Source organism: uncultured Sphaerotilus sp., from assembly GCF_963924895.1.
GTDB lineage: Bacteria > Pseudomonadota > Gammaproteobacteria > Burkholderiales > Burkholderiaceae_C > Sphaerotilus.
In genome coordinates this window covers 1-40,599 of the sequence record NZ_CAWURG010000048.1, presented here as the reverse complement: position 1 = coordinate 40,599, position 40,599 = coordinate 1, and the positions used below count along the sequence as shown (strand labels likewise).

The following is a 40,599-nucleotide window of genomic DNA, read 5'->3' as shown; positions in this document are numbered from 1 at the left end:
CATCCCCGTGCGGGACATGCTGATGGTGCGCAACAAGATGAAGGCCAAGGAAGCGGCCGGCGGCAAGAAGACGCTGCTGCTGGGCCCGAACTGCCCGGGGCTGATCACGCCGGAAGAGATCAAGATCGGCATCATGCCGGGTCACATCCACCGCAAGGGTCGGATCGGCGTGGTGAGCCGTTCGGGCACGCTGACGTATGAAGCCGTGGCGCAGCTGACCGAGATCGGTCTGGGCCAAAGCTCGGCAGTCGGCATCGGCGGCGACCCGATCAACGGTCTGAAGCACATCGACATCATGCGGGCCTTCAACGACGATCCGGACACGGACGCCGTGATCATGATCGGCGAGATCGGCGGACCCGATGAGGCCGAAGCCGCGCTGTGGTGCAAGGCGAACATGACCAAGCCGATCGTGGGCTTCATCGCCGGCGTGACGGCTCCGGCCGGCAAGCGCATGGGCCACGCTGGCGCGCTGATCTCGGGTGGTGCGGACACGGCAGACGCCAAGCTTGCCATCATGGAAGAGTGCGGCTTCACCGTCACGCGCAACCCGTCCGAGATGGCCAAGCTGCTCAAGGCGCTGCTGAAGTAAAGACCGCGCCAGCCAAGAAAAAGCCACCCCGCGGGGTGGCTTTTTTCATGGTGACGCGGTCAGGATCAGCCGTTGGTGATCGCCTTGTCCTTTTGCATGTCGATCTTCGGCGCGGTCCGCACGCTCAGCCACATCGTGAATGCCAGGATGCCGATCACCGCGCCGAGCGAGGCGAACACCGGGATCTTGACGATGTCGATCAGCAGCATCTTCGTGCCGATGAAGGCCAGGATGACCGCCAGACCGTAACTGAGCAGGTGAAACTTCGTTGCCATCGCCGCCAGCAGGAAGTACATCGCGCGCAGACCCAGGATGGCGAAGATGTTCGAGGTCAGCACGATGAAGGCATCGTCGGTGATCGCGAAGATGGCGGGGATCGAGTCCACCGCGAAGATCACGTCGGTGATGCCCACCAGCGCGATCACCAGCAGCAGCGGCGTCGCGATGCGCTTGCCGTTCTCGACCGTGAAGAACTTCTCGCCATCGAACTCCTTGCTGACCGGCAGCACGCGGCGCAGCAGCTTCAGCGCCGGGTTGCTCTCCAGATCAGGTTCCTGACCGGCGGCCCACCACATCTTGATGCCGGTGATCAGCAGGAAAGCGCCGAACAGGTACAGCACCCAGTGGAACTGCGAAATCAGCCAGGCGCCCACCAGGATCAGCACCGTGCGCAGCACCATGGCGCCGATGATGCCGATCATCAGCACCCGCTTCTGGTACGTCGGTGGCACCGCGAAGTAGGTGAAGATCATCAGGAAGACAAAGATGTTGTCGACCGCCAGCGATTTCTCGATCAGGTAGCCTGTCAGGAATTCGAGCGCGCGGGTATTGGCGACCTCGGTCCCGTGCTCACGCCAGGTGGCCCACCACAGCAAGCCATTGAACGCCAGACTCAGCGCCACCCACAGCACCGACCACCGTATCGCTTCCGGTACCGACACTTCGTGCGCGCCCTGCCGGCGCAGCACCACAAAGTCCACGAACAGGGCGAGCAGCACCACCGCCCCGAAAAACAGCCAAAGCCAATCTGGCGCCATTGTTTGCATGACCACTCCGATCCAGTTATTGAGGAGAACAACACTGGCGAAGTGGCTGCTTTCGGCGCAGAACATGACGGTCGGGATTGAACCTGGACAGCCACTTCGCGCCGAAAGGTCTGGCGGTGGACACAGCGACAAGCGTCACTTGGGTAGCACCTGCGAACCCGGGTGACTGGCCGTGATGGCGGCGGTCACCGTACTGACGGGATGCGCGATGGCAGGGCGCCATCTGCTACTCCCCTTTCGACGTCGCTATTGTCTGGGGAACCCGCCTGTCCACAGAGAACATGCGGGTATTTTGAGTGCCGAACAAAACGTGATGCACATCACAAACCACCGCGGGACGTGTATGCTGATGTGCATGGTCAAGCTCTTCGCCCGCTGGTTTCTTCTGGCTGCTGCCCTGCTGCTGACGGCACATTTTTACCCGGGCATCCAGGTCGAAGGCTACAGCGCGGCGCTGGTGGCTGCGCTGATCCTGGGCCTGCTGAACACGGTGCTGCGCCCGGTGCTCATCGTGCTGACACTGCCGGTGACCGTCGTGACACTCGGCCTGTTCCTGTTTGTCGTGAACGCGATGGTGTTCTACAGCGCAGCGTGGCTGCTGCCGGGTCTGCAAGTGGCCGGCTTCGTCGCAGCCATGGTCGCATCGCTGCTCTACAGCGTCTGCGGCATCATCATCGACACGGTGCTGGAACGCGTGTTCGACGAAAACTGACACTGACGCCCACAGCCCCGCGTCAGTTCTGCGAGCCGTTGCGCTCCTGCTCCATCTCGATGCGGCGCTGCTGCTCGATCACCTTCAGGCGCGACTCGATGATCACGCTCTCCATCGACTCCACCGCCCCACTGCTACGCGCCTGCCGCTGACCCGCGCGGAGGCGATCGACCGCACCAGAGAGATCGCCCTGCGCAAACCGCGCCTCGGCATGCGCGCGCAAGGCCGCAAGCGGCGCCCCCAGACGCTCGTTCACCTGTGCCAGCGCCAGCCAGGCGCCCGCGTCGTCCGCGTGCAGCGCCACCCAGGTCTGGAGTTCCTCGCGGGTACGGGACACCAGCGCAGCCTCGGAGCCGGGCAGCGTCGCCAGCCGCGCCCCCAGCAACAAGCCCGCCCGCGAGCCGTCCAGCACCCCGATCGACAGCACACGCGCCGCCTCAACCGCCTGCCCGCGCTCCAGCAGCGACTCGACCTGCAACACCTGCACCACGCGCAGCACCGCTTCGCCCTGCGGAGTGGCCAGCGCGCGTGCACGGGCCAGCGCCGCATCGGCGACACGCCAGTCCTTCAGCCGCGTGGCGGCGACCGCCGCAGCGCAGGCGGTGGCCAGCGCCTGGGGCGTCTGGGCGGCGGCCGCTGCGCTGGGCACACCGCCACCCGACAGCCGCGCCAGCGTCTGCGTGCGGCCATCCATCCAGGCGCGTGCCCGTCCCTGCATCGCGGCATGCAGCCACTGTGTCGAGGCGGCCGCCGCCTTGCGGTCGGCGCCGGTGCCCAGCCGGCCACGCGCCTCGGCGATCCGCTCGCTGGTGAGCGGGTGCGTGCGCAGATAAGGGAACTGGCCGGAGTCGTTCAACCGCGACGCGAACTGCATCTGGTCGAACATGCTGGCCATGCCATCCGGAGCGTATCCCGCGGTGTCCAGCACGCCAAAACCGACCCGGTCCGCCTCGCGCTCCATGTCGCGCGAGAAGTTCAGCTGTCCCTGGACGGCAGCCGCCTGCCCGCCCACGATCACGGCGTTGGCCACGTCCGCGTTCTGGCTGCGCGACGCCGCCAGGATGCCCACGATCATCGACGCCACGCTCAACATCGACTGCCGCCGACTGCTAGCCATGTTGCGGGCGATGTGGCGCTGGGTGATGTGCGACAGCTCGTGGGCGAGCACGGCCGCCAGTTCGTCGCGGGAGCTGGTCAGTGCGATCAGGCCGAGATGGACACCCACATAGCCGCCCGGCAGCGCAAACGCATTGATCGAGCGGTCCCGCACCAGAAAGGCCTGCAGCGCAAAGTGGGTCTGCTGGTCGTCGGAGAGATCACCCCGCGCCCGGGCCGCGGTCAGCAGCGGCTGCCAGAGGCTGTTCAGGTAGTCCTGCAGCAGCGGATCGTCCAGCCAGTCCGGATCCCGCCGGATCTCGCGCATGATCCGGTCGCCCAGCCGGCGCTCGGCCCCCACCGTGAGATCCGCCGCAGCCGCGTCCCCGAGCGCAGGCAGCGTCGATTGCGCCTGCACCACAGACGACAGCCCCAGCGAGAGGGGCACCACGGCCAGCGCCGCGGACAGCACAGCCCCCCACACCGGCCAGCGCCGGGCACCACGTCGTCGAGCAACAGAACAGGAAACAGTCATGGCCTGCCCGCGGGGAGCGGGAGAAGCAACGGGGCTGCGTATGATGCCTGCGCTGTGTCACCCCTGTGTAAATCCCTGCTGAGCGGATCCGACGCCCGATGAACTCTCCCCTGACCCACTTCGACGCCCACGGCCAGGCCCACATGGTGGATGTGGCCGACAAACGCGAAACCCACCGCGTCGCCACCGCCACGGGCACGATCCGCATGCTGCCGGCCACGCTGGCGCTCATCACGCAGGGCAACGCCAAGAAGGGCGACGTGATCGGCATCGCCCGCATTGCGGCCATCCAAGGAGCCAAGCGCACGGCCGACCTGATCCCGCTGTGCCACCCGTTGCCGATCACGCGGGTCGCGGTGGAATTCCAGACCGACGAGGCCGCCTGCGCCGTGCACTGCCAGGCGACGGTGGAAACGCTGGGCCGCACCGGGGTCGAGATGGAAGCGCTCACCGCCGTGCAGGTCGGCCTGCTGACCATCTACGACATGTGCAAGGCCGCCGACCGCGGCATGACCATGACCGACGTGCGCCTGCTGGAAAAGCGTGGCGGCAAGTCGGGGGACTGGACGGCCGACTGACTCAGGGCGCAGGCCGCAGGGCCTCGGCGGGCAAGCCAGGGTCCGGCAGGCACTGGAACGGCGTCCCCCCCTCCTTGTCGCAGGCGGCAAACAGCTCCGCCGACAAGGGGTTGCGGAATTCGCGCAGCCGCGCAGCCACGTGGGTCGCTTTCTCGATCTCGCCACGCGCCAGCAGCGCCCGTGCATAGGCCATCAGCAGCCGCGTGTCCGCCAGGTGGTAGAGCGGACGCTCGAACTCGCTGAACACCTCCTCGGGCTTGGCCGCCATGGTCACGGACGCATAGTCGGCGTGGTGGCCCCACAGCACGCTGCGCTGCCCGCGGGCGATGCGCTCAGCCAGCGGTGCCGGCTCGGCCCAGGACAGCTCCGGCTCGAAGATGACGGCCACGCTGGCGTATTCCACCGTCGACCAGAGCGAGCCGGACAAGGCCACCGCCCCCGTCACGCACCAGACCGGGCGCCAGGCCGCGGCGAAGCGGGACTGGGGCGGGTCCGATCGCACCGGCGCCAGGCCCGTCAGCCAGCCCGCCAGCACCGCCGCCGGCAGCAGGAAATACACGTACCACAGCGGGTATTCCAGCAGGCTGTGCACCCCCACCATCGTCAGCATGAACAAGGCCGCGCGGGCACCGCGGGCGGCATCGTCGTCGGCCACGGTCAGCGCGGCACGGGCCGTCCACAGCGCCGCCAGCGCGCAGCCGAGGACCACCGCCGCCACCGGCACACCCGACTCGACCGCCAGTTGCAGCACGATGTTGTGCGAATGGTCATAGAACGCGACCGGCCGCCCCGGGAACGGCGTCATCGACCAGATGAAGTTGTAGGCCCCCACCCCGACGCCGGTCCACGGATGGGCGGCGATCATGTCCCAGGTGTTCGCCCAGATCTTGCCGCGCGAGCTGCTCGGGTCGCCATGCAGCGTCTTCTTGAGCTGGTCCTCGCCATAGAACATGACGCCGTGCGCCGATAGCCATTGCTCCAGCCCCCACCAGCTCAGCGCGTACAGCGGCAGCATCGCCACCAGCAGCCAGCGCACGGGCTTGGGCAGGCGCCGGTCCAGGGCGCCCCACAGGGCCAGCAGCAGCACGCCCACCAGCCCCGTGCGCGAGGCGGTCAGCGCCACGCCGAACACCAGCACGCCCAGCACCACCGCCAGCACCTTCAGCGACTGGCGCTCGCGCACCGACAGCCAGACGGCCGCCGCCGCCGCCCACAGCAGCAGCGTGGAGAGCTGGTTCGGCTGGCGCATGTTGCCGATGGCGCGGCCGGCAATGGTGGGGAAGGAGATCAGGCGCCCATCGGCCAGTTCGGGGCGAAAGACCTGGACGACGCCGACCACGACACTCAGCAAGCCGGCCACCAGCAAGGCGGTCATGAGCGGTGTGACCCAGTCGTCGAGCCGGCCGGCCCGCGTGGCGGCGGCGGTGGCGTGCATCAAGGCGCCGGCCAGCACCAGACAGGCCAGTGGCGCCAGACGCTGGCCCCACGGCGCGCTGGAGGTGAGCGTGGCCGCCACCAGCAGCGCACCGGCCAGCAGCAGCAGCTTGGTGGACGTCGAGGCAGGCTGCGCGGCGAGACTCGGCCGGGCGGTCAGCGCCCAGACCAGCAGCCAGACGCCGCAGCCACCGAAGGCCACCACCTGGTTGAAATAGGTCGAGGTGGGCGGAGCGCTGCCGGCGATCAGGAAGGGCAAGGCCACGGCCAGCAGGGCCAGCGGCAGGAAGGAAACGGGGGGGTGGGCAGGCGCGGTCATGGGTGGCCGATCATAGCGAGGCCACCATGCAGCGCCCTGAAACGACAAATGCGCCCGGAGGCGCATTTGCGATGGCACTGACTGCCCGCAGGCAGTCAGGCTAGCATCAAGAGCAGGTCTTGGGCTTGATCTTGGCGTCCAGATCAGACGAGCACGTCCATGCCGTCGTGTTGTTCTGCTGAACCATCGTGTAGGTCATCTTCTTGCCAGAAATACCAGTCGCAACACCGGAAGACTTAAAGAGGACTTCAACCGTGCAGCCGCCCGTGTCAACGGGGGCACCTGCAGTGGTGATGGAGAGGACGTATTTGCCGGTAATGGTGTCGGCCTTTGCAATCTGCCCGGCAATCGCGCTCCCATTGGCAGGACAAGTCTTGTCTTGCGAGAAGGTAAATTCCACTTCTTTCTTCACGCCATCCGCAAGCGTCGAACCTTCAGCCGACTGCGCGCGCGCCGTGTAGTCCTGATACGCCGGCAGCGCGACGGCGGCCAGGATGCCGATGATCGCGACGACGATCATCAGTTCGATCAGCGTGAAACCTTGTTGAACTCGCTTCATGGTGCTTCCTGCAATGGGTGGGTGAAGATGCTTCTACTGTGCAGGGGCCGTGCCAGCCCCGAATCGAACAGAATTCACCCGATTCACCCCCATTTGCAGGGTTGATGCGACCAGAAATGGTGCTTGCACAGTTCGACGCTGCCAAAAAACGTCACATTCTTCGCGCCACGGACAGGATGTGTCACCCCGAAAAAAAGGGCCGCATCGCTGCGGCCCTCTCTGCTTGGCACTGAGCGCAAGGCCCAGGCAGCGGACATTACATGCCCATGCCGCCCATGTCGCCCATGCCACCCATGCCGCCGCCGCCCATCGAAGGCGAATCGTCCTTCGGTGCTTCAGCGATCATGCACTCGGTGGTCAGCATCAGCGATGCGACCGACGCGGCGTTCTGCAGCGCGGTGCGGGTGACCTTCGTCGGGTCCAGGATGCCCATGTCGATCATGTCGCCATAGGTGTCGTTGGCGGCGTTGAAGCCGTAGTTGCCCGAACCGGCCAGGATGGCGTTCACGACCACGCTCGGCTCGCCACCGGCGTTGGCCACGATTTCGCGCAGCGGGGCTTCGATGGCCTTCAGGACCAGCTTGATGCCGGCGTCCTGGTCAGCGTTGTCGCCAGCGATGACACCAGCAGCCTGACGCGCACGCAGCAGGGCCACGCCGCCACCAGCCACGATGCCTTCTTCGACGGCGGCACGGGTCGCGTGCAGGGCGTCTTCGACACGGGCCTTCTTTTCCTTCATCTCGACTTCGGTGGCAGCACCGACCTTGATGACGGCAACACCGCCGGCCAGCTTGGCCACGCGCTCTTGCAGCTTCTCGCGGTCGTAGTCGCTCGACGCTTCTTCGATCTGGATGCGGATCTGCTTGACACGCGCTTCGATGATGTCGGCGGTACCGGCGCCATCGATGATGATGGTGTTTTCCTTGCCCACTTCGACGCGCTTGGCCTGGCCCAGATCGGCCAGCGTGACCTTGTCCAGCGACATGCCGACTTCTTCGGCGATGACCTTGCCGCCCGTCAGGATGGCGATGTCTTCCAGCATGGCCTTGCGGCGGTCGCCGAAGCCCGGAGCCTTGACAGCGACGACCTTCAGGATGCCGCGGATGGTGTTCACCACCAGCGTGGCCAGCGCTTCGCCGTCCACGTCTTCAGCCACGATCAGCAGCGGACGGCCAGCCTTGGCGACTTGCTCCAGCGTCGGCAGCAGGTCACGGATGTTGGACACCTTCTTGTCGTACAGCAGCACGAAGGGGTTGTCCAGGATCGCCGACTGCTTTTCCGGGTTGTTGATGAAGTACGGCGACAGGTAGCCGCGGTCGAACTGCATGCCTTCGACGATGTCGAGTTCGTTGTCCAGCGACTTGCCGTCTTCGACGGTGATGACGCCTTCCTTGCCGACCTTGTCCATCGCCTTGGCGATGATCTCGCCGATCGACGAGTCGCTGTTGGCGGAGATCGAGCCGACCTGGCTGATTTCCTTGGTCGTCGTGGTGGCCTTCGAAGCGGCCTTCAGCTGGGCAACCAGGGCGGTGACCGCCTTGTCGATGCCGCGCTTCAGGTCCATCGGGTTCATGCCGGCGGCCACGTACTTCATGCCTTCGCGCACGATGGCTTGCGCCAGCACGGTGGCGGTGGTGGTGCCGTCACCGGCGTTGTCGGAGGTCTTGGAAGCAACTTCCTTGACCATCTGCGCGCCCATGTTCTGCAGCTTGTCCTTCAGTTCGACTTCCTTGGCGACCGAGACACCGTCCTTGGTCACGGTCGGGGCGCCGAACGAGCGCTCCAGAACGACATTGCGACCCTTCGGGCCCAGCGTGACCTTGACCGCGTTGGCCAGGATGTTCACGCCTTCAACCATGCGGTGACGGGCGTCTGCACCAAAAATAACGTCTTTAGCTGCCATGTTCTGACTCCGGAATCTTGAATGAATGAAGGGACGGGATTACTTGCCGACGACGGCGAAGAGGTCTTCTTCGCGCATCACGAGCAGTTCGTCGCCATCAACCTTGACCGACTGGCCGCTGTACTTGCCGAACAGGACGCGATCGCCCACGGCGACGTTCAGGGCGATGAAGTCGCCCTTGTCGTTGCGCTTGCCCGGGCCGACGGCCAGCACTTCACCCTGGTCGGGCTTCTCTGCGGCGTTGTCGGGGATCACGATGCCCGAGGCGGTCTTGGTTTCTTGTTCCAGACGCTTGACGATGACGCGGTCGTGCAGAGGACGAAGTTTCATTGCATCTCCTAGATACAGAGCAAATTCAGTGGGTGGGTCACTAGCACTCACCCAAGGCGAGTGCTAACAGGACTGATTATAGGAACGGTCCCGGCGCTTTCAAGAGGGGCGCCGCAGAGAAACCGCTAATCTTCTGAGGCTGCTCCCGGCCTGCCCCTGCGTACGATCCCGCCCAACGTGCCCATGAACACCCTGCCCGACGCCCGAACCGCCCTGCCCCCGGACGATGATCTGCGCGCAATCCTGCACAACGAGGTCCATGCCCGGCCAACGGCCCGCATCCGGCTGCCGGCACTGGTGGTCTATGTCGCCGTGCTGAACGACGGTGTGCGCCGGGAGGACGAGTGGGAGCATCTGAGGCGCCTGCCCGGCCAGGACGGACTGCGTCTGGCCGACCTGAGCAGCAGTTTCCTGCGCATCCGTCTGGCCGATTGCACCCTCAAGTGGGAGCGCCACAGCGAGTTCACCCGCTACTCCATCGTCCAGGCGATGCCCGAAGGGGCGGGCCTGGATGCGCCCGAGCCGCCTGCACTGGACACACTGGCCGTCGACGCGGACTGGCTGCGCACCATTCCCGGCCGCACGGTGGCCGCCATCAAGCTGGCGATGGTGATCGGTGACATCTCGAACGCCCCCGCCGCCGCACGCCTCGGCCAGCAGTGGCTGGGCCGGCGCAGCGTGGTGGCCTCCATCATGGGCACCTTCGGCCACTCGATCGCGGTGACGGCCTTCCGGCTGCGCGACAGCGGCTTCGAGCACATGCTGGTCATCGCCCCGGCCAGCACCACCGAGACCCGCGCCGGCCGCATCTCGCAGCGCCTGCTGGAGCTGGAGACCTACCGCCTGATGGCCCTGCGCGGCCTGCCGGCGGCCAAGTCGCTGGCGCCGATGCTGACCGAGGCCGAGGCCACGCTGGCCGACATCACCGCCCGCCTGGAGAACAAGCAGGCCACCGACCAGGAGCTGCTCGACACCCTGGTCGCGCTGGCCGCCAAGGTCGAGCGCGCCACCGCCGTCCACCAGTACCGCTTCTCCGCCACGCAGGCCTACCACGCCATCGTCGGCCAGCGCATCGCCGAGCTGCGCGAGAAGCCCATCTCCGGCACCCAGGGCATCGGCGAATTCATGCAACGCCGGCTGACGCCCGCCATCGCGACCGTGGCCGCCACCGCACAACGGCTGGCCGCGCTCTCGCAGCGCATCGAGCGCGCCAGCGGCCTGCTGCGCACGCGGGTGGACATCGCCACCGAGACGCAGAACCAGCAGCTCCTGGCCAAGCTCACGCGGGGGCAAGAGCTGCAACTCCGCCTGCAGTCGACCGTGGAAGGGCTGTCGATCGCGGCGATCTCGTACTACGTGATGAGCCTGCTGTACTACGCCGCCAAGGCAGCGAAGGTGGCGGGGGCACCCGTCAACCCGGACCTGTTCGCCGGTGCGATGATTCCGCTGGTGCTGTGGGCCGTCTGGACCACCACCCAGCGCATCCACAAGCGCCTGCACGCCGAACAAGCTCACTGACCCACCCGACAGGAGACCTTTGATGAAGCTCGAAACCCTCGCCGTCCACGCCGGCTACAGCCCCGACCCGACCACCAAGGCCGCGGCCGTGCCGATCTACCAGACGGTGGCCTACGCCTTCGACAACGCGCAGCACGGCGCGGACCTGTTCGACCTGAAGGTCGCGGGGAACATCTACACCCGGATCATGAATCCGACCTCTTCAGTGCTTGAACAGCGCGTCGCCGCCCTCGAAGGTGGCCTCGCCGCACTGGCCGTCGCCTCGGGCATGGCGGCGATCACCTACGCCATCCAGACGATCGCCGAAGCCGGTGACAACATCGTCTCGGCCAGCCAGCTCTACGGCGGCACCTACAACCTCTTCGCGCACACGCTGCCGCAGATGGGCATCACCACCCGCTTCGCCGACGCGACGAAGCCGGAAACCTTCGCCGCGCTGATCGACGAGCGCACCAAGGCCATCTTCTGCGAATCGGTCGGCAACCCGCTGGGCAACGTGACCGACATCGCTGCGCTGGCCGCCGTGGCCCATGCCGCGGGCGTGCCGCTGATCGTGGACAACACGGTGCCCTCGCCCGCGCTGTGCCGCCCGATCGAGCATGGCGCGGACATCGTCGTGCACTCGCTGACCAAGTACATGGGCGGCCACGGCAACAGCGTCGCCGGCGCCATCGTCGATTCCGGCACCTTCCCGTGGGCGCAGCACAAGGAACGCTTCAAGCGCCTGAACGAGCCGGACGTGAGCTACCACGGCGTGGTCTACACCGAAGCGCTCGGCCCGGCGGCGTACATCGGCCGCGCCCGCGTCGTGCCACTGCGCAACATGGGCGCGGCGATCTCGCCGATGAACGCCTTCCTGATCCTGCAGGGCATCGAGACGCTGGCGCTGCGCATGGACCGCATCTGCGACAACACGCTGGCGCTGGCCACCTTCCTGAAGCACCACCCGAAGGTGGCGTGGGTGAACTACGCCGGCCTGGCCGACCACCCGGACCATGCGCTGGTGCAGCGTCAGATGGGCGGCCGGGCCTCGGGCATCCTGAGCTTCGGCTTGAAGGAAGGTGGGCGCGAGGCCGGCGCGCGCGTGCTGGACGCGTTCAAGCTGTTCACGCGGCTGGTCAACATCGGTGACGCCAAGTCGCTGGCCACGCACCCGGCCTCGACCACGCACCGCCAGCTCAACCCCGACGAACTCGCCAAGGCAGGCGTCAGCGAGGACATGCTGCGCCTGTCGGTCGGCATCGAGCACATCGACGACCTGATGGCCGACCTCGACCAGGCGCTCGCCGCGGTCTGAGCGCGGCCCGGCGCGTCAGCGCGCCGGCATGGAGGTGGGGACGGCGGCATTGCCCGGCGTCACCGTCTTCATCACCCGCGTCTTGCCCCCGGTCGACACCAGGATGACGGCCTCGCCGGGCACGAAGATTTCGTTGCCCTTGGCCTGCACCAGCGCCCGGCGCTCACCGCTGGGCAGTTGCAGCAGGATCTCGACCGCTTCCTCGCGCGTGCCGAAACGCTCGATCGAGTTGCCGATGACCGCGCCGGCCACCGCGCCGAGCACGCCGACCACCATGCCCTCGCGCCGCCCGCCGACCGTGCTGCCAGCGATGCCACCGACCACGGCGCCGGACGTGCCGCCGATGCCCTGCTGCTGGCCTTCGACGACGACGGAGCGCACATTGAGCACAACCGCGTCCTGCACGGTGGACAGGCGCTGGGCATCGCCGGGGCGGATCACGTCCGGGCTGGTGGTGCTGCAGGCGCCGAGCAGGAGTGCGGCGGCGGCCACGGTCGTGACGAAGAGTGCTTTCATGGTGGAAACCTGTGCTGTGCTGTGCGTGTTCGGAGTCGGAGTCGGAGTCGTCGGTCTGTTCAGCCGTGCAGGCGGCTGTGGCGCGGCACGCCAGCGAGCAGAAACTCCATCTGGTCCGCCACGATGCGCCGCCCCTTGAGGATCATGTCCTCGTGCAGGCTGGGTATGTACGGAAGGTAAAGCAATTCCATCCTGCATTCCTGAACCAGCCGATTGCCCTTGCGGCCGTTGCAGCCCCGGCAGGCGGTGATGCAGTTCATCCACGTGTCCTCGCCGCCGCGGGAGGTCGGGATGATGTGCTCGCGGGTCAGGTGGTCGTCGTGGCTGTGCTGGCCGCAGTAGGCGCAGACATGGCGGTCGCGGACAAACAGCTTGGGATTGGTCAGCGCCGGCATCTGGCGCCAGGCCCGGGTCGGCACCGCGCCGCGGACCGCGATGATGGGGTGCAGCTCCAGCCGGGATTGCAGGCCGGTCAGCCGCTGGATGCCGCCACGCAGCAGGATGCACGGCTCGCCCACTGTCCACGCGACCGCATCGCAGACATAGAGGTTGGCCGCCTCCCGGGGTGAAATCCAGGCCTGGGGGCGACCCGATACATCGAGTTGCAACACGTCCATGGGAAAAGCCTCTGCGCGAGCATAGAGCAGACTGTGCGGGGCTGCCCGAATGGCACAAACTAGAGTTTTGACTCTAGCCTCACAAGGGTCATCCGCAGTGGTGTTCGGGTGTTCTTCGATCAGAATAGAACGATCGTTCGTTTTATTCCACGCCGTGACCTCTATCCCACTCGCTGCCACCCGGCCCGCCCGATCCGGCGCCCGCGCTGTCCACAAGGGCCAGCAGACGCGTGCCTCGATCCTGGACGCCGCGCTGAGCCTGGCGTCGCAGAAGGGGCTGGAGGGCCTGTCGATCGGCCACCTGGCCGACATCACCGGCATGAGCAAGTCCGGCGTCTTCGCGCACTTCGGTTCCCGCGAAGAGCTGCAGATGTCGGTCATCCGCGAGTACCACGCGCGCTTCGAGGAAGAAGTCTTCTACCCCTCGCTGCGCGAAGCGCGTGGCCTGCCGCGGCTGGACGCGATGTTCCGCCGCTGGCTGGCGCGGGTCAGCATCGAGATCGACTCGGGCTGCATCTACATCAGCGGCGCGGTCGAGTTCGACGACCGGTCCGGCCCGGTGCGCGACGCGCTGGTGGACATGGTGCGCACCTGGCACACCGGCCTGGAGCGCGCCATCACCATCGCCCGGGAAGAAGGCGACCTGCGCGCCGACACCGATGCGCGCCAGATGCTGTTCGAGTTGCACGGGCTGGTGCTGGCGCTGCACCACGATGCCCGGTTCCTGCGCACCCCGGGTTCGGTCCAGAGAGCCGAACAGGGATTCCTGAATGTGCTGGCCCGCTACCGGGCGCTGCCAAGCTGATATTTCACCGGACGCCGGCCAACGGCCATCGGTCGCCGGCGTTCCGCTTTCTCTTTCTGACTGTCTGTCTGACTGACGGTCTGTCCGATTCACTGATTCACCCCGATCACCGCCCTCGTCGAGGAGACGTCCATGCCCCAGTACAACCCGCCCCTGCGTGACCTTCAATTTGTGCTGCACGAACTCGTGCAGGTCACCGAGACCTTCAAGGAACTGCCAGCCCACGCCGATGTCGATGTCGACACCGTCAACGCCATCCTCGAAGAAGGTGGCAAGTTCGCCGCCCAGGTGGTGTTCCCGCTGAACCGCAGTGGCGACGAAGAAGGCTGCACGCTCGACAAGACCACCCACGAGGTGCGCACGCCCAAGGGCTACAAGGAAGCGTATGCGCAGTACGTCGAAGGTGGCTGGGCGGCGCTGAGCTGCGACCCGGCCTACGGCGGCCAGGGCCTGCCGCACGTGGTGAACCAGTGCTTCTACGAGATGCTCAACAGCGCCAACCAGGCGTGGACGATGTATCCGGGCCTGTCGCACGGCGCTTACGAGAGCCTGCACACCCACGGCACGCCCGAGCAGAAGGCCACCTACCTGCCCAAGCTCAGCAGCGGCGAGTGGACCGGGACGATGTGCCTGACCGAGTCGCACTGCGGCACCGACCTCGGCCTGCTGCGCACCAAGGCCGAGCCGCTGGGCGACGGCACCTACAAGCTCAACGGCGCCAAGATCTTCATCTCCGCCGGCGAGCACGACATGGCCGCCAACATCATCCACCTCGTGCTGGCCCGCCTGCCGGACGCGCCCGCAGGCTCGAAGGGCATCTCGCTCTTCATCGTGCCGAAGTTCCACGTCAACGCGGACGGCTCGCTCGGCGGTCGCAACGGCATCTTCTGCGCCGGCCTCGAACACAAGATGGGCATCACCAGCAACGCCACCGCGCAGCTGGTGCTCGAAGACGCCGTCGGCACGCTGGTCGGCCAGCCGAACAAGGGCCTGGCCGCCATGTTCGTGATGATGAACGCCGCCCGCCTGGGTGTCGGCATGCAGTCGCTCGGCCTGACCGAAGTGGCGTATCAGAACGCCGTCGCCTACGCCAAGGACCGCCTGCAGATGCGCGCCCTGTCCGGCCCGAAAGCGCCGGAGAAGGCGGCCGATCCCATCATCGTGCACCCCGATGTGCGCAAGATGCTGCTGACCGCCCGCGCCTACGCCGAAGCCGGCCGCGCGCTGTGCGTGCACACCGCGCTGATGCTCGACCAGGAAATCAGCCACCCGGACGAGGACGTGCGCAAGGCCTCGGCCGATGAAGTCGCGCTGCTGACGCCGATCATCAAGGCCTTCCTGACCGACAACGGCTGGATCGCCACCTCGCACTGCATGCAGGTCTTCGGCGGCCACGGCTACATCCGCGAATGGGGCATGGAGCAGTACGTGCGCGATGCCCGCATCAACATGATCTACGAGGGCACGAACACGATCCAGTCGCTGGACCTGCTCGGCCGCAAGGTGCTGGCCGACAACGGCAAGAAGCTCAAGGCGTTTGGCAAGAAGATCGCCGAGTTCGTCGAGGAAGAAGGCATCCGCGAGGACATGCAGGAGTTCGTCAACCCGCTGGCGGACATCGGCGACAAGGTCACCAAGCTGACGACCGAGCTGGGCATGAAGGCCTTCGGCAACCCGGACGAGGTGGGCGCAGCGGCGGTCGATTACCTGCGTGTGGTCGGCCACCTGGTGTTCTCGTACTTCTGGGCGCGCATGGCCAAGGTGGCGCTCGACCGGCTGAAGGAACAAGGTGCGAACCCGGATCCGTTCTACGTCGCCAAGCTGCACACCGCCCGCTTCTACTTCGCCAAGCTGCTGCCGGAAACGGCGTCGCTGATCCGCACCGCCCGCGCCGGCCTCGCGCCGCTGATGGCGATGGACGAAGCGATGTTCTGAACCCGCGAAACCCCCACCCCAACCCTCCCCCGCTGGGGGAGGGAGCAAGACCAGGCACACCATGAAAACCACCCTGATCGCCCTTGCGCTGGCCGGCGCCTCGCTGGCCGCCGCGGCGCAGTCCACGCCCGCCGGCCTGTGGAAGACCATCGACGACGACGGCAAGACCGAGAAGTCGCTGGTGCGCATCACCGACAACGCGGGCACCTACTCGGCCAAGATCGAGAAGATCTTCGAGGCAGCCAAGCAGGACGCCCGCTGCGAGAAGTGCAGCGACGACCGCAAGGACCAGCCCGTGCTGGGCATGACCATCGTCAAGGGTGTGCGGGCCAGCGTCACCGACAAGGGGCTGTGGGATGGCGGCGAGATCCTTGACCCCAACAACGGCAAGACCTACAAGGTGCGCATGAAGCCGATCGACGGCGGGCAGCACCTGGAGCTGCGCGGCTACATCGGCGTGCCGCTGCTGGGCCGCACGCAGACCTGGGCCCGCGTCGAATAACGTCCCCAGAACGAAGACCCCGAATCTCCCAAGGAAACATCCATGAGCCGTTTCAATGTCCGCCAGGTCGCCGTGCTCGGCGCCGGCGTGATGGGCGCGCAGATCGCCGCCCACCTGGTCAATGTCCAGGTGCCGGTCATCCTGTTCGACCTGCCCGCCAAGGAAGGCCCGAAGAGCGCGATTGCGCAGAAGGCCATCGACAACCTCAAGAAGCTCAAGCCCGCCCCGCTGGGCGTGGGCGACGACGCCAGCCGCATCCGCGCCGCGAACTACGAGGAGCATCTGGACCTGCTGAAAGACTGTGACCTCGTGATCGAAGCGATCGCCGAGCGCATGGACTGGAAGCATGACCTCTACGCGAAGATCGCCCCGTTCATCGCGCCGCACGCCATCCTCGCCTCGAACACCTCGGGCCTGTCGATCACGACGCTGTCGGACGGCCTGCCGGACGCGCTGAAGCCGCGCTTCTGCGGCATCCACTTCTTCAACCCGCCCCGGTACATGTACCTGGTGGAGCTGATCGCCACGCCGACCACCGAGGCGCGTTACCTCGACCAGCTCGAAACCTTCGTCACCTCGACCGTCGGCAAGGGCGTCGTGCGCGCCAAGGACACGCCGAACTTCATCGCCAACCGCGTCGGCATCGCCGGCATGCTGGCGACGATCCACGAGGCGCAGCACTACGGCCTGAGCGTCGATCTGGTCGATGACCTGACCGGCAAGAAGTTCGGCCGCGCCAGCTCCGGCACCTTCCGCACCGCGGACGTGGTCGGCCTGGACACGATGGCGCACGTCATCCGCACGCTGCAGGACAACCTCGGCCCGGACAAGGCGAACGATCCCTTCTACCCGTCCTACACGACGCCGCCGGTGCTGTCGGCGCTGATCGCCAAGGGCGCGCTGGGCCAGAAGGCCGGCGCCGGTTTCTACAAGAAGGTCGGCCGCGACATCCTGCGCCTGGACGCCGCCAAGGGCGAGTACGTGCCGTCGGGGGGCAAGGCCGATCCGATCATCGACCGCATCCTGAAGAAGCCCGCCGCGGAACGCCTGAAGCTGCTGCGCGAATCGAGCAACCCGCAGGCGCAGTTCCTGTGGGCGATCCTGCGCGACAGCTTCCATTACGTCGCGGTGCATCTGGCGACGATCGCCGACTCGGCGCGTGAAGTGGACTGCGCGATGCGCTGGGGCTTTGGCGCGAAGCAGGGGCCGTTCGAGCTGTGGCAGGAAGCTGGCTGGCTGCAGGTCGCCACCTGGGTGCAGGAAGACATCGACGCTGGCAAGGCGCTGTGCCAGGCGCCGCTGCCGGACTGGGTGTTCCACGGTCCGGTCGCCAGCAACGGCGGCGTGCACCGGCCGGAAGGTTCGTGGAGCGCGGCCTACTGTCGCTTTGTCGCCCGCAGCACCCTGCCCGTCTACCAGCGCCAGCACTTCCCCGAGCGTCTGGCAGGTGAGGGTCTGGTCGATCCGCTGAAGAGCGGCACCGAGGTGTACCGCAACGAGGAAGTGCGCGTCTGGACGCTGGACGGCGAAGTGCTGATCGCCAGCATCACCGCCAAGCTGCACCTGATCAGCCCGACCGTGACCGAAGGGCTGCTGAAGGCGGTCGAACTCGCGGAAAGCGGCTACCAGGGGCTGGTGATCTGGTCGCCGGATGATGTGTTCTCGGCGGGCGCGAACCTCGAATCGCTGATGCCGGTGTTCATGAAGCTCGGCGCCAAGGGCATCGCGCCCGAGGAAAAGAAGCTGCAGGACATGATGCTGCGCGTGCGCTACGCCAGCGTGCCGGTGGTGGCCGCCGTGCGCGGGCTGGCACTGGGCGGTGGCTGCGAGCTGGCGGTGCATTGCGCGCAGCGGGTCGCGGCGATGGAGAGCTATGTCGGGCTGGTCGAGGTCGGCGTCGGGCTGATCCCGGGCGGCGGCGGGCTGACCTATGTGGCACGCCGGGCAGCGGAACGCGCGGCGAGCATGCCGGGCAGCGACCTGCTGGCGTTCCTGAAGGACGGCTTCCAGGCGGCGGCGATGGCGACGGTGGGCACCAGCGCGCTGGAGTCGCGCAAGCTGGGCTACCTGCTCGACAGCGACATCGTCGTGCCGAACAAGGATGAGCTGCTGCACGTCGCCCTCAGCCAGGCCAAGGCGCTGGCGAATGCCGGCTACCGCGCGCCGGTGAAAGCGATGTTCCCGGTTGCCGGGCGCAGCGCGATTGCCACCATCAAGGCCAGTCTGGTCGGGATGCGCGACGGCGGCTTCATCAGCCAGCACGATTTCCACATCGCCAGCCTGATCGCCGACGTGGTCTGCGGCGGCGAAGTGGATGCGGGCACCCTAGTCACCGAGGACTACCTGATGGCGCTGGAGCGCAAGCACTTCTGCGCGCTGCTCGAACACCCCAAGTCCCAGGAACGGATCATGGGCATGCTGCAGACCGGCAAGCCGGTGCGCAACTGACACGGCCGACGGAGCACACACACATGAGCAAGCAACTGCAAGACGCCTACATCGTCGCCGCCACCCGCACGCCGATCGGCAAGTCGCACCGCGGCTTCTTCCGCAACACGCGCCCGGACGACCTGCTGGTGGCCGCCATGCGCGGCGCGCTGGCCCAGGTGCCGACGCTGGACCCGAAGGCCATCGAGGACGCCATCATCGGCTGCGCCATGCCCGAAGGTCCGCAAGGGCTGAACATGGCCCGCGTCGCCGCGCTGCTGGCGGGGCTGCCGAACACGGTGGGCGGCATCACCGTCAACCGCTTCTGCGCCTCCGGCCTGAGCGCGATCCAGATGGCCGCCGACCGCATCCGCGTCGGTGAGGCCGACGTGATGATCGCCGGCGGCGCCGAGAGCATGAGCATGGTGCCGATGAGCGGCAACACGCCGAGCTTCAACCCCTCGATCTTCGAGCGCGACGAGAACGTCGGCATCGCCTACGGCATGGGCCTTACCGCAGAGAAGGTGGCCAACCAGTGGAAGGTCAGCCGCGAAGCGCAGGACGCCTTTGCGCTGGCCTCGCACCAGAAGGCCCTGGCGGCGCAGGCCGCGGGCGAATTCGACGCCGAGACCACCGCCGTGGACGTCGTCGAGCGCACGCCCGATCTGGTCACCGGCGAGATCCACACCCGCACCCGCACGGTGAACCGCGACGAAGGCGCCCGCCCCGATACCACGCTCGAAGGCCTGGGCAAGCTCCGGACGGTGTTCGCCGCCAAAGGCAGTGTCACCGCGGGTAACAGCTCGCAGACCAGCGACGGCGCCGGCTGCCTGATCCTGGCCAGCGAGAAGGCGATCCGCCAGCACGGCCTGACGCCGCTGGCGCGTTTCGTCAGCTACGCCAGCAAGGGCGTGCCGCCGGAGATCATGGGCATCGGCCCGATCGAGGCGATCCCAGCCGCGCTGCGCAGCGCCGGTCTGCAGCAGAGCGACCTGGACTGGATCGAACTGAACGAAGCATTCGCCGCACAGGCGCTGGCCGTGATCAATACCACGGGTCTCGACCCCAGCAAGGTCAATCGCATGGGCGGCGCCATCGCGCTCGGCCACCCGCTGGGGGCCACCGGCGCCATCCGCGCCGCGACGCTGATCCACGCGCTGCGCCGCCATGACCTGAAATACGGCATGCTGACGATGTGCGTCGGCACCGGCCAGGGCGCCGCCGGCATCTTCGAGCGCGTCTGACCCCTTCTCTACCCGGGACGGTTCCACGATGACCGCCCAAGCCGCTGCACCGCCGTGTGCAGCGGCTTTTTTGTTTCACACGCAACAATCAGTCGTCACGGACTGTTGCGACACATTTACCATTTCCAGTTGCCCGAGGAGACCCCATGAGCATCAAGACCGCCACCCTCAACGGCGTGGCCACGATCGAAATCGCCCGCCCGGAGAAGAAAAACGCACTGACCATGGTGATGTACACCGCCATGGCCGAGGCGCTGCGCAGCGCACAGGCCGATGCGTCGGTACGCGCCGTGCTGATCACCGGGCAGCCGGGGGTGTTCACCTCGGGCAACGACCTGGAAGACTTCATGCAGCGCCCGCCGCAGGGCATGGACTCGCCGGTGTTCCAGTTCATGATGGCGCTGCTGGAGTGCGAGAAGCCGGTGGTCGCGGCCGTCACGGGCGCGGCGATCGGCATCGGCACCACCCTGCTGCTGCACTGCGACTTCGTCTATGTCAGCGACGAGGCGCGGCTGGCGATGCCCTTCGTCGGGCTGGGTCTCGTGCCGGAATATGGCTCCAGCCTGCTGGTGTCGCAGTTGATGGGCCACGCCAAGGCCGCCGAGAAGCTGCTGCTGGGCGATCCGTTCACCGGCGCGGATGCGGTCGAGTGCGGTCTGGCCAACGCCGTGCTGCCGACCGGCGAGGTGGTCAACCACGCCCGCCGCGTCGCCGAGCGCTTCAATGCACTGCCGCCGGGCGCCGTGCGCGACACCAAGCGCCTGATGCGCGGACACCAGCGTGAGCAGGTGCGCACCGTCATTGCCAGCGAAGCGGCGATCTTTTCGGAGCGGCTGCGCAGCCCCGAAGCGCAGGAAGCCTTCCAGGCGTTTTTCCAGAAGCGCAAGCCCGATTTTTCGTCGTTCACCTGAACGTCCACCCGATCCTCCCCGAACGCGCCGCCCGAGCGCGACCACCTGCCGATGCCCACCTTCACCGCCGCCAAAGTCGCCCTGTCTCCCCTGCTGATCTGGCAGGGACGGCAGGTGCGCCGTGAAGCCCCCCGACTGCCGGAAGCCACCGGTCCGCGCCTCGGACTGGCCGGCATGGAGCGCCACAGCGGCGCGATGCCGCGGCTGCGGGTGCTGATCGTGGGCGATTCGTCGGGGGCGGGGGTGGGGGCGGCGACGCAGAACGAAGCGCTCGCCGGCCGGCTGAGCCAGGCCCTGACGCGGCGGCTCAAGGCGCCGATCGCCTGGCAGCTCGTCGCCCGTACCGGCTGGAGCACGGCGGACGTGACGTCAGCGCTGCGCGAGCTGTCGGCGCAAGGCCGGCTGCCACCGGCGGACGTGATGGTGGTGGCGCTCGGCGTGAACGACACCGTCCGCCAGACCAGCCCGCGGCGCTGGACGGCGCAGCTCGACGCGCTCGAAACCTGCGCGCGCGAGCTGGCCGGGGTGCACCAGATCGTGGCCACGGCCGTGCCGCCGATGCACCTGTTTCCGCTGTTGCCGCAGCCGCTGCGCTGGGTGCTGGGCCGCTCGGCGCAGGCGCTGGACGCGGCGCTGGTGCAGTGGACCGCCGACTCGGGCACGCGGGCCTATTTCGAGATGCCCTACGACCCCGCCCGCGACGAGGTGCGCACGCTGATGGCCAGCGACGGCTTCCACCCCGGCCCGCTGCTCTACCAGCGCTGGGGCGAGGCGCTGGCCCTGCAGATCGCCGCCGACTACCAGCCGCTCATGCGCCCGTGATCGGTGCCGGGGCGGGTGCCGGCGATTTGACGATCGACCGCGGCCGGCCGTCGCGGTCGATGGCGACATAGGTCAGATTGGCCTCGGTCACCTTGACCGTCTTCGGATCCGCCGGGTTGCGCTCGGCATAGACCTCGACATGCACCGTCACCGAGGTATTGCCGACGCGCTCGACGGTCGCGTAGAAGCTCAGCAGGTCACTCACCGACACGGCCTGCTTGAAAATGAACTGGTTCACCGCCACCGTGGTGATGCGGCCGCGGGCGATGCGCGCGGGCAACACCGCACCGGCGATGTCGACCTGCGCCATGATCCAGCCGCCGAAGATGTCGCCGTTGCCATTGGCGTCAGACGGCATGGGCATCATCCGCAGCACCAGTTCGCGCTGGTGCGAGCCAGGCTCGCCGCCGTGGATCGGCGGCGGGCTGGAAAAACGCGGGACGTTCGCTTCGTTCACACTCATGGTGGGCACCTCGTTTGCATGTGCCGATTGTGATTTGTCTTTCACCAAACCCCACCCATGCGCCGCTTCGCTTCGAATGAACCCGCCCCGGTCGACCCCGCCGGCACGCCCCGCAGCGACTGGACCACGCTGAAACGCCTCGGTCCCTATCTGTGGGAATACCGCGTGCGCATGGTGCTGGCGCTGGTGTTCGTCGTCGCGGCCAAGGCGGCGAACGTGGGCGTGCCGCTGCTGCTGAAGCAGCTGGTGGACAGCCTGTCGATCCCGATCGGCGATCCGCGGGCGCTGGTGGTCGTGCCGCTGGGGCTGCTGCTGGCGTACGCGGGGCTGCGGCTGTCGACCACGGTCTTCACCGAGCTGCGCGAACTCGTCTTCGCCAAGGCCACCCACGGCGCGGCGCGGCGCATCGCGCTGGAAACCTTCCGCCACCTGCACGCGCTCAGCCTGCGCTTCCACCTCGACCGCCAGACTGGCGGCATGACGCGCGACATCGAGCGCGGCACGCGCGCGCTGCAGTCGCTGGTGAGCTACTCGCTCTACACCATCGTGCCGACGCTGGTCGAGCTGGCGCTGGTGCTGACGCTGCTCGGCAGCCAGTTCGACATGGGCTTCGTGTGGATCACGCTGGCCGCGCTGGTCGCCTATGGGACGCTGACGATCAGCCTCACCGAGTGGCGCACCCAGTTCCGCCGCGAGATGAACGAGCTGGACTCGAAGGCGCACAGCCGCGCCATCGACGCGCTGCTCAACTACGAGACCGTCAAGTACTTCAACAATGAGGACTTCGAGGCCCGCCGCTACGACGAGGGCCTGGACGCCTACCGCCGCGCGCAGATCAAGTCGCAGAGCACGCTGTCGCTGCTCAACGCTGGCCAGCAGTTCGTCATTGCGGCGAGCCTGGTGGCAATGCTCTGGCGCGCCACCGCCGGCGTGGTCGAGCACCGGCTGACGCTGGGCGATCTGGTGATGGTGAACGCGCTGCTGATCCAGCTCTACATCCCGCTGAACTTCCTGGGCGTGCTCTACCGCGAGATCAAGCAGAGCCTGACCGACCTGGACAAGATGTTCCGCCTCATGGAGCGCGAGCGCGAGATCGCCGACCGGCCCGGCGCGCAGCCGCTGGCGATCGAGCAAGCCACCGTGCGCTTCGAAGCGGTGAACTTCGCCTACCACGCGGACCGGCCGATCCTGCACGACGTGAGCTTCGAGATCCCGGGCGGGCAGACGGTCGCGGTGGTCGGGCCGTCCGGCTCGGGCAAGAGCACGCTGGCGCGGTTGCTCTACCGCTTCTACGACGTGGACGAGACGACCGCCGGCCACGGCGGCGGCCGCATCACCATCGACGGCCAGGACTTGCGCGACGTGACGCAGGACAGCGTGCGCCGTGCCATCGGCATCGTGCCGCAGGACACCGTGCTCTTCAACGACACCATCGGCTACAACATCGGCTACGGCCGGCCAGGCGCCACGCAGGAGCAGATCGAGGCCGCCGCCCGCGCCGCGCACATCCACGACTTCATCGCCGCCCAGCCCAAGGGCTACGGCACCATGGTCGGCGAGCGGGGGTTGAAGCTCTCAGGCGGGGAGAAGCAGCGCGTGGCCATCGCCCGCACGCTGCTGAAGAACCCGCCGATCCTGATCTTCGACGAAGCGACCTCGGCGCTGGACTCGGCCAACGAGCGGGCGATCCAGACGGAGCTGGCGAGCGCGGCGAAGGGCAAGACGGCGCTGGTCATCGCACACCGGCTGAGCACCGTGGTCGATGCCTACCGCATCGTCGTGCTGCAGCACGGCCGCATCGCCGAACAGGGCAGCCACGCCGAGCTGCTGGCGCACGACGGCGTGTATGCGCGGATGTGGCGCCTGCAGCAGAGCGGGCGCCCGACCGCGGATCAGCCGGCGGACCTGCTGCTACGACCGGTGTAACGCGGCAGCTGCATGCCCAGTTGCCACTCGATCTGGCTGACGCGGCCGCGCTCGGTGCTGACCGCGCGGAAGCCGCGGCGCAGCAGCTGGTTCAGGTAGGCGCGATTCGCCGTCCGGGCCAGAAACACCTGGCCGACGAGCGGCAGCAGCAGGCACACCAGTGCCAGCCGCCAGTCACGGCGCCGAGCCAGCACCACCGGCCCGAACAGCAGCACCGGCCACGAGTACCCGATGGGGACCTCGACGGTTTCGCCGGTCTGCGGGTGCCGCATCAGCAGGATCGGTGCACCGATGGTTGGCCGGCTGGGATCACTGAAGGTCGACGGCTGATCCCCGAAAGTCGAAGCCTGATCGCTGGCTGGCGAGACCAGCGGACGCAGGTTCAGAACGGAAGACATGGGGCGGAGAGAAGACAGGGACGTCATGGCGGCACACTTTCATTCACGTTTGAGCTGCCTGTGAAATGGGGCACTGTCACCTAGACGGAAGCACGGCGGCTCGTCACTTTTTTTCATATAGGGAACTTGAAGCGCGGATGCTACCGAGGATTACCAGCGGAAGCCATAACAATCCTGTGCATAAACCCGTGAATGCGGTGTAGAAATAACTGGTGGCAGCCCCTGATGCGGCGGGCAGGGCCGACTCGCTACACTGGGTTCCGTGGAAACCAAATGGCTTGAAGACTTCGTCAGCCTGGCCGAGACGCGCAGCTTCTCGCGCTCGGCCCAGCTGCGGCATGTGACGCAGCCGGCGTTTTCGCGCCGCATCCAGGCGCTCGAAGCCTGGGCCGGGATCGACCTCGTCGACCGCTCGTCCTACCCCACCCGCCTGACCTCCGCCGGCCAGACGCTGCTGCCGCAGGCGCTGGAAATCCTGGGTAACCTGCAGGCCGCGCGCAACCTGATGCGCGGCCACCAGACGTCGAGCCAGGACATGATCGAGTTCGCCGTGCCGCACTCGCTGGCCTTCACCTTCTTCCCGCATTGGGTGATGGAGCTGCGCCAGCGCTTCGGGGCGTTCAAGAGCCGGCTGGTCGGCATGAACGTGCACGACGCCGTGATGCAGCTCACCGAGGGTTCCTGCGACCTGCTGCTGGCTTACCACCACGCCTCGCAGCCGCTACAACTCAACCCCGAGCGCTACGAGATGATCAGCCTCGGCACCGAGACCCTGGCGCCCTACGCGCGGGCCAATGCCGAGGGCGACCCGCTGTTCCGCCTGCCCGGCCGGCCGCACGACAAGGTGCCCTACCTCGGCTACGCCACCGGCGCCTACCTGGGTCGCATGGTCGATCTGCTGCTCAAGCAGTCGAGCGAGGCGATCTACCTCGACCCGATCTACGAGACCGACATGGCCGAGGGGCTCAAGGCGATGGCACTGGAAGGCCACGGCCTCGCCTTCCTGCCCGCCAGCTCGGTGCGCAAGGAGGTCAGCGCCCGCCGGCTGGTCCCGGCCGGTCCACGCCAGTCGGGTGCGGCTTTCGAGGTGACGATCGAGGTACGCCTGTACCGGGAGCGGCCCGAGGTGTCGCGTCACAACAAGCCGGCGGCGCAGGCGCTGTGGGAATTTCTGCGCGTCACCAAGCTGGGCGAGAATCGCGGCTTATGACGATCGCCACCGCACCCACCCTCCGCCTCACCCGCCCCGACGACTGGCATTTGCACGTGCGCGACGGCGCCGCGATGGCGGCGGTCGTGCCGCACACCGCACGCCAGTTCGGCCGCGCGATCATCATGCCGAACCTGCGTCCGCCCGTGACCACCGCCGAGCAGGCCGTGGCCTACCGCGCGCGGATCCAGGCTTGTGTCCCCGAAGGCGTCGACTTCACGCCGCTGATGACGCTGTACCTGACCGACAACACCCCGCCCGACGAGATCCGCCGCGCCCGGGACGCCGGCGTGGTCGCGCTCAAGCTCTACCCGGCCGGCGCCACGACCAACAGCGACGCCGGTGTGACCGACATCCGCAAGACCCACGCGACGCTGGAGATGATGCAGCGCGAAGGCCTGCTGCTGCTGGTGCATGGTGAGGTCACCGATCCGGCCGTGGACGTGTTCGACCGCGAAGCCCGCTTCATCGACCAGGTGATGGAGCCGCTGCGCGATGCCTTCCCCGAGCTGAAGGTGGTGTTCGAGCACATCACCACCCGCGACGCGGCCCAGTACGTCGCCGAAGCCGGTCCGCACACCGCTGCGACCATCACCGCGCACCACCTGCTCTACAACCGCAACGCCCTCTTCACCGGCGGACTGCGGCCCCATTACTACTGCCTGCCCGTGCTCAAGCGCGAGGAACACCGCCGCGCGCTGGTCGCCTCGGCCACCTCGGGCAGCGCGAAGTTCTTCCTCGGCACCGACAGCGCGCCCCACGCCGCCCACCTGAAGGAACACGCCGCCGCCTGCGCCGGCTGCTACACGGCGCTGTCGGCGATCGAGCTGTACGCCGAAGCCTTCGAGCGCGCCGGCCGCCTCGACCGGCTCGAAGGCTTCGCCAGCCAGCACGGCCCGGACTTCTACGGCCTGCCACGCAACGCCAGCACCATCACGCTGCGCCGCGAACCGTGGACGCTCCCGGAGTCGCTGCCCTACGGCGACGCCGAACTCAAGCCGCTTGGCGGCTCAGAGACGCTGAACTGGCGCCTGGTCGGCTGAGGGGCCTCCCCTTGAACCCTTGGTGAAAGCCCCTCAGATACGCGTTTACTCCGTCACATCCGACGGTCACCAAGGATCCGCGCCATGAAACGCATTTTCCTGTTCCTCGCCACCAACCTGGCCGTGATGCTGGTGCTGGGCATCGCCTCCAGCGTGCTCGGCATCAACCGCTACCTCGATGCGCAGGGCCTGAACCTCGGCACGCTGCTGCTGTTCTCGCTGTTCATGGGCTTCACCGGGGCGATCATCTCGCTGCTGATGAGCAAGCCCATGGCCAAGTGGAGCACCGGCGCGCAGGTCATCAACGGCTCGACCGACCCGATGCACCGCTGGCTGGAGGGCACCGTCGCCCGCTTCGCCGAGAAGGCCGGCATCGACATGCCCGAGGTGGCGGTCTACGACGGCGAGCCCAACGCCTTCGCGACCGGCGCGTTCAAGAACTCGGCGCTGGTGGCGGTGTCCACCGGCCTGCTCAGCAGCATGACCCGCGAGGAGGTCGAAGCGGTCGTCGGCCACGAGATCGCCCACGTCGCCAATGGCGACATGGTGACGATGACGCTCATCCAGGGCGTGCTGAACACCTTCGTGGTCTTCATCTCGCGGGTGGTCGGCTACGTCGTCGACCGGGTGATCCTGAAGAACGACAAGGACGCGCCCGGCCTCGGCTACATGGCCACGACCGTGGTGATGGACCTGCTGCTGGGTGTGGTCGCCTCGATGATCGTCGCCTGGTTCTCGCGCCAGCGCGAGTTCCGCGCCGACGCGGGTGCCGCACAGCTGATGGGCGACCGCCGCCCGATGATGCACGCGCTGGCCCGCCTGGGCGGACTGGAACCGGGCGAGTTGCCCAAGACGATGGCCGCGATGGGCATCTCGGGCCGCCCGAGCGGGCTGATGGCGCTGTTCTCCAGCCACCCGCCGATCGAGGAACGCATCCGCGTCCTGCAGGACGCCCGGTGATGCGGTCGCTGGGTCGGCGTGCGGACGGCACCCACCGGCCGGACACGGGGCTGCCCACGGAATACGCGCTGATCCACGAACGCCTGGGGCCGTTCGACCTGCCCTGGTCACAGGACTGACGCGGTCCCGTGACAAGCACCCCAGAAAACCCAGAAATCCCCGGCTTCTTCAGCGAGACTCAAGGCAATCAAAAAATTGCTTGACTACGCACACGTTGCCTCAGGGAGGGCCATGAAGTCCGACATCGACCAGCCGCCACGCGGCGCACAGGTCCGCGAAGCGTTGCCTGCGCCCCCGCGACCATCCGTTCTCCTCAACGCACTGCAGCAGCCACGCCTGGCCGGACTGGACGTGCTGCGCGCCTTCGCCGTGCTGGTGGTCATCATCAACCACCTGGGTGTGGACCAGTTCGGGCCAGTCGTGGTCTTCGACGGCTCGCTGGGGGTGGAGCTGTTCTTCATCCTCAGCGGCTTCCTGATCACCTGGCTGCTGCTTGGCGAGCACGAGCGCCATGGCCGCATCGCGCTGGGCCCCTTCTACCAGCGCCGCCTCGCGCGGCTGCTGCCAGCCTCCCTGGCCTACCTGCTCGTCGGCATGGGCTTGCTGGCGCTGCGGCACCAGCCGATCCCGTGGGGTGCGGTGGTGTCCACCGTGTTCTATGGCACCAACTACTACCAGGCCTTCACGGGGGCCGAATCGCACTACCTCTCGCACTGCTGGTCGCTCGCGGTGGAGGAGCAGTTCTACCTCATCTGGCCCTTCCTGCTGGTCGCCCTGCTGCAGCGCGGCCACTCGCCCCGCGTGGTGCTGATGGTCGCGATTCCGCTGCTCTGGCTCTACAAGGCGCTGCTGATCTTCGGCTTCGGGGTCGGCGAGGTGTACCTCTACCGGGCGCTGGAAACCCGCATGGACCAGCTCGCCGCCGGCTGCCTGCTCGCCGCGCTGCTGAAGACACCGCGCTGGCGGCAGTACTTCGAGCAGCTCGCCCGCCAGCCCTGGCCGCTGCCGGCCCTGATGGTGGGGCTGCTGCTGTCGACCTCCCTGCTGCGCGACCAGAGCAGCCCGGCGAACCAGCAGCTATATGGCTTCGCGCTGGAGACGGTGATGCTGTGCACGCTGCTGCCGCTGGTGCTGATCAAGGCGGCGGGGCGCGGCCTTGGCGCCGCCCTGCTCAACACGCCCGTGCTGGTGCTGATCGGCCAGATCTCCTACGGCATGTACCTCTACCACCCCTTCATCGTGCACCCGATCCGCAATGCCGTCGTCCGGCTGGGCGGCCCGGAGGCTCTGGGGGTTCTCGCAGCCATCACGGTGCTCGTGGCCCTGGCCTGGGCCTCGTTCCGGTGGTTCGAGCAGCCGCTGCGGGAGCGGCTGCGCCCGCGGTCGGTCAATAGCGGCCCGTCACACCTGCCACACGCAGGTACACATACGCCACCCACTCGACCAGCACCCGCGGAGCCATCCCGGCCCAACCCTGGGACTTGACGCGCTGCGGGGTGATGGCCTCGGACTGCGCCAGCGCGCGGCCGATCTCCACTGCCAGATCCTGCGCGAAGGTTGCGTCGCGCACGACCATGTTCGCCTCCAGGTTGAGCAGCAGCGAGATCGGGTCGATGTTGGAGCTGCCCACCGTGGCCCAGTGGTCGTCGACCAGCATCACCTTGGCGTGCAGGAAGGCGGGCGTGTATTCGTAGATCTCGATGCCGTGGCGCATCAGCTCGTCATACAGCACGCGCGCCGCCATCGCGGCGATGCGGAAATCTGGCTTGCCCTGCATCAGCAGGCGCACCTGCACGCCCCGCTGCGCCGCCTTGCACAGCGCGCGGCGAAACTCCTGCCCGGGGTAGAAATACGGACAGATCAGCCAGATGCGCTGCTGCGCCGAGTAGATGGCGTCGATGTAGGCGCGCTCGATGGTGCGGCGCTGGCGCAGGTTGTCGCGCACCACGAAGGCGGCCTGCACCGGCGGCAGGGCCTCGTCCAGCCGCGCAACACGGTGGCCCCGCCGGGTCAGGCGCATCTGCCGCATGAGGCCACGCAGGCGCTGCACCGGTCGCTCGGTGTGGATCAGCATGCGCATCTCCTGCTGCCAGTCGTGGCCGAACCAGGAACGCGACCACATCGCCCGCACCGCCTGCTCCATCGGCCGCACCACCGGACCCGCGGCACGCACCGCGAAGTCCAGCCGCGGCAGCTCGGTGGGGCCGTGGGTCAGGTCGATGTGGTCGTCGATGACGTTGATCCCCCCGACAAACCCGACCTCGCCGTCCACCACGCACAGCTTCATGTGCAGCCGCCGCAGCTGCCCCGGCTGCAGCCAGTGGGTCCAGCGCTCCAGCGGGCGGAACACCGTCACCGCGATGCCCGCGGCACGCAGGCGCGGCTCGACTACCGCCAGATCGTCGTGGGCGCCAAAGCCGTCGATCACCACCCGGACCCGCACCCCGCGCCGCGCCGCGCGCTCCAGCGCCACCGCCACCGCCATCGCGGCCGCGTCGTCGTGGAAGATGTAGGTCGCCAGCCAGACCTCGTGGCGGGCATTGCGGATCGCGCTGATCATGGCCGGGAACAGCGCTTCGCCGCCGCGCAGCAGTTCCACGTCGTTGCCGCCGCGGAACACCGGCCGCGGCACCAGGTACCAGGACATCGGTTCGTTGTCCTGGCCTGGATCGAACATGCTGACCGGATCGATGGGTACGGGGTCGCCGGGTCTCACGTCAGCTCCAGCTCCACCAGCAGCGGCAGGTGGTCGGACATGCGCGACCACGCCGGCCCCTGCGGCACGCTCATGCCCATGCAATGCAGGCCGCGGGTGTAGACCCGGTCGAGCGACAGCATCGGCATGCGCGACGGGAAGGTCCGCGGCGTGCGGCCATGCGGCGGATGGGTACGCACCAGCCCGGCGAGCTGGAACATCGGATCCAGCCGCTCGCCCCAGTCGTTGAAATCGCCCGCGACCACCACCGGCGCACCGGCCGGCACCTCGCTGCGGAGGTAGGCGCCCAGCCGCTGCGCCTGGCGCACCCGGCTGGCGTGCATCAGGCCGAAATGCGCGACGATGGCGTGGATGTCCACCCCCCGCCAGCACACCTTGACGTGCAGCAGCCCGCGCTGCTCGAAGCGGTGGTCCGAGACGTCGTGGTGCTCCACATCGCCCAACGGCCAGCGCGACAGCAGCGCGTTGCCATGCTCGCCGTCGCGGGTGACGGCGTTGGTCCGGTAGGCCGAGCTGTAGCCTTCCGGGGCCAGAAAATCCGCCTGCCCCTGCTCGGGCCAGCCGAACCAAGTGCGGTCGAAGTGCCGCGCGTCCCCGTGGTGGAACAGGCGCACCTCCTGCAGGAACACGAGGTCCGCATCCAGCGCCTCGATGCCCAGCCCGAGGTTGTGGATCTCCAGCCGCTTGCGCGGACCGACGCCGCGCACGCCCTTGTGGATGTTGTAGGTCGCCACGCGCAGACGCGGGCTGTCCAGCCCGCCCGGCAGGGTCATCGGCAAGGTCGGGGTCATCGGGTGACCGATCCGGACAGCGCGAGCTGCTGCGGCAGATGCAGGATCGCCTCGGCATTGCTCGGCGAAAAACAGCGGTCGGCCGCTTCCCGCCAGGGCAGCCAGGCATGCTGCAGGTGCTCGCGCGGAGCCAGGGTCACGGGGGTGCCGGCCGGCACGGTCAGGCCAAACACATGCTCGGTGTTGTGCGTGACCCCCTCGGCATAGCGGTGGCGCCAGACGGGGTAGATCTCGAAGACATTGCGCAGCGCCCAGTCGCGCAGCGCCCCGTCCGGCACCTGCGCCGTACCCACGCGGATCCCGGTTTCCTCGGCGACCTCGCGCCGGGCCGTCTCGTGCAGCGACTCTTCGAGTGTGTCCTTCGAGCCGGTGACGCTCTGCCAGAAGCCGGGCTTGTCGGCGCGCTCGATCAGCAGCACCTGCAGATCGGGCGTGTGGATGACCACGAGGACGGATTCGGGGATCTTCGGCGGTAGGCTGGACGTCATGTGGAAAGCATAGCGGCAACGCTGCACATTCCGCGCAGCGTGTCAGCGCAGGCTGGCAATGTGCAGAAAAGCCGCGGTCAGCAGCACGCCATGCAGCACGGCCGCCAGCAGACTGAGCGGCGCCGATCCCAGGGCCCACCACGCGGTCGTCGGCAGCCACAGCGCCAGCCCCGCAAGGCCGATGCCGATCAACCCGGGTCCGGCCCGCGCGGCCAGCACCAGCCCGCCGCCGATGACCACCATCCCGATCATCTGCACCATGTCGCGCAGTTGCGCCGCGGTGAACACGCCGTCCTGCACGACGCGAGAGCCGCCCGTGAACGGCCCGATGCGGTCGGTGTTGAGCGCATCGGAGCCGATCAGCGCGTCACCCCAGTCGTTGTGCAGATTGATCGCCGCGTGGGCCAGCAGCGCCAGCACGACGGTGGCCGCCGCATCGAGCGGACCCCGTTGGACATTTTCATGCCCCACACCGTATCGACAGACCGGAGAGCATGCCTTGCGCGTGGTCAAGACTCAGGCGCCCTCCATCCGCGATGGGACGTACGGGCCATTCCAACGACAATACGCGCCATGCAGGCTGACTTCCAAGACGCGCACGAACGACACTGGCAGGACGCAGAACTCCTGTTCAACGTACAGCGACTTGCCAATGCAGATCACCTCTACGGCATGGCGGCCGAAAGTGGACTGAAACGGCTGATGCTCGCCTTCGGAATGCGTTTCGACCACGTCAAGGACATGCCTGCGGAGCGCTCAGACCAGCAACACGCCGAACGTATCTGGGGACGTTTCGAGACCTATCGCTGCGGCCACCACCAAGGCAGCGCCTACACACTGCCAACCGAAAATCCATTTGCCAACTGGCACGCTTCTCAGCGCTACACCGCCCGCAAGCATTTCGACGAAAACCGCGTCTTGCCCCACCGGTCCGGCGCGGAGCAGGTACGCCAGCTGATCAAGAAAGCAGAACGGGAGGGACTGTTATGACCACCTTCGACCAGACCTTGCCGCAGGTGACCAAGGTATTGCTGGAGCATGTCGCAGCCTTGCCCGCCGTCGGTCCTTTGCTGATCAACCGTGATCTGAATGGCCGCATCCGCCTGATCGTCGAGGAATCTCGCGAGCACGATCCGGCAGCACAGGAAGTGCTCGCATCGATCTGCCGTCAGTTGGAGCACGAGCTGGGCGCCCATGCACATCCCGCTGAGCGTGCAGTGCTGTTCGAGCCTGATCTGACGGCGGCGATTGACCGTGCCCCGTCGTTCCTCCTGGAAGGCTTCGACCAGATCCGGGTCATCGACCGGCTGGCGACCGACAGCGACTGGACCCGCATCTCCCCGGAATCGACTGGCGCGCCGCGCGTCGTGTTCTTTTCGATCAAGGGCGGCGTCGGCCGCTCGACGGCACTGGCCACGGCCGCATGGTCACTCGCACAGGCCGGCCAACGCGTACTGGTGCTCGACCTGGATCTGGAGTCACCCGGACTGTCGTCCGCACTGCTGCCAGCCGAGCGGCGCCCGACCTTCGGCATCTGCGACTGGCTGGTCGAAGATCTGGTGGACAACGGCGAAACCGTCCTCGCCGACATGACCGCCTCCAGCACGCTAGCCCGGGACGGCGAAATCTGGGTCGTGCCGGCACATGGCCGTGATCCGGGCGCCTATGTCTCGAAGCTGGGTCGGGCCTGGATGCCCAAGATGCAGCGTGACGGACAGCGTGAATCCTGGACCGAACGTCTGGCCCGGTTGATCGCTGCGTTGGAAGCCCGCTGGCAGCCCGATGTGATCCTGATCGACTCGCGCGCGGGCATTGACGAGATTGCGTCCAGTTGCGTCACAGGGCTGGGCGCCAGGCTGGTACTGCTGTTCGCGCTCAATGGCGACCAGACCTGGTCGGGCTACCGGATCCTGTTCCAGCACTGGCTGCAGTCGGGTGTGGCACGGGCCATCCGAGAGCGCCTGCAGGTGGTGGCGGCGATGGTTCCCGAACTGGGCACCGTCGACTACGTGGACGAGTTGCGCGAGCTGAGTTTCGACCTGTTCACCGACGATCTGTATGACGAGATCCCGCCCGGAGAGATCGTCGGTGAGCGCTGGAACTTCGATCTGGCCGACGGCGGGGCCCCGCACCAGCCCTGGCTGATTCGCTGGCACCGTGGCTTTGCGGCGCTGCGCTCGCTGCACGGCCGGCTGGAAGGCGTCGATGCGCAGGAAGTGCAAGCCGTGTTCGGGCCGTTCCTGGACGGGTTGAACCGCATGATCGAACCGGAAAGCGCCACGCCATGATCGATGCCAGAACCCTGCGCCGGGCCATCCTGGCTGCACCATTGGAAACCAGCAACTTCGGTGAACCACCCCGCCCCGGCACGCTGTACGTGCCTCCAGCCCATACCAAGGCGCTTCGACTCGAATCGAGTCTGGTGATTGGCGGCAGAGGCGTGGGCAAGTCGTTCTGGACCGCGGCACTGGGGTCACCAGAATTGCGGCGGCTGCTTGGCGACTCGGTGCCGGATCTGGGTCGTGCCGAGGTGCACATCGGATTTTCAGAGACCGGCCGAATCGACGATTACCCCGACGCTGCCACCTTCGCGCAACTGCTTGGCAACGGGATCGATTCCTACGACATCTGGCGCGCAGTCGTGCTGCGCTGGCTGGGCCGTCGCGCAGCCGTCACGCTACCGAATAACTGGGGGGATCTGATCACCTGGATGCGGACACACCCTGAGGAGGCGGCCCGACTGATACAGTCCTCCCGACAGAGTTTCGAGAAAGCGGGCATCGGCCTGATCGTGTTCGATGCGCTGGACCGCACCAGCCATGACTGGCGGTCGATGGACGCGATCGTGCGCGGTCTGTTGCGCACGGTGCTGTGGCTGCGGTCCTATCCATGGCTCCACGCCAAGGTGTTTCTGCGCAGCGATCAGTCTGAACGCACCGTCACCGATTTCCCCGATGCGTCCAAGCTGCTGGCGACCCGCACCGAGTTGGAATGGGCCATGCATGATCTTCACGGCATGCTGTGGCAGAGATTGATCAATGCTCCCGACGAACACGGTCAGGCGCTGCGTGGGCTCTACTTCGAGGTTGTCGGCAACGAGTTGATCAAACGCGGCGATGCGTTCCACTTGCCGGATCAGCTCAAGCGCGAATCGGCCACGCAGCGAGCCTTGTTCGAAGCACTTGCCGGGCCTTGGATGGGCCGCGACAAGCGGCGTGGTGTGCCTTATACGTGGGCGGTCGGACATCTCGCGGACAGTCGGGGACAGACCTCCCCTCGCTCATTCCTCGCTGCCATCCGGCAGGCCACCGAAGACTCCCAGGACCGGTACGACGACTACGTCCTAGCCTTGCATTACGAAAGTATCAAGCGTGGCATTCGGAAAGCATCGGAAATCCGCGTTCATGAGATGAGTGCGGAGGACTACCCGTGGGTCCGTCTCTTTCTAGAGCCGCTGGGTGGACTGAATGTGCCTTGCGAATTCGAGGTGATACAGGAGCGCTGGCGCGACAAGTTCCCAGAAGGGCCTGAGTCGGTCAGCACCGATCGCTTGCCAGCACAACACGCCGAACGCGGCTGGGATGGCATCCAGGAGGATCTCATCCGACTCGGCCTCCTGGAGTCGAAGAAGGATGGCCGCATGGACATGCCAGACCTCTACCGCGTCGGCTTCGGTCTGGGTCGCAAGGGTGGAGTCAAACCGAGAAACTGATCACGACAGAATCCAGCAAGAAAAAAGGGCGCAGTCTTCTCGACTGCGCCCTTTCAATTTTCTTCGCCGGAGATCAATCGATCAGCCCTGCTGCACCGCCTGCGCGGTGCGCAGCCGGATGTGCAGCTCGCGCAGCTGCTTGTCCTCGACCACCGACGGCGCGCCGGTCAGCAGGCACTGGGCGCGCTGTGTCTTCGGGAAAGCGATCACGTCGCGGATCGACTCGGCCTTGGTCATCAGCGTCACCAGGCGGTCCAGACCGAAGGCCAGACCACCGTGCGGCGGCGCGCCGTACTGCAGCGCGTCCAGCAGGAAGCCGAACTTGAGCTGCGCGTCGTCCTTGCTGATGTTGAGCGCGCTGAACACCTTGCTCTGCACTTCGGCGCGGTGGATCCGGATCGAGCCGCCGCCGAGTTCCCAGCCGTTCAGGACCATGTCGTAGGCCTTGGCAATGCACTGGCCCGGGTCCGTGTCCATGTAGTCCTCGTGGCCGTCCTTCGGCGCCGTGAACGGGTGGTGCACCGCGTTCCAGCGGTTCTCGTCCTCGTCGTGCTCGAACATCGGGAAGTCCACCACCCACAGCGGCGCCCAGCGGTCCTCGAACAGGCCGAGCTTCTTGCCCAGCTCGCTGTGACCGACCTTCAGCCGCAGCGCGCCGATGGCGTCGTTGACGACCTTGGCCTTGTCGGCGCCGAAGAACAGCAGGTCGCCGTCCTGTGCGCCGGTGCGGGCCAGGATGTCGGCGATCGCCTGGTCGTGCAGGTTCTTGACGATCGGCGACTGCAGACCCTCGCGGCCCTTGGACACGTCGTTGACCTTGATCCAGGCCAGCCCCTTGGCGCCGTAGATCTTGACGAACTCGGTGTAGCCATCGATCTCGCCGCGGCTCATGGCGCTGCCGCCCGGCACGCGCAGCGCGACGACCCGGCCGCCCTTGGTGGTGGCCGGCGTGGAGAAGACCTTGAAGTCCACCGTGCCCATCACGTCGGTCAGCTCGGTGAATTCGAGCTTGACGCGCAGGTCGGGCTTGTCGGAGCCGAAGCGGTGCATCGTCTCGGCGTAGGCCATCACCGGGTAGTCGCCCAGCTCGACGCTCAGCGCCTTGCGGAAGACGTGGCGGATCATGCCTTCGAACATCGAACGGATCTCAACTTCGGTCAGGAAGGAGGTCTCGATGTCGATCTGCGTGAATTCGGGCTGGCGGTCGGCGCGCAGGTCCTCGTCACGGAAGCACTTGGTGATCTGGTAGTAGCGGTCGAAGCCGGCCACCATCAGCAGCTGCTTGAACAACTGGGGCGATTGGGGCAGCGCGAAGAAATGGCCGTCGTTGACGCGGCTCGGCACCAGGTAGTCGCGCGCACCTTCCGGCGTGGACTTGGTGAGCATCGGCGTCTCGATGTCCACGAAGCCCAGCTCGTCGAGGTACTTGCGCACTTCCATCGCCACGCGGTAGCGCAGCATCATGTTCTTCTGCATCGCCGGGCGGCGCAGGTCGAGCACGCGGTGCGTCAGGCGGGTCGTCTCGGACAGGTTGTCGTCGTCGATCTGGAACGGGGGCGTGACGCTCGGGTTCAGCACCTCGAGGGTGTGGCACAGGAGTTCGACCTTGCCGCTGACGAGGTTGGCGTTCTCGGTGCCGGCCGGGCGCGCACGCACCAGACCGACCACCTTCAGGCAGAACTCGTTGCGCACGCCTTCGGCGACCTTGAACATGTCGGCGCGGTCCGGATCGCAGACGATCTGCACCAGGCCTTCGCGGTCACGCAGGTCGATGAAGATCACGCCGCCATGGTCGCGGCGGCGGTGGGCCCAGCCCATGAGGGTGACGGTCTGGCCGGTCAGTGCTTCGCTGACCTGGCCTGCATAACAGGTACGCATGGCGGTGGTGTCTTTCTTTGGAATCGCTGGATTCAGTGGGGGGCCGCGGCAAGGGCGACGGCTGGTGCGGGGTGCACCGGCGGCGCGACCACGCCCATGGAAATGATGTACTTGAGCGCCTCGTCCACGCTCATCTCCAGCGCCCGCACATCCGCGCGCGGCGCCATCAGGAAGAAGCCCGAGGTGGGATTCGGCGTCGTCGGCACGTACAGGCTGACGAACTCGGTGTCCGCCGGCGTGCCCATGCGCTCGGCCACCTCACCCGCCGGCTTGCCGGTGACGAAGGCGATGGTCCAGCAGTCGCGCCGCGGGTATTCGACCAGCACGGCCTCGCGGAAGGCCTGTCCGCTGCTGGAGAACAGCGTGTCGGAAACCTGCTTGACCGAGTTGTAGATCGACTTGACGATCGGGATGTTCGACATCAGCCGGTGCCACTGCTTGAGCCACCACTGCCCGACGAAATTGGCGACGAACATGCCCGTGAGCATCATCATCGTCAGCAGCGTCAGCACCCCGAGCCCCGGGATCGAGGACAGCATCTCCAGCACCGTGTGGGCGCTGGCCGGCAGCACGGCGGTGGCCGCGTCGAGCAGGGTCTGGAACACGCTGTTCAGCAGGCCCAGCACCCAGGTCAGCACCCAGATGGTGATGGCCAGCGGGAGCCAGACGAGCAGGCCGGCGATGATGTATTTTCTCACGGGGGTGTCCGGTTCAGCTTGCAGCCGGGGCGGCTGGGGGGGCGGCAGCCGCAGGCGCAGCGGGTGCAGGCGCAGCCGGTGCCTCCGCGCCAGCAGGGGTGGCCGGTGCGGTCGGCCCGCCACGGAAATCGGTCTGATACCAACCGGAACCCTTGAGCTGGAACCCCGCAGCCGTCACCTGCTTGGTGAAGCTCTCGGCGCCGCAGGCGGGACAGGTGGTGAGCACGGCGTCGGACATCTTCTGCAACACGTCCTTCGCGTGCCCGCAGGAGGAACAACGATAGGCGTAGATCGGCATCGCTAAACCCTTGATTCGAAACAGGAATTATAGAGGAGGCCCGAAGCGCGACAGCACCTGCACCGCCAGCGCCCCCAGCACGAAGCCCATCGCGGCCCAGCCCAGCGCCTGCAGCAGCCGGTTGGTGCGGCGCTGCTCGACCAGCAGGGCCTCCATCAGCGCCTGAGAGGGACCGCCTGCACCCGACGCCACCGCCGTGCGCGCCGCCAGCGCCTCGTGCAGCAACCGCGGCAGCTCGGGCAGGAAGTGGGCGTAGCGCGGCGCCTCCTGCTTGAGCTGGCTGACCAGCGCGCGCCAGCCGATCTGCTCGTTCATCCAGCGCTCCAGAAAGGGCTTGGCGGTGCTCCACAGGTCCAGCTCCGGGTCGAGCTGGCGGCCGAGGCCCTCGACGTTCAGCAGCGTCTTCTGCAGCAGCACGAGCTGCGGCTGGATCTCGACGTTGAAGCGGCGCGAGGTCTGGAACAGCCGCATCAGCACCTGGCCGAGCGAGATGTCCTTGAGCGGGCGGTCGAAGTGCGGCTCGCAGACGGCGCGCACCGCCCCTTCGAGTTCGTCCGCACGCGTGCCCGGCGGCACCCAGCCGGACTCGATGTGCAACTCGGCCACGCGCCGGTAGTCGCGGCGGAAGAAGGCGATGAAGTTCTGCGCCAGGTATTCCTTGTCGCGCGCGTCCAGCGTGCCGACGATGCCGAAGTCGAGCGCGATGTAGCGCCCGAAGGTGGCCGGCGCGGTCGACACCATGATGTTGCCCGGGTGCATGTCGGCGTGGAAGAAGCCGTCGCGGAACACCTGGGTGAAGAAGATGGTCACGCCGTCGCGGGCGAGCTTGGGGATGTCGACCCCGGCGGCACGGAGCTGCTCGACCTGGCTGATCGGCGTGCCGACCATGCGCTCCATCACCAGCACGTTCTGGCTGATGTGGTCCCAGACCATCTCCGGCACCATCAGCAGCTCCAGCCCGCCCATGTTGCGGCGCAGCTGCGCGGCATTGGCGGCCTCGCGCCCCAGGTCCAGCTCGTCGTGCAGGTACTTGTCGAACTCAGCCACCACCTCGCGCGGACGCAGGCGCCGGCCGTCGGCAGAGAGCCGCTCCAGCCATTCCGCGCCCTTGCGCAGCAGGCCGAGGTCGGCGTCGATCACCGTCAGCACGTTCGGCCGCAGCACCTTGACCGCCACCTGCCGACCGTCGTGCAGCACGCCAAAATGCACCTGCGCGATGGAGGCGCTGGCGACCGGATCGGCGTCGAACTGCGAGAACACCGCCTCGATCGGCTTGCCGAGCGACTGCTCGATGATCTGGCGGGCCTGCGCGCTCGGGAAGGGCGGCACGCGGTCCTGCAGCTTGGCGAGTTCGTCGGCGATGTCGGGCGGCAGCAGGTCGCGCCGGGTGGACAGCACCTGGCCGAACTTGACGAAGATCGGCCCGAGCCGCTCGAAGGCCAGCCGCAGCCGCTCGCCGCGTGGAGCCTCCAGATTGCGCCCGATCGCCAGCACCCGCGCCAGCAGCCGCAGGCCGGGGTGGCGCATCTGCGTCAGGACCAGCTGGTCCATGCCCTGGCGCAGCATGACCCACGCGATCAGGGCCAGCCGGGGCCAGTGTTTCATGCCGGTCGGCGCACGCGCTGCACGAACGCACCCAGGGTATGGGCCAGTCCGCTGCCGAGCTTGCCCAGCACGCGCGCCGGGCCGTCACCGACCACGCGGGCGAGGTCATCCTCGATGTCCCAGCGCAGGTTCTCGGCCAGCCAGCTCACCTCGGCGGCCAGCGCCGCGTCGCCGCGGATGTCCATCGGCGGGCGTCCGGCCATGCCGCTGAACACCCAGCCCAGCAGCTCGGTGCCGTCGAGCGTGACCATCAGCGTCTGGTCGTCGCCCACACCGACCGGCACGAGCAGCATGTCCTCGTCCAGGTCGAGCAGGCCGGCCGGCGAGATGCTCCACACCGCGCGCGGCGGCGGCGGCAGCATCGCCGGCCACTGGCGCCATTGCACGCCGATGGTGCGGCCGACCTGGGTGGTCAGCCGGCGGGTGGCTTCGGGTTCGGCGCTCAGCACGTGGTTGAGCAGCAGGGTGACGCGGCCGAGGGCCTCGCGTCCCAGGGGTTCCAGCAGGGCTTCAAGCATCCTGCGATTGTAGGTGGGCGTTGACATCCTCCCCGCCCCAAAGGACGGGGACTCCGACGGACGCGACCGCTTGCGCGGCCGAGCCTTCGGCGGGTTCCTGCTTCATCGCGGCTGCGCGTCGTCCCCTCACGGGTCTGGCGCGTCTGACCTCCGCTCCACAGGCTTCGGGCCTTTCGACCCAGACCGCGTGTCCCGCGG

General features: G+C 67.3%; 39 protein-coding genes. 20 read left to right on the top strand and 19 right to left on the bottom strand.

Features of this window, described 5'->3' with window-relative positions; all coding sequences use genetic code 11:
* A partial coding sequence (locus tag AABN02_RS17700; protein ID WP_338416231.1) for a succinate--CoA ligase subunit alpha occupies positions 1–592 on the top strand: 592 nt, incomplete at its 5' end.
* Between the two features lie 65 nt (positions 593–657).
* Here AABN02_RS17700 and AABN02_RS17695 read toward each other — a convergent pair.
* Positions 658–1,638, bottom strand: coding sequence for a TerC family protein (locus AABN02_RS17695; protein WP_338416230.1), 981 nt, complete (start codon positions 1,636–1,638; stop codon positions 658–660).
* A gap of 355 nt (positions 1,639–1,993) precedes the next feature.
* Between AABN02_RS17695 and AABN02_RS17690 the strand changes: the two genes are divergently transcribed.
* Positions 1,994–2,350: a phage holin family protein gene (locus tag AABN02_RS17690; RefSeq protein ID WP_338416229.1), complete on the top strand. Its 357-nt coding sequence runs from the start codon at positions 1,994–1,996 to the stop codon at positions 2,348–2,350.
* 22 nt (positions 2,351–2,372) lie between these two features.
* Here AABN02_RS17690 and AABN02_RS17685 read toward each other — a convergent pair whose 3' ends face one another.
* On the bottom strand, positions 2,373–3,980 hold the full coding sequence (locus AABN02_RS17685; RefSeq protein WP_338416228.1) for a M48 family metalloprotease: 1,608 nt from the start codon (positions 3,978–3,980) through the stop codon (positions 2,373–2,375).
* A 98-nt stretch (positions 3,981–4,078) separates the two neighbouring features.
* Here AABN02_RS17685 and moaC point away from each other — a divergent pair, with 98 nt between their 5' ends.
* The gene (gene moaC, locus AABN02_RS17680) at positions 4,079–4,558 is read left to right on the top strand and encodes a cyclic pyranopterin monophosphate synthase MoaC (protein WP_338416227.1); all 480 of its coding nucleotides are present in this window, start codon (positions 4,079–4,081) and stop codon (positions 4,556–4,558) included.
* 1 nt (position 4,559) lies between these two features.
* On the opposite strand, the gene AABN02_RS17675 is transcribed toward moaC, so the two are convergent.
* The 4 genes from AABN02_RS17675 to groES all read right to left on the bottom strand — a co-directional run bounded on the left by AABN02_RS17675 (position 4,560) and on the right by groES (position 9,103).
* On the bottom strand, positions 4,560–6,311 hold the full coding sequence (locus tag AABN02_RS17675) for a Wzy polymerase domain-containing protein (RefSeq protein WP_338416226.1): 1,752 nt from the start codon (positions 6,309–6,311) through the stop codon (positions 4,560–4,562).
* Positions 6,312–6,417: 106 nt separating this feature from the next.
* Positions 6,418–6,870, bottom strand: coding sequence for a pilin (locus AABN02_RS17670; RefSeq protein WP_338416225.1), 453 nt, complete (start codon positions 6,868–6,870; stop codon positions 6,418–6,420).
* A 256-nt stretch (positions 6,871–7,126) separates the two neighbouring features.
* On the bottom strand, positions 7,127–8,773 hold the full coding sequence (groL, locus tag AABN02_RS17665) for a chaperonin GroEL (RefSeq protein WP_338416224.1): 1,647 nt from the start codon (positions 8,771–8,773) through the stop codon (positions 7,127–7,129).
* 39 nt (positions 8,774–8,812) lie between these two features.
* A complete protein-coding gene (gene groES / locus AABN02_RS17660) occupies positions 8,813–9,103 on the bottom strand; it encodes a co-chaperone GroES (RefSeq protein ID WP_179634064.1) in 291 nt (96 codons plus the stop codon).
* 183 nt (positions 9,104–9,286) lie between these two features.
* On the opposite strand from groES, the gene AABN02_RS17655 reads away from it, so the two are divergent.
* Positions 9,287–10,621: a DUF3422 domain-containing protein gene (locus AABN02_RS17655; RefSeq protein ID WP_338416223.1), complete on the top strand. Its 1,335-nt coding sequence runs from the start codon at positions 9,287–9,289 to the stop codon at positions 10,619–10,621.
* A gap of 22 nt (positions 10,622–10,643) precedes the next feature.
* Positions 10,644–11,918, top strand: a complete 1,275-nt coding sequence (locus tag AABN02_RS17650; RefSeq protein WP_338416222.1) for an aminotransferase class I/II-fold pyridoxal phosphate-dependent enzyme — start codon at positions 10,644–10,646, stop codon at positions 11,916–11,918.
* A gap of 15 nt (positions 11,919–11,933) precedes the next feature.
* Here AABN02_RS17650 and AABN02_RS17645 read toward each other — a convergent pair whose 3' ends face one another.
* Positions 11,934–12,434 (bottom strand): glycine zipper 2TM domain-containing protein, encoded by a 501-nt coding sequence (locus AABN02_RS17645; RefSeq protein ID WP_338416221.1) that lies wholly within the window; start codon positions 12,432–12,434, stop codon positions 11,934–11,936.
* A gap of 59 nt (positions 12,435–12,493) precedes the next feature.
* Positions 12,494–13,051: an HNH endonuclease gene (locus tag AABN02_RS17640; protein WP_338416220.1), complete on the bottom strand. Its 558-nt coding sequence runs from the start codon at positions 13,049–13,051 to the stop codon at positions 12,494–12,496.
* 154 nt (positions 13,052–13,205) lie between these two features.
* Between AABN02_RS17640 and AABN02_RS17635 the strand changes: the two genes are divergently transcribed.
* The 7 genes from AABN02_RS17635 to AABN02_RS17605 all read left to right on the top strand — a co-directional run bounded on the left by AABN02_RS17635 (position 13,206) and on the right by AABN02_RS17605 (position 21,697).
* Positions 13,206–13,856 carry a TetR/AcrR family transcriptional regulator gene (locus AABN02_RS17635; protein ID WP_338416219.1) on the top strand — a complete coding sequence of 217 codons (651 nt, stop codon included), beginning with the start codon at positions 13,206–13,208 and terminating at the stop codon, positions 13,854–13,856.
* Positions 13,857–13,988: 132 nt separating this feature from the next.
* Positions 13,989–15,791: an acyl-CoA dehydrogenase C-terminal domain-containing protein gene (locus tag AABN02_RS17630; protein ID WP_338416218.1), complete on the top strand. Its 1,803-nt coding sequence runs from the start codon at positions 13,989–13,991 to the stop codon at positions 15,789–15,791.
* 61 nt (positions 15,792–15,852) lie between these two features.
* Positions 15,853–16,293 carry a DUF2147 domain-containing protein gene (locus AABN02_RS17625; protein WP_338416217.1) on the top strand — a complete coding sequence of 147 codons (441 nt, stop codon included), beginning with the start codon at positions 15,853–15,855 and terminating at the stop codon, positions 16,291–16,293.
* A 42-nt stretch (positions 16,294–16,335) separates the two neighbouring features.
* Complete coding sequence (locus AABN02_RS17620; RefSeq protein ID WP_338416216.1) at positions 16,336–18,741, top strand: 3-hydroxyacyl-CoA dehydrogenase/enoyl-CoA hydratase family protein; 2,406 nt, start codon at positions 16,336–16,338, stop codon at positions 18,739–18,741.
* A gap of 23 nt (positions 18,742–18,764) precedes the next feature.
* The gene (locus tag AABN02_RS17615) at positions 18,765–19,964 is read left to right on the top strand and encodes an acetyl-CoA C-acyltransferase (RefSeq protein WP_338416215.1); all 1,200 of its coding nucleotides are present in this window, start codon (positions 18,765–18,767) and stop codon (positions 19,962–19,964) included.
* Positions 19,965–20,110: 146 nt separating this feature from the next.
* Entirely contained in the window at positions 20,111–20,875 is a 765-nt protein-coding gene (locus tag AABN02_RS17610; protein WP_338416214.1) for an enoyl-CoA hydratase, read from the top strand.
* A 51-nt stretch (positions 20,876–20,926) separates the two neighbouring features.
* The gene (locus AABN02_RS17605) at positions 20,927–21,697 is read left to right on the top strand and encodes an SGNH/GDSL hydrolase family protein (RefSeq protein WP_338416213.1); all 771 of its coding nucleotides are present in this window, start codon (positions 20,927–20,929) and stop codon (positions 21,695–21,697) included.
* On the opposite strand, the gene AABN02_RS17600 is transcribed toward AABN02_RS17605, so the two are convergent.
* Positions 21,684–22,064, bottom strand: a complete 381-nt coding sequence (locus tag AABN02_RS17600) for an acyl-CoA thioesterase (RefSeq protein ID WP_338416232.1) — start codon at positions 22,062–22,064, stop codon at positions 21,684–21,686. The two genes, AABN02_RS17605 and AABN02_RS17600, sit on opposite strands and share 14 nt — an antisense overlap.
* 153 nt (positions 22,065–22,217) lie before the next feature.
* On the opposite strand from AABN02_RS17600, the gene AABN02_RS17595 reads away from it, so the two are divergent.
* The gene (locus AABN02_RS17595; RefSeq protein ID WP_338416212.1) at positions 22,218–24,086 is read left to right on the top strand and encodes an ABC transporter ATP-binding protein/permease; all 1,869 of its coding nucleotides are present in this window, start codon (positions 22,218–22,220) and stop codon (positions 24,084–24,086) included.
* Here AABN02_RS17595 and AABN02_RS17590 read toward each other — a convergent pair.
* On the bottom strand, positions 24,053–24,484 hold the full coding sequence (locus AABN02_RS17590) for a hypothetical protein (RefSeq protein WP_338416211.1): 432 nt from the start codon (positions 24,482–24,484) through the stop codon (positions 24,053–24,055). The two genes, AABN02_RS17595 and AABN02_RS17590, sit on opposite strands and share 34 nt — an antisense overlap.
* 262 nt (positions 24,485–24,746) lie before the next feature.
* Here AABN02_RS17590 and AABN02_RS17585 point away from each other — a divergent pair, with 262 nt between their 5' ends.
* From AABN02_RS17585 to AABN02_RS17570, 4 genes are all read left to right on the top strand, one after another.
* The gene (locus AABN02_RS17585; protein WP_338416210.1) at positions 24,747–25,694 is read left to right on the top strand and encodes a LysR substrate-binding domain-containing protein; all 948 of its coding nucleotides are present in this window, start codon (positions 24,747–24,749) and stop codon (positions 25,692–25,694) included.
* Positions 25,691–26,737: a dihydroorotase gene (pyrC, locus tag AABN02_RS17580; RefSeq protein ID WP_338416209.1), complete on the top strand. Its 1,047-nt coding sequence runs from the start codon at positions 25,691–25,693 to the stop codon at positions 26,735–26,737. Before AABN02_RS17585 ends, pyrC begins: the two co-directional genes overlap by 4 nt.
* An 84-nt stretch (positions 26,738–26,821) precedes the next feature.
* Positions 26,822–27,697, top strand: a complete 876-nt coding sequence (htpX, locus tag AABN02_RS17575; protein ID WP_338416208.1) for a protease HtpX — start codon at positions 26,822–26,824, stop codon at positions 27,695–27,697.
* Positions 27,698–27,928: 231 nt separating this feature from the next.
* Positions 27,929–29,182, top strand: coding sequence for an acyltransferase (locus AABN02_RS17570; protein ID WP_338416207.1), 1,254 nt, complete (start codon positions 27,929–27,931; stop codon positions 29,180–29,182).
* On the opposite strand, the gene clsB is transcribed toward AABN02_RS17570, so the two are convergent.
* The 4 genes from clsB to AABN02_RS17550 are packed head-to-tail and all read right to left on the bottom strand — an operon-like array spanning position 29,085 to position 32,163.
* Positions 29,085–30,374 carry a cardiolipin synthase ClsB gene (clsB, locus tag AABN02_RS17565; protein WP_338416206.1) on the bottom strand — a complete coding sequence of 430 codons (1,290 nt, stop codon included), beginning with the start codon at positions 30,372–30,374 and terminating at the stop codon, positions 29,085–29,087. The two genes, AABN02_RS17570 and clsB, sit on opposite strands and share 98 nt — an antisense overlap.
* Positions 30,375–30,409: 35 nt before the next feature.
* On the bottom strand, positions 30,410–31,204 hold the full coding sequence (locus tag AABN02_RS17560) for an endonuclease/exonuclease/phosphatase family protein (RefSeq protein ID WP_338416205.1): 795 nt from the start codon (positions 31,202–31,204) through the stop codon (positions 30,410–30,412).
* Positions 31,201–31,692, bottom strand: coding sequence for a dihydroneopterin triphosphate diphosphatase (gene nudB, locus AABN02_RS17555; RefSeq protein ID WP_338416204.1), 492 nt, complete (start codon positions 31,690–31,692; stop codon positions 31,201–31,203). Before nudB ends, AABN02_RS17560 begins: the two co-directional genes overlap by 4 nt.
* A gap of 42 nt (positions 31,693–31,734) precedes the next feature.
* A complete protein-coding gene (locus tag AABN02_RS17550) occupies positions 31,735–32,163 on the bottom strand; it encodes a hypothetical protein (protein ID WP_338416203.1) in 429 nt (142 codons plus the stop codon).
* Positions 32,164–32,265: 102 nt separating this feature from the next.
* On the opposite strand from AABN02_RS17550, the gene AABN02_RS17545 reads away from it, so the two are divergent.
* Genes AABN02_RS17545 through AABN02_RS17535 form a run of 3 tightly spaced genes read left to right on the top strand, consistent with a single transcriptional unit; the run spans position 32,266 to position 35,404 of the window.
* Entirely contained in the window at positions 32,266–32,682 is a 417-nt protein-coding gene (locus tag AABN02_RS17545) for a hypothetical protein (RefSeq protein WP_338416202.1), read from the top strand.
* The gene (locus AABN02_RS17540; RefSeq protein WP_338416201.1) at positions 32,679–33,980 is read left to right on the top strand and encodes a ParA family protein; all 1,302 of its coding nucleotides are present in this window, start codon (positions 32,679–32,681) and stop codon (positions 33,978–33,980) included. The genes AABN02_RS17545 and AABN02_RS17540 overlap by 4 nt, the downstream gene beginning before the upstream one ends.
* The gene (locus tag AABN02_RS17535) at positions 33,977–35,404 is read left to right on the top strand and encodes a hypothetical protein (protein WP_338416200.1); all 1,428 of its coding nucleotides are present in this window, start codon (positions 33,977–33,979) and stop codon (positions 35,402–35,404) included. The genes AABN02_RS17540 and AABN02_RS17535 overlap by 4 nt, the downstream gene beginning before the upstream one ends.
* A gap of 81 nt (positions 35,405–35,485) precedes the next feature.
* Here AABN02_RS17535 and aspS read toward each other — a convergent pair whose 3' ends face one another.
* The 5 genes from aspS to AABN02_RS17510 are packed head-to-tail and all read right to left on the bottom strand — an operon-like array spanning position 35,486 to position 40,401.
* Positions 35,486–37,282, bottom strand: coding sequence for an aspartate--tRNA ligase (aspS, locus tag AABN02_RS17530; RefSeq protein ID WP_338416199.1), 1,797 nt, complete (start codon positions 37,280–37,282; stop codon positions 35,486–35,488).
* A 32-nt stretch (positions 37,283–37,314) separates the two neighbouring features.
* Positions 37,315–37,980: a DUF502 domain-containing protein gene (locus tag AABN02_RS17525; RefSeq protein ID WP_338416198.1), complete on the bottom strand. Its 666-nt coding sequence runs from the start codon at positions 37,978–37,980 to the stop codon at positions 37,315–37,317.
* Between the two features lie 13 nt (positions 37,981–37,993).
* Positions 37,994–38,278 (bottom strand): FmdB family zinc ribbon protein, encoded by a 285-nt coding sequence (locus AABN02_RS17520; RefSeq protein WP_338416197.1) that lies wholly within the window; start codon positions 38,276–38,278, stop codon positions 37,994–37,996.
* A 27-nt stretch (positions 38,279–38,305) separates the two neighbouring features.
* Positions 38,306–39,883: a ubiquinone biosynthesis regulatory protein kinase UbiB gene (gene ubiB, locus AABN02_RS17515; RefSeq protein WP_338416196.1), complete on the bottom strand. Its 1,578-nt coding sequence runs from the start codon at positions 39,881–39,883 to the stop codon at positions 38,306–38,308.
* Entirely contained in the window at positions 39,880–40,401 is a 522-nt protein-coding gene (locus AABN02_RS17510; protein ID WP_338416195.1) for a hypothetical protein, read from the bottom strand. The genes ubiB and AABN02_RS17510 overlap by 4 nt, the downstream gene beginning before the upstream one ends.
* Positions 40,402–40,599 lie beyond the last annotated feature (198 nt).

What these genes read in the sequence shown, in the direction of transcription:
- AABN02_RS17625 (WP_338416217.1), top strand. Translation starts at nt 15,853, where the DNA reads ATGAAAACCACCCTGATCGCCCTTGCGCTGGCCGGCGCCTCGCTGGCC.
- htpX (WP_338416208.1), top strand. Translation starts at nt 26,822, where the DNA reads ATGAAACGCATTTTCCTGTTCCTCGCCACCAACCTGGCCGTGATGCTG.
- AABN02_RS17670 (WP_338416225.1), bottom strand. Translation starts at nt 6,870, where the DNA reads ATGAAGCGAGTTCAACAAGGTTTCACGCTGATCGAACTGATGATCGTC.
- AABN02_RS17520 (WP_338416197.1), bottom strand. Translation starts at nt 38,278, where the DNA reads ATGCCGATCTACGCCTATCGTTGTTCCTCCTGCGGGCACGCGAAGGAC.
- aspS (WP_338416199.1), bottom strand. Translation starts at nt 37,282, where the DNA reads ATGCGTACCTGTTATGCAGGCCAGGTCAGCGAAGCACTGACCGGCCAG.
- pyrC (WP_338416209.1), top strand. Translation starts at nt 25,691, where the DNA reads ATGACGATCGCCACCGCACCCACCCTCCGCCTCACCCGCCCCGACGAC.
- AABN02_RS17545 (WP_338416202.1), top strand. Translation starts at nt 32,266, where the DNA reads ATGCAGGCTGACTTCCAAGACGCGCACGAACGACACTGGCAGGACGCA.
- AABN02_RS17675 (WP_338416226.1), bottom strand. Translation starts at nt 6,311, where the DNA reads ATGACCGCGCCTGCCCACCCCCCCGTTTCCTTCCTGCCGCTGGCCCTG.
- groES (WP_179634064.1), bottom strand. Translation starts at nt 9,103, where the DNA reads ATGAAACTTCGTCCTCTGCACGACCGCGTCATCGTCAAGCGTCTGGAA.
- AABN02_RS17560 (WP_338416205.1), bottom strand. Translation starts at nt 31,204, where the DNA reads ATGACCCCGACCTTGCCGATGACCCTGCCGGGCGGGCTGGACAGCCCG.
- AABN02_RS17620 (WP_338416216.1), top strand. Translation starts at nt 16,336, where the DNA reads ATGAGCCGTTTCAATGTCCGCCAGGTCGCCGTGCTCGGCGCCGGCGTG.
- AABN02_RS17605 (WP_338416213.1), top strand. Translation starts at nt 20,927, where the DNA reads ATGCCCACCTTCACCGCCGCCAAAGTCGCCCTGTCTCCCCTGCTGATC.
- AABN02_RS17540 (WP_338416201.1), top strand. Translation starts at nt 32,679, where the DNA reads ATGACCACCTTCGACCAGACCTTGCCGCAGGTGACCAAGGTATTGCTG.
- nudB (WP_338416204.1), bottom strand. Translation starts at nt 31,692, where the DNA reads ATGACGTCCAGCCTACCGCCGAAGATCCCCGAATCCGTCCTCGTGGTC.
- clsB (WP_338416206.1), bottom strand. Translation starts at nt 30,374, where the DNA reads ATGTTCGATCCAGGCCAGGACAACGAACCGATGTCCTGGTACCTGGTG.
- AABN02_RS17640 (WP_338416220.1), bottom strand. Translation starts at nt 13,051, where the DNA reads ATGGACGTGTTGCAACTCGATGTATCGGGTCGCCCCCAGGCCTGGATT.
- AABN02_RS17610 (WP_338416214.1), top strand. Translation starts at nt 20,111, where the DNA reads ATGAGCATCAAGACCGCCACCCTCAACGGCGTGGCCACGATCGAAATC.
- AABN02_RS17570 (WP_338416207.1), top strand. Translation starts at nt 27,929, where the DNA reads ATGAAGTCCGACATCGACCAGCCGCCACGCGGCGCACAGGTCCGCGAA.
- ubiB (WP_338416196.1), bottom strand. Translation starts at nt 39,883, where the DNA reads ATGAAACACTGGCCCCGGCTGGCCCTGATCGCGTGGGTCATGCTGCGC.
- AABN02_RS17590 (WP_338416211.1), bottom strand. Translation starts at nt 24,484, where the DNA reads ATGTCTTCCGTTCTGAACCTGCGTCCGCTGGTCTCGCCAGCCAGCGAT.
- AABN02_RS17690 (WP_338416229.1), top strand. Translation starts at nt 1,994, where the DNA reads ATGGTCAAGCTCTTCGCCCGCTGGTTTCTTCTGGCTGCTGCCCTGCTG.
- AABN02_RS17630 (WP_338416218.1), top strand. Translation starts at nt 13,989, where the DNA reads ATGCCCCAGTACAACCCGCCCCTGCGTGACCTTCAATTTGTGCTGCAC.
- groL (WP_338416224.1), bottom strand. Translation starts at nt 8,773, where the DNA reads ATGGCAGCTAAAGACGTTATTTTTGGTGCAGACGCCCGTCACCGCATG.
- AABN02_RS17615 (WP_338416215.1), top strand. Translation starts at nt 18,765, where the DNA reads ATGAGCAAGCAACTGCAAGACGCCTACATCGTCGCCGCCACCCGCACG.
- AABN02_RS17595 (WP_338416212.1), top strand. Translation starts at nt 22,218, where the DNA reads ATGCGCCGCTTCGCTTCGAATGAACCCGCCCCGGTCGACCCCGCCGGC.
- AABN02_RS17655 (WP_338416223.1), top strand. Translation starts at nt 9,287, where the DNA reads ATGAACACCCTGCCCGACGCCCGAACCGCCCTGCCCCCGGACGATGAT.
- AABN02_RS17650 (WP_338416222.1), top strand. Translation starts at nt 10,644, where the DNA reads ATGAAGCTCGAAACCCTCGCCGTCCACGCCGGCTACAGCCCCGACCCG.
- moaC (WP_338416227.1), top strand. Translation starts at nt 4,079, where the DNA reads ATGAACTCTCCCCTGACCCACTTCGACGCCCACGGCCAGGCCCACATG.
- AABN02_RS17510 (WP_338416195.1), bottom strand. Translation starts at nt 40,401, where the DNA reads ATGCTTGAAGCCCTGCTGGAACCCCTGGGACGCGAGGCCCTCGGCCGC.
- AABN02_RS17685 (WP_338416228.1), bottom strand. Translation starts at nt 3,980, where the DNA reads ATGACTGTTTCCTGTTCTGTTGCTCGACGACGTGGTGCCCGGCGCTGG.
- AABN02_RS17535 (WP_338416200.1), top strand. Translation starts at nt 33,977, where the DNA reads ATGATCGATGCCAGAACCCTGCGCCGGGCCATCCTGGCTGCACCATTG.
- AABN02_RS17645 (WP_338416221.1), bottom strand. Translation starts at nt 12,434, where the DNA reads ATGAAAGCACTCTTCGTCACGACCGTGGCCGCCGCCGCACTCCTGCTC.
- AABN02_RS17600 (WP_338416232.1), bottom strand. Translation starts at nt 22,064, where the DNA reads ATGATGCCCATGCCGTCTGACGCCAATGGCAACGGCGACATCTTCGGC.
- AABN02_RS17695 (WP_338416230.1), bottom strand. Translation starts at nt 1,638, where the DNA reads ATGCAAACAATGGCGCCAGATTGGCTTTGGCTGTTTTTCGGGGCGGTG.